The organism is Limnohabitans sp. 2KL-3, assembly GCF_001269405.1.
Taxonomy (GTDB): domain Bacteria; phylum Pseudomonadota; class Gammaproteobacteria; order Burkholderiales; family Burkholderiaceae_C; genus Limnohabitans_A.
This window is the reverse complement of the sequence record NZ_CXON01000006.1, coordinates 1-57,671: the sequence shown is the minus strand read 5'-3', so window position 1 is coordinate 57,671 and position 57,671 is coordinate 1. Positions and strand designations below refer to the sequence as shown.

Sequence of the window (57,671 nt, the reverse complement as noted above, 5' to 3'; positions counted from 1 at the left end):
AGACCGAGGCACAGACTCGTGTGGACGCTTATGCCCGGACGGCTGGCGCTTACGACACCAGCATGACCGTGACCAATGGCGTGGTGGTGCCCAGCAACGATGCTCTGGGCCAGGCACTCAGCCAGCTCTACACCGCCCTCAAAACCCGGGTGGCCAACGTGGCCAGCAGTGGCATCCACTTGGCCGAAGCCATCAAAACCGAGGCGGTGTATGCCGCAGGGCAATACGGCAACGAAGCCCGCAAACGCGATGTGCCCATCACCCCTGAAATGCTGAGAGATTGGTGTGTGACCAAGTACGGCAACAACAGTTCCTTCAAGCAATTGCTGGATCTGGGTGCCTTGAGCACCAACGCCACACTGGCCCAATCGGCGCTCAACGAAGTCAAAGGGGTTTTGTTCGATGGCGGCTACCGAACCGTCACTTTGGCCAACGATCCCAATACCCTGCGGGCCAATCAGCTCGACGCCTTGGCCAATGCCATGGGCAACAGTGGCAACTTGCGCACCGCCGTGGTACTGGGCACCCATGGCTTTGACGCCGCCACACTGAGCACCTGGGCCACCAACCTGTTTGGCCCCAACAGCAAAGTCAAGGCCGCATACGATGCCAATGGGACCACCTCGGGCACCAACTGGACAGACGCTGTGGAAGAAGTGCGTCAACTGGCACGCGACATTCGCGTGACGCAGCTGGCCAGCAATACCGCTTTCATTGACCAATTGCAAAGTACTTATAACGGTCTTAGTGCGCTTTATACCTCTTACAACTGGGTCACCTACACCAGCGCACCGGATAGGGATGTGGGCCTCAACCGCAGCACAGATCCTCAGCGGTTTGGTGACTGGACACAAACACGTGACACCGGCAAGACGATCTACGATTTCACCGAAAACTATCGAAATTTTGCAGGTGACTGGGCGAGCCTGAATACAGGCAGCACGGCCATCAGCAGCAGCACAGCCAGCATGCTGAGTCAGTGGCTCTCGTTGCCGGCCAGCGCGGGCTTGATCAAGTCCGCTTTGCAGGGCGCTACCGACGACGGCACGGTCACCTACGGCAATGCGTTGAAGGAACTCAACCAATTGATCGTGCAAATCAAGCAACGCTCCAACCTCATGCCGGCGGTGTATTCGGCGCGTCAAGCTCTGGCCGATGCGCAGCAACCGCAGGCTGAAGTCACCCAAGCCATCAGCACTTTGAATGCCTTGAAAACGGCGGCGGCCACGGGCTCCGGTGCTTTGGTTGCGGCCATCAATGCTGCCAGGGCCACGGCCGCGGTCACGCAATACCGTGGTACGGCCGATCTGTTCGCTTGGTTGCGCAGTTTTGATGTCGATCCCAGATTGCTCTGGACCAATACCCTGAGCGCCCCTCTGAATTGGCAAGAAGACCATTACACCCCCAGCAACTACGTGGTGCCAGTAGATGGTGCTTACACCGGCACTTGGCCTAATTTGGCCAAGTACACAAGGACGGCAGTCACATACCTTGATTGGTGGTCGGGCGGAGGCCAAAATGGCAATCCAGCATTGTGGGACTATGCAAGCGAACACAACATGTCGCTGCAAGATGTCAACAACACTTTTTTTAACGGCTGGTCAAGTTATTCCCTGATCAGCATCACGGGCTACAGATACAGCAACCCCGTCAATTACGCTTACACCCAAACCATTCCGTTGACGGCCACCACCAACAATGGCCAATGGACACCCGATTGGTCAGGCACAGGGTTAGATGGCAACAGCAGCGCCAGCTTCACTTGGGGACTGCTTGGTCACAACGGTAATCAGTACATCGGCGTCTCTCCATGGCGCACACGCTTGGCATCGTTGTACAAAGCCGAAGCCAATGGCCAGTACGACAGCTTCAGCTGGCGGCAATGGAAGGCAGGATCTGCTCAGACCCAAAGCGGCAGCTATGTGGCGGCGTATGCGCAAGCACAAACGGCGCGAACCGACCCATCTGTTCTGCTGTCCAGTGGCATGACGACCGGTGACTTGTTGACCATCCAAGGCCAGTTGTCTGGCTTGCTGGCCTTGCTCAGCCAATGCCGCAGCTTGTCCGATGTGATCAAAGCCGCACAAACCGACAGTGGCATCAACCTCATGGGCTTGCTGCAACAGTTGGGCATTGTGGTGGACGGGCAATATGCCTCAAGGGACGGCCTGAACAAATTGCTGGAGGTCTTGCGCAAGGAAATGCCCGAGCGCATCACGGCCGACACGGTCGACGCCTTGGCCGGGGCCACCGAATCCACCCGCTCCCGCACCCTGGCCGAGTTCCAGGCCGCTGTCAGTGTGACGCAGCAGCGCGAAAACGCCTTGCAAAAGCTGCAAGACCACCTCGACAGCTGGAACAACTACACCACGCTGTACGAGCGCCGCACCCACTGGACACAGTGGCTGGCCGAGTTGCAGACCTTGGCCACCAGCAGCCGTGCCCAGGTGGGTGAGCTGGGCTTGGACGTGGACGCCTTGATGGCCACCCTGCGGGCTGACACCACCTACACCCAGGCCGCAGCCAATACGCTCGACAGCTATGTGCCGCACCTGAGTTTCTTCACCCAAGTGCGTTGGCGCACCGAGCAATTGCTCGACCATTGGTTTGACCTGTGGGACACGCTGGAGAACCAGCGTGAGCAATATGCGTATTTCCGCGATGCAAAGGACTCTGTGACCAATCAGCTGGTCAACAGTGCTGAGAACATCGCGGCAGCCAAGGTACAAATTGCGGCGATCGATGCGCTTCAAGCCAAGATCGAGGCCAATCGCCAAGCCACCGTGCAGGTCAACCAGGCGGTCAACCAGTTCCTGACCATTGTGCCGCCCAGTGCCACGCCTGCCGCCATCACCGGAGAAAAGCTCGAACTGCTGCAACAAGCGGTGGCCGACTTCAAACAGCAAATTGGCGGCCAGGATGTGATGGCCTACCTGCACGACTTTTCTGTGCCGCTCAGCGCTTGGCAAGGTCACAGCAACACCACCACCAAGGACAACTACACCTTCAACTCACTGGGTGGCTCCGCGGCTGACAACGTGGCCAATGGTCCGGTGCGTTACGTGGCAAGCCTTTCGCCCAGCGTCTTCAGTTTTGAAAAATGGCTGAACACCAGCAACCCGCAAGGGACAGCGGCCACCAGTTTGAGTGTGGAGGACACCATCACCGACCAGTTTGCCTATGTGACCGGTTTGTTGACCAATGCCTCCAAAACCGACACCAGCTTGCTCAACTTGGGCAAGATCCCGTCGGACGAAACATGGACCGAGGTGACCCAGAAGCTGGGCACTGCCCGAACGGTGGCCCGCAATGCCTTGCTGCAAGCGCAGGCTCAACTCAAGCTCGACTACACCGATATTGGAGCGGCCCTGTCAGGCCTGCGCAAAGTGCAGGTGCCGGGGGGGTATGACGGCTACTGGTACCAAATGGCGCTGGCCCTGCAGTCGCTGCAGTCGACCGACTTGCCAGCCAACGGTGTCACCGCTACGGCCGCGGTGCTCGAGTACCCGCCTGGCAGTGGCGAGCGGGTGTCGCTCCAAAGTTTGCTCGACAACTTGCAGACGCAGGCAGACACTGACCCGCAACGCACCGTGTTGGCCCAAAAGCTGTTGGATGTGCTGCAGGACGACCCTAGCGCGAATCTGGGTACCAACGCCACCCTGTTGGCCCAGGCCAAATTGCTGGACACGGGCCTGATCAGCCGCTTTGAGAACACCACCAACCTCAGCAACTTTGCGGGGGCCTTGGTCACAGCCTTTGGTGCCGGCAGCAATGCCATCAGCAACAGCCAAATCAGCGCTTGGGGTGTCGCTCTGTTTGGTGCAGACAGCCAATTGGCGGCGGCCATCGCGCTGGGCAACACCACCCTGAACAGCACACAATGGACTGCCGCTGCACGCGAGTTGCGCTTGATCCAAGAGGATCTGGAGCGGGGCTATGCGGGAGCCCTCAATGGCCAGACCCAGACAGTCAAAGAGGCAGCGACACGCGCTGTGCTGCTGTCCGAAGCACTGACCACCCTGAATGCTGCGACCACTTTCAGTGGATATGCCACATCTTTGACCACCCTTGGCGGCGGATCTCGTCCCTTTGCGCTGAGCACGGCAACGATCAAACAGTGGGCCACCCAATTGTTTGGTTCTGGCAGTGCCCTGTCTGTAGCCATAACGGCCACTGGGACACTGACTTCTGCCCAATGGAAAGCCGCCAATGCCGAGCTGAGCCTGATTCAGAAAGACATCGCCAAAGGCGAGGGCGGTGTGCTCTATGGCAACAAACAAGCCAAGTTAGCGGCCTTGGTCAATGAAGCTTCACAAGGCGGTGACCCGCTGGCCGTTTTGACCAATGGGGTGTTCAGCCTGCGTGACCTTCAGGTGGACGGCAGCAAAACCATCAAAAACACCCTGGCCAATGCCGACAACCTGTCTCGCTTGGAAGGCTTTTTGCAAGGCACCTTGTTGGGCGATGCCCAGCGCCTGAGCGTGGCGCAGCAGGTGCAAGCCGTGCTCACGCCCGATGCGGCCACCGACGGCTTGGATGCCGCACTCACCCTCAAACTGCAAAGCGCATTGGCCAGCTTGCGCAGCACCTTCAACGCCCATGATTGGAGCACCACCAGCACCAAGAACATGTTCGCCAGCCTGAGTGCTTTGTTCACCACCAATGAGCTCGATCGCCTGCGTGCCGACGCGGTGGGTTTACGAGCCGACTCTCTTGCGCGTTATCAATACGCCGATTACCGCAGTCGACTTGAACGCATCGTTGACGCTGCACAGGGTGCACAGAAATCAGACTGGATGCTCGCCTTGTCGGAGCTGGATTGGCTGTTGACCGCCCGAACCTTCAAGGCTGCTGACAATCTGTTGGACCATCTGGACAAACCTGCAGGCGTAGACGATTGGCTGCTGGCCACCACGCAGGGGCAAGTGAGCGATGCCGACCTGAATGTCGACGCATTTGCCAAGGGTGCTGATTCAAGCGACCTGATGGTGAAGCTGTGGGTCGATGCCAAAACCCAATACGACAGCATGTCGGCCACCGACACCCGGTACTTCGCAGCCGATCCGCTTTACGCCAATATCAACTACGGTTTAGACACGGATCTTCAATGGTCGCCCAACCGACTCAGTAAGTACCGAATTTCATTCAACGAGCTGAGTGAATTGGGTACGACTTATGCCGGGCCTGAAAGCATGCTGGCTTATGCCGTCAGCAAGGACAATCTTCCCATCCAGGGATATCACTGGGGTCCTGTACTGACCAAGGCCCAGATGGGCGAAGTGCTCAAGGAGCTCGAAGGCATCCTGGTGGGTGGCTTGCGCCAAAAGCAGGTCAACGCTTCGCTGACCCGTGCCCTCGCGGACGTGGTCAGCAACACCCGTTTGCCGGATGCGCCCGTCAGCCTGGCCTCGGTGTTTTCAGGTGTGGTGGACATGAACACGCTCGATTGGGCCAAGCGGCAAACACTGCTCTCGGCCATTCGCCAGGCCTTGCCTTCGGTGAATGCGGCGCTGCAGTCTTGGGCCGAGCCCGAACCCGACAACGCAGGCCAGCGCATGGCCCTCACCGTGGCCCAGCGCATTCAGGCCTGGAAAGCAGCCTATGAAGAAAAGGCCAGCCTCACCTTCTTGGCCACAGCCACCAGCGTGGAGTTGCGTGACGGCCTGACTCAAGGGGCCGACATTTATGTCGACCGACACGGCACTTACTACATCGACGGCATGCGCACCCGCGCCATGGACGTGGCCGTCATGACCCGCGCCGTGGCCCACACCAGCTTTGCCGCCGAGTACAAAGAGCTGATGGACGCCATGTCAGAGCGCAACGCGATGATTGCAGCGGCTAACAGTTATGTGAACAACGTGAACACCGTGACCGCCACTGCCACTGCCACCAGTTCAACGCCCCTGGCCTATGCGGCTTACCAACTGTTGCAATACTTCGACAGCACTGAGTGGACCAACCTTGGAAGCAGCACAGATTGGACGGGTGCCATTCCAGCCAAGCAAACCGCTTTGTCAACCAAGCTCACGTCTTTGCAGACGGCATCTGGTTCCAGTGATTTGATTTATGACATCACGGCTGGGCGTTTTTCCATGGCCACTTTTGGCAGCACCCTCTGGAATGCCGATAACTTAAATCTAGTTAAGAGCTGTTTAACGCCCTATATCAAAATACAAAATCTCTTGGAACCTTTGCGCAAACAAAGCGACAACGTGACGTCCGGAGACATTCTGTCGGATATGACGGGTGGAACCTATACATTCAAATCTGAAAATGTTGCCTTGATGAAGTCTGCAGAACGGTTCTGGCAATTCCTGGATGCGAACGGCGATTATCACGGTACGTCTGGAAACTTTAGTTATTTGATTTCTGAAGAGTCGACCCGCAATGGCGGTATCGACATCATTAGCACTCTGACCGGGGGTGCTTACACCCCCAGTACATGGAGCAGCAACTGGGGTGCCACCCAAAGGGCCAACATCAAGGCCAAGGTTGGAGATTTCATTACCAAAACGCCTGGGCGGACACCTTATTTCGAAGATGAAATTGACAAATTAACCAACCTGCTCAACACCTTGATCAGCAACAAGGTGCGCGACAACGACCTGGACCAGGGCAAGCTGCAAAGCATCACCTCGCAGATCCAGATCAACACCGAGGCCATGACGGCACTGATCAAGGCCTTCAGCGAGCTGAACTCGGCGCTGGCGCAGGCGCTCAAGTGATGTGAGGGCGGAGGGCAATGCCGCCCTCACTCGTTCAGCAAGTGCTTGGGATGCCCCAGTGGCTGGCTTGGCTGGCCGACCAGAATGGAGCAAAGGGGCTGGGCAGGGTGTCTGCGTTTGTTGGGGGGCTGCAGCAGTTGCCCGTTTTGCAGCGTGTCGACACTGCAAGCCAGTGTGCGGGCTTGTCCGCTGGCGTTGCGCACCATCAGGTGCTGCGGCGTGATGTCACCAGGTTTTTGAAGGCCTGCGGCACCCACCAGGTCAGCCAAGGCGTGCAGTGTGTTGGCATGAAAGTAATACACCCGCTCGGCTTTGTCGGTCACCACCAAGGCAAGTTGGCGCACCGGGTCTTGGGTGGCCACGCCGGTGGGGCAGTGGTCGGTGTGGCAGCTGCGTGACTGGATGCAGCCCAAGGCAAACATGCCGACCGTGTTCAGGGTCAAATTCGCTTGGGCGCTCAAGAGTTGGTGCAGGCCGTTGCGCAAGAGATCTTTGAGGCCAAGAAAGCGTTCCCGGCCGTTGCCTGAGGAAGCAGATTGCAGAAGGCCCACCTCCAGCAAAGGGGGACATTGGCTATGGTTCGTTCGACATGGGCACTCTCGTGGAGGTGCAAGGCCTCCGGTTAGTTGATCACCATGGATGACGATTGTCTTCTTTAGAATATTATTCTTTAGTATAGTTTCAGGGATAGGCCGATGAGCTTTCACGACAACGGCTCGGACGCAAAAATGTGAGAAATATACGGAAGGAGAAACGATGAGCGAAGACACGCTGCAGCGCATCAGTCAAGAGATGTCCAGGCAACTGGGCCAGACACTGCAACCCCAAGATGGCTTGCTCGTGCTGGCTGATGACAACGAACAGTTGCAAGTCAGCATCGAAGTGGGCGCCCTGGACGGCATGCTGTACCTGATCAGTCCGATCGTTGCGCTGCCGCCTGAAGCCATGGTTTGGCCTGAACCAGACGATCAAGAAGCCGGGCAGACGCTGTTGGCGCACGCGGCTGTGAGTCGTCTCATGCTGGTGCTCAATGGCGATATCCAAGCCCACGCGAGCTGTTCGGTGGCCCTGGATGCTGGCAGTGGCCAGTTGTTGATGATCGAGCGATTACCCGCCAGCCTCAGCGGGCAAGACGTTTTGGCTCGCATTGAGGCCGCAGGGCAACACATGGCACGGCTGCGTGCTGCCGTCCGTCAGCTGCTCAAACCGATCAACAGCACAGGAGGGACCCACTGATGTCTGACCTCACCCATCCCCCAACATTGGTGCAAGTGGCACGTTGGTTGCAGGAAGCTGCGGGCATCAAATTCCATGGTGGCAACGATGCGATCTCATTGCGCGATTCATCCGGCCGTGAGGTGTTGTCGCTGCGCTCAGCCTTGGACGGCCAGGCGGTGGCCTTGATGGCGACTGTGTCGCCTTTGCCTTTAGACGCACGTCTTGCCGCGCTGGTGCAAATGCACCTTTTGCGCTTGTGCGCAGATCCGCATGCGCTGGATGGCATGCGTGTGGCTTTGTCTGGCGATGGTCAGCGGGTGGTGTTGCTCGACCCGGCTTTGCAAGTCCAAAACGCACAGGCCTTGATCGAGCGTTGTGAGTTGGCCGTTGAAATGGCAAAGGCTCTGGGGGCCGAGATGGAGGTGCTGGCAGCAGAGCCATCCCTCTCGGCTGTGCAAGTGCGCGAGGCCGTGCACGCTCTGTGGCCTTGATTTCCAGTTCCCGTTGCTGCAGGCCCTCGGGCGCAGCCGTTTGTGAGCGGTCCATCTATTTTTTCTAAAAAAATCAAATAGGACCCTGACCTTTTGGTAGTGGGCTCGTCTATCGAGTGACAGAACTTGTTTTCACCCAACCCAAGGAGATCAAAATGCCAACCGTCAACAATACCCTGAGCGCATCGACCATTGTTGCCGACATTCTGCGCACCAACGCCCTGGAACAAACCGGCCTGATTTCCAAGTCGGACGCCCGTAAGGATGTTGGCCATCTGATCGGTGACTTGATTGCAAGCGAGGACGTGGCTCCATCCGATGTGGCCATCGCCAACGAGGTGCTCGACCGACTCACACGCGACGAATCCAGCCGCACTGACTCCTCGGGCATCTTGAGCAAACTCAAGCAAATCGCATCCGATTTTCGTGGCACCAGCGCCACTTTTGGCAAAGTCGCTGCGCCCAGCACACGCGTGGCCATTGAACAACTCAAATCAGATGCCCAACTGGCCACCCTGCCGTATACCGGTGTGTTGCCAGAGGGCAGCACGGTCGACCGTGTGGCCACAAGCGCTTTGGCCATGCAAGTGGATTTCCACATCCGCAAGGACACCGGCAAGGGCGGTTTGGTCAATGATGGCGACCCCGCAAAATTGGGCCAGTTCATTGACCGCAAGTCTGGCTTGAGTGCCAACGTGGTGGTGGACCCCGCCAGCAAGACGGTCAAGGTGATTTTCGGCGGCACGACCGCTGGACTGACCCAGAGCGACTCGTTCTTCAAGCGTTCGTCGGGCAACTTCGTGAGCACCCTCAGCCAATGGGTGTCCAACATCAAGTCGGGCTTGGGCCTCCAATCGCATTCACTGGAGCAGGCCAAAAACCTGACCGCCAAAGTGCTCGATGTGGTTCGAAATGACCCTGCCTTCAAGGATTACACCGTCAGCACGGTGGGTCATTCCAAAGGCGCTTCTGAAGCGGTGTATGCGGCCCTGTCGGCCAACCCGCCCCTCAAAGCCGTGGGTTTCTCGTCAGCCGATCTGGGTGGGAAATTGGTCCGTGGTCTGCCACAGGAGAACGTGGCGCGTGCGAAAGAGCTGGTCAGCCACTTCCACGTCAAAGCCGACTCTGTGCCCAATTTGCGCTACGCTACACCGAGCATGCGTCCTCTGGGCCAGGAAGCGGTCATACCTGCAAGTGGCATTGCCGGCCCACTGGGCCGCCACGATGAGTTCGCTCGCCACATCAGCAGTTGGGCGGACCATCAATTGGCACAAGCCTGAAGCTCTCGGCTAAGGGGTGTCCACAAGAGACCGCGTGCCAACAAATCACGGCTCACAAGGCTGTGGACAAAAAAGAAGCCCGACTGGGCTTCTTTTTTGTGGTGGATTGCCTGGTTCGGGCGCTCTCTTGGCGATGGCCTGAACCATTCGGGCTGATGCAGCCCTTGGAATTCAAGCGCTGGTGGTTTCCTTGGCCTTGATCAGTTCGGTCAACAGCATGCAATCCTTTCGCGTTTGCCAGATCAGGTCACCGTCAGGTTCGCGGTGGTGCACGGAGTTGCTGCCTTCGCCTGTGTCGTGCGCAAAGTGACCCATGGCTGCGCCTTTGTTGAGCGCTTTGACCGCATTGGGCGAAAGGGAGCCAAAGCTCAGCCCGAGATGTTGAACAGCGACATGGCGTAGGGCTGTTGGCATGGGTGGGCACCCACCGTGAGGCGGAAGGTGCCCGGATCCAGTGGGGTGGGTTGCAGCGAATGGGTGATCCATTCGGTTTGCGGGTTGTACATGTCTTTGATGCTGCCAAATCCGCGTTTATCGTTTTCTTCTTTGGCGCGGGAATAGACCATGGCGCGTTCGTTTCTGGAAAACGACAATTTTTGTTCATCGTCTCCCGTAAAAAATGAGAGGCGCTGGCGGTAAAAAAAGATGGGCTAGGCTTGCGCATGTGACTCTCATTCACACACTGATGCATGTCATGCCTGCAAACCATTGCCCATCAGAAAATCCCACACGCACGAACCGTCGATCACAAACGGCTGCGATCGAGTGCTTGCAGCAGGGGCAAAATCACCGCTTTTTCGCTTTTACCAACGCCCCGTGGACCCAAGTCATGCAGCATGTGTTCCCGCAATGGATCAAAAAGTCCCCTGGCCATGGCCAAACGGTCGGCAGCAGGCGCTTGGTGTGTGTTTTCAGTGAGCAAACGCAGGGCCGACTGAATGGTTTCGCCATAAACCTTGCGCAATTTGCCGTGACCGAACTTGGAAAACAAATCCGCCGCATTGCTCAGTGCAGAGGTCAATTCTTTGCTTGCTTCGATCGTGTTGGAGGGCAATTCGGCTTTGGCACCGCCAGCGCCCACCGTGATGTTAGGCGCAGGCTGGGACACTGGCTCAGAAACCGGCGCGGAAACTGACGCAGAAACCGGCTCGGAAACCACATCCGTCAATGCAGGAGCCGCCAGCCTGGTGGCCATCAACTGTGCACGGTCAACTTCTTGCCGTAACTCTGCAGGGACCGGGACCAGGGCTGGGCCAGCATGGGGTGGGTAGACCGCAGCATGCGCGGTGGCCATTTGCTCGCGCAAGCGAACCAGCGTTTGTGCCAGTTGAACGTCACCCCGACTTGCTGCTTGTTGCACCTGCGTGTCCAAGGCACCAATACCTGGCTCCAGCACGTCGACCAACTCTCTCAGGCGAACACGGGCTCGTGCTTCATCTTTTTCAACCAGCGACTGACTGGCAAAGCGAGACAACAATTCAACAACACTTTGGCCCGTTGCGCTGTCGTCGTTATGGCTTCTGGCGTATGCCACCAGGGACCCGACAGCTTGGCTTGCCAAGTCCTGAATATCGATTTCCAACGCTTTCACATCCGTTGGTGTCAATGGCAAAGCGGTTGCCATGCCATGTCCGAGCGCCTCCATCCACTGCCGTTCTTTTGCATCTGGCTCATGATTGGCCCCAAGAAACGAATTGATGGGTTTGAACTGACCTTGCATGGAAGAAATCGCCAACTTATCGGCCTCGGACAGACGGAATCTGCTGGCTTCAAGCAATTGGCCAAACATTTTTCGGTTGTCCCAAATGGCAGAGCGAAGCGATTCGAGTGCTTGGTTTTCCTTGCCCGCCACCTTGGGGGCCAGCAGCATGTCTTGTTTGGACACTGCCCAGTTGTGAAATTCCTTGAGTTGCAAGTCACCTGGATGCGACTCGAGATGGCGAGTGGCCAACTGTTTCAATTGCACAAGCGAATCATTGAGCTGGCGCTCCAATCCCTTTCGATCTTCATAGGATTGCAAGCGTCGAGTTTGCTCAGACTGGGACACAAAATCTGGCTCGGACTGAGACACAGGTTGTTGCTCAAGCCAAGCAGCATGTTCACTCAATGCCAATAAGTCGTGCGCCATCCGCTTCAAGCCCAAGGGGGATGCATCGGCCGGCATGCGTGCTGACAATTGGGTTTTGAGCATGGCTTGTGCTTCGGCAAGTCTTTCTTGGGGCGGTACATCTTTGTCACAAATGCGCGCCACATCTCGACCCAAGTCACCCAGTCTCACTAAATTGTGATCTTGCATTCCACCCAGATGGCCTTGACTTCGCATGTTGTTGACCTCATCCCTCAAGCGTTGTCCTGCCTCTTGCATTTGGGCCGCCAGTCCCGCACGGGTCAGTGGCAAGGCGGGATCGGGCAAGCGAGACCTTTGCGCGAGCCCATCGGTGCCCGTCACCCAAGCCAGGGTGTCGTTCAGCGCGTGGGCATCTTGCTCTTTCATGACCGCTGTGAGGTAGCCCAAATCTTTGGCCACAGGCACCGTCAATTCCGCCAGCAATTGCAAACGCTGATGGGGTGTACGTCCTTCGTCGGCCAGGGCGCGAGTTGCTGCCAAGGCCCAATTGGCCATGGAGGAGACTTCCAGACGTTGGGCTAAATCAGCCACTTCGCGCAATTGCTGGTGAAAGGAGACTTGCGCGGTTGTTGCATCTGCGGGCAACTTGATGGCGTTGAAGGTCCTTGCAAAAGCAGGGAAGTCATAGGCACCCGCTCTGCCAACGGCGGCTTGCGGGACAGCCGTGGCACCCGAATTGTGTGTCACATGACGTTCACGCAGACCGGAAATCGATTCACCTTGGCCCATTTTTTTCAATTCGCGCTGCACCAACTGATTGAGCTTTCGGGCCACAGCCGCTTGGTCCTGACTGATGCGTTTGTCTTGAGGCACGCCGTTTTTCATGGGCAAAGGCGTGACCACCAAAGAGCGACCAAATAGTCCAAGTTTGACATGCATGCCCTGGGCATTGGCCGTTTCAAGAACGTTGATGAAACTTTCAACATCGCGGATTTTATGGACAGTGTTGCTCATGGTGATTCCTCTTGGTTAACAAAAAATAATGGCGTACATGCGTGATTCAAAATGAACCCATCAATAGGGGGATAAACGGCGCTGAAGTTGCGCAAAAAGTGCTTCATCCGCCTTGGGCACTTTCGCCTCCATCTTCACGCGTCGATCCGACAAGGCTTTGGCCAAAGAACGCGCCTCGATTTCAGCGGAAGCTTCATCGGTGCTTGCTCCAGCTTGAACCAACCGTGCAAACAATTGGGTCGTCGGCACAGCTGCTGCTGGATGGGCGCGATGCACATCGGTGGGCTCGATTCTTTTGAGTTTGGACAAAAATGAATGAGCGGCAGCGGAGTCGGCCACAGGTGTTTGGCCGGACCTGGCCAACAAGCCCAACCAATGCTCGTCTGGGCTTGGGCTGGCGGATGAACTTGCTACGTGGATGTGCTGAGTGCTCATGGTCATCATCCCTTCGTCAAGCCTTCGGTGCCAAAAAAAGTTTAAAAGTTATGGCTATCGTTGTGTGTGAGTCGTTTTTCATGCGCATTTACCTGTTAATGCTCCCCTGTGCATGCACAGGGGAGGAACAAATCAAACGTTATTTGGAAACTGTTGATTGGCTTGGGCAATGGCTTGATTGGCCAAGTTTTTGACGTCCCTGTCACTCAGCTTTAACAAGCCATTCGAGCGATCCAAAGTTTGGATGGTTCTGGCCAGCATGTCATCGAACAAGACAACCGCCAATTCTTTGGCGTCCATGGACAAATCCGGATTGGCGGCAATTTGGCGATGGATCAACGAGCCCCGTTGAGAGGAGTTCAGGCTGTTGTACAAAACCGAACTGTCAGCCGCCACCACCTTTTGGCGAGTTTGCGCCTTGGCGGCCAGGGCATCACCGATTTCTGCTGCAAAGCGATCCTTCAGTTTTTGTGGTATCGATTCCAAAACAGAAAGGCGATCAAGTTTGCTTGTCGCAGACAATTTGAATTGTGCAGTGATGCCCAATTTCAGCAGCAATCGGTCAACCACGGCGCTGTCGAATTCCTGCAAGCCTTGCACGTCACAGGTCTTTTGATGCAGTTGTTTATTGACCCATTCCATGGCTTCTTTTGCCGATGCAGGCGCTGTGTGGTCCAAGTGGTGGCGATAAACCTCCCCGTTGGATCCGATGCCAACGGGTACCACCTGGTCACCGACTTTGAAGGCCTGCAATGGGCGAACTTGAGCGAGGACCTCATGAGCCAAGTCCTCTGAACTCGCATATTCACGAATCAGATCCGCCACTGCCACTGGAATTTCGGAGGCCACAAAATCTGTTTCGTTCGACTCTTGCATTTCATAGTGAGACTCATGACTGCCAATGTTCGTGGAAGCCTCAAAAGCCGAATATTGGGCCGAATCCGACATCTCGTAATGAGACTCGACAGTCGAAACATAACTGGCGTTTTCAAAGGCCAGAGCGTTCGTGGTTGATGGCTTTTCATGGGTGGCCGCTTGCGCAAAACGGTCAGTCAAGTTTTCATACACAGGGTCATCGCTGCCCACGGTGATGTTGCGACCATTGATGGTGTCTGTGGGACCGAGGCTTGCACGGCTGGTGTTCACCATTTCCATGAACTTGGCCGCGACTTGTTGGGCTTTTGCCGCGCGAAAATCCATGCGAGCATCTTGGCCCTGGAAAAGGTGGATGACCGCATCGCGGACGCGTGTGCCGAAACTGGCCGTTTGGATTTGACCCTGTTTGTTCACTTCGACCAAAGCCCCTGCCAGACTGCTGCGGTAGAGCGCTTGTGCGGTTTCCAGATTGTGGGCGATGGTGGGCATTTGAATCTCCTGGAAAAAAGTTGTTGATGCCCTATAGACGTTGGAACCTCCAAAAGGTCAGGGCATTCACCCAACCAATCCATGCCTTATTGATCCGGCCCTGTGAAGTTTGAAGTGCAAGGCTTGCCTTGGGTACAGTCATCAGCGATGGGGGCATTGTGGGAGCCCCGCCCTCGGGGCGATTCTTGGTGGTCTGCGGGGCTTTATCGCGACGAGGGCGTCGCTCCCACAAAAAAAGCGTTCATGCAAACTTCACCGGGCCGGATCAATAATTCACAGCAGCCTCCGCTTGATTTAAAAGTCGAGTCAGTTCCACGCGCAATGCCGAGGCCAGCACAGAATTGTTTGGCAGGCTGTCCAGCACCGCTTGCCTTTGATGGGCAGGGATGGCTTGCGCGGCCTTGAAGGGGTCTTCAAACACGGTGTTGTAGGCCAACTGCTCACGCAATGCCACTTGCTCTTGTGCCATCAAGCGACTTTGGGCCACCGCAAAATCCTTTCGCGTCTGTGAAGCACCAAAATCCTTAAAGTTAACGTCGCCGTGATAAACCACCGTGGTCTGAGGGCCACTGTTCCACACTCGGTTGGAGTCACCCAAGTTGGCTTCGTTGAAATTTTTCAAGCCAGCTTGACGCTTGGCGGCCCATTCAAGCCGATTCATGGCCCAGGCACCCCAGCCGGGTGCAACGGGCGCAGACGTTTTGTCTTCGTTGTGTTTGAAAAGGTTGCGCTCAGCTTCCTTGAATGCCTCGTAAGCAAACAACATGGTCTCTGCGTGAGATTGGTCGAGGGCGGGCCCCGACTTGCCTCGATGGACCACGTCTGTAGGAAAGTTGTTGCCCAGTCCGCCATCGCGGTAAACAACACCTTTGTAAACCGGGGCTGTGAACACCACGGGCGCCGCCATGGAAATGCGTCCCGCATACACAATGGGCATGTCCGGTGTGAGTTTGGCCGAAAAGGTCTGCATGTCCCCTTCGTTCTGTCTGAAGCCTACAATGGACAAGGTTTTGAAATGCACGGGGTCTATGCGGTGCAAGATGTCCAGGTCTTTGAAGGTGACCATCTGGGGCTCGCGATTGCTGCCGTCGAACTTGGGCTCCCTCAAGCGCAAAACTTGCTCAAGCTCAGCTGCGGAAACGTTGGATGTGCCTTGGGTGATATTTTTTTGAACGGCTTCGATGGCCAGTTGGCCTTGCGGGCTTTTGAGGACCTGGTCCACAGATTGGGCCGTTTTTCGATCCAGCTCCACCAACAAGCGTGGCGCGTCAGTCTGATACTCTGGTTTGAAATAGTGCACAAGTCCAGCTGCACGGTCCATGGCTCCGTTGGTTTTAAAGGAGATGCTGGGATAGCGTTCAGCAAAAGGTGTGGTCGGATCGATTTCTGGGCCCGTCACCACATCTTTGTTGGTGACTGCAGCGTTGAAGTCAGCCAAAGTATCCATGTCAAAGCCGCAAGCCAGCACCATGCCGGTCAGCGATCCGGCTGAATTGCCCACGATGTTTTGGACGCCTTCAAACTGCCCGGCTTGGTTGAAGGTCAGCAAAGCGGCTGAAACGCCCACGGCTTTCATGCCACCGCCCGCCAACACCAAATTGCGCAATGCAGGGGCAGCCTGAATCAGGCTGATTTTCTCAGTCTGTGATGTGCTGTCCTTAAAGGATGTCACCTGCAGCGGGATGCTTTGAGTGGGCTTGCCAATAAACTCATCACGCAAATTGAGCAAGGTGTCCCGGCTTTGGGTGTGGGCAGTGGCCAGGTGGGCCAAGAGTTGCAAATGCATCTCTTGAGAAAACAAGTAAGGATCGCCCGCAGTGCCTTGCTTGCCGGTGTAGGTGCGGGCATGTTCAAGCGAAATGCCACCGATGTCGAATGCCGATTGGTGGTTTTGGATCAGAGCTTCCCCTGCATCACGCAGCTTTTGAGCTTGAGCGGGTCTGCTGGGCGTGTCCGGCAAATGAGCGACGAGCTCTTCTATTTCCTGGCGCACAAAATTTTGATGGTCAATCTGCATTGTTTTTAGCAGATCACTCACCGAAGTCAGCAACTCATTTTGAATCCTTTCAATATGGGCTTCCATCACTTCATCGCCCGCAGCAAGATCTTCATAGAAATCAGATTCTGCGACATTGATCGCCGATTGGTACTGCTTCAAAGCTGCTTGCAGCGGTTTGTGTTCGATGTCTCGAACAGCCTGCAGATGGTCATTCCAGGGCGTGCCTGTGGGGTCTCCCACCAGCGTGCCAGCGGGTTTGAGAGGGACCCCCGCCAGCCGCTCGACCGTAGTCTTGGGCGCAGGGGTGAACATCTCATCGGTGGTGTCAAAGAACTCTTCAGATGCTTCCAGTTCATGGGCCGTGGACACTTCGGTGGTCAAAGGTGCCTCTGGCTTTTTGGCAGGAGGTGTATCGATCTGATCGAGCGCATCAAAAAACTCTGCAGATTCTTCGAGTTCCGTGGTCTCCGGGTTGTGTTCAGACGAAGGGCCTTGTGTTGACGTCACGGCGTGAGCTTGGATGGCCGCAGACCATGTGGTCGTGGCACCCTCGGGCAAAGCCGGCAAGGGTTGCTGCAGTTGCGTCAATTGGGTGTCCACGGCTTTCCATGTGTGTGTCAGCACTTCTGCCAAAGTCGTTTCTTCGCTGGCATGTGCATCCCGAATGGATTGGCTGAGTGATTCGCGCGCGCCGAGCAGCTGTTGGCTGATCTGCACCATGGCCGGTTCACGGTCGGCAGGATCTGGCGTCACAAGCCTGCTGGTGGTCAGGTGTTCCACATCGGCCAAGCGGTGTGCAATGGCATGACCATCCGGGCCAAGGCTCAGCAGAGCCGCCTTGACAGTAGACCCTTCAACTTGGCCGTAAGCGGGAGCCAAGCTCATGGATTGCAGGGCGGCGCTTGGGGGTTGTGTGTTGCTGCTGCCCTCAAAGTCATGGGCGGTGATGGTTGAAAGGTCGACTTGGGGTAGCGGCTTTGGTGCAGGCAATATGGCAAATTGACTCAGCAATTCGCGGTAAGCCTGGACAGGCAATTCGTTGGGGCCCAAGCTGGCATGCAGTTGGTGGACGGCCCTGTTGAGGCGGATGTAGGCGTTGTCTTCGCCAGACTCCAGAATATGGTCAGGCAAGGCCACAGACGCTTCGATGGCAGAGCGCAGGGAGGCAACGCCTTGCGATCCAGCGGTGGCTGCTGCATCTGGACCCATGCGAACACTGCGTTCGTTGCCTCTGAGTGACTGAAAAAAACTGACCAGTTTGACGCGGCCGTGATCATCCACATTGATGGCCTTGTCCTGTCGCTGAGCTGTTTCAAGAACTTGAACAATGTCGTTCAAGGTCTGTTGATGGTTCACCTTGTTCATGTCAATTTCCTCGTCGTTATTGTGTTGTGTGGGTTGAATCGATTCATAGGAGATTCAAGCAATGCTCTCAGGCGTTGGTGTGGGATGAACGGCATTGGCTGCCTCTTTTGCTTGCCATTGTTCGAACTTGCTGTCCAGGCGTGCGATGTGGTTGTGACGGGCATCCGAGAGGATTTCACCCACGGTGTGCCCTTGAGCATCCACATGGTCCATGCGCCACTGTGTGTCATTGAGCAAACGACCTTCTGATTCAAGATGCCGCAGGTGTGCTTGAACAGTTTGTAAACGCTGTACAGCGGACTTCACTTCGGCGGGCGTCAACACGTTGCGAAATGACTCAACCATGCGACCTTCAAAATCGGGAGAGAGCAGCAATGTCGCTGTGCGCAGATCGGCCACACCCGGCAAACCAAGGTTGTGGACTGGCTGTATTCCCATGAAATTCGGCTCTTGACCGAGGGCTTTCATGTGTGCGAACAGCGCTTCGCGTTGTTTGGAAATGTCTGCAAGCTCTTGTTGCATTTGCAAACAGCGGTCAAAAAAATGGGCCAAGGGGTGTGTATCGGGTAAACCTGTGCTTCGGATATCTTCGCGCAGATTTTTTGTCATCACCAAGACCTCTTCCTCAGCATTTCTCAAACTGAGATTGTTCGCGTGGAAATCGTTGTAAAAATGGTTGGAAATATCTTGAATGCGCGACTTCATGTCGTCGGTCAAGTCATGACCCAATTCCGTGATTTGCCTGTCCAAAATGCCATGGAACATGGCTGTTGCATTGGAAAATCTGTGTGCATCCAAGTCTTTGTTCATGGCCTGGTTATGGTTCAAACCCTCGAGCAAATCCATGTCTGCGTCAGTCATTTCTTCAAACAAAGCGACCTCAAATTCACCATCGCTGAGGGAAAAATCGTTGTCGATGCCTTTGAGCCCTTGATAGCGGCCCTCAGGAGATATGTCGATCAAGAAATTACCCGAATGTCGGTCCAGACTGCACAATATGCAATCGACCAATTGCATATTGCTCAGGTCGCGTAAAAATGCCGGATCACGGTGTGCCAGCGCGTACGCTGCAGACTGGCTCACATCGCGGGCTTCTTTGCCGGAAGCCTTGTCCATCAACAAGCCAAAATTGGAGAAGGTCTCATCGGCTGTGCGTTGCTCTTGCTCTTGCTCTTGCTCGTCGATCACTCGAACCGGCAGCAAATTTTTGGGGAGCATTGCCAATTGACTGCCGACGATGACATGGGTGTCAAGCAGGGTATCAAGCCGAGAGGCCGCCACGTTGCGAGCTTCAAAGCGCATGTCAGATACGCGTCCTTGGCCCCTGTCACGTTCTGGCCTGTCGCTACCGTGCGTTGTGCCGTTGATGTTTCTGGGACTGAGGACATCGGCGCCTTTTTTCATGGCCAACTTGAGCACTTCTGCGTCCAGCTCTTCCGAATGAGCCCTACCAGGTTTGTAGACGTATTGCTTGCCTTGAAGATCCGAGACAGTGAAAACCTGATTGAAGGCACCACCTGCCAGGTGTTTCACACTTTGGCCTTGCAGTTGTCCGTCAAACAGCACACCCGCTTGCAAGTCAATGCCCAAACGACGCAGTTCTACCGCTTGCCTCCAGGACAAGTCTGGGATGTTGTTCAAATCCGATTTGTTGGCGATGACCGCACCCATCAAGTGAATCTCGCCAGAGATGCGTTCACCCAAACGGTCGAGTGCAGCGGTGGCATTGTCAGAGGGGCTGGTCTGGTGCACCGCTTGGTCAACGGCGTTGGACAGCACAACCAACCGGGCCAACAACTGTGCACCTTGCGCTGCGCGTTGTTCAGGATCAGCCGCCACGGTCAGTGTTTGGGCCTCTTGGCGGTAACTGTCCAGCCAGTTGCCCAAGGTGGCAGCCAGTTTGGGATCGAGTTGTTTGAGCTCATGATCGACCATGAGCTCTGCGGCCAAAGACGCGCGAACATCTTGCAAGGGTCGATAGTCTTGTGTACCTGCCAGGGCCATGGCTTGAGCTGTGGCCCCTGTGGGCAAAGCCGCATGTTCCAGTGACAGGGTGTCGACATGGTCGAATTTCCTTAAGGCCTCGGCATAACGCTGAACGGGCAATTCACCCGCTTGGGCTGTGAGGTTGATTTCGCGGACCTTGCTGAACAGGCGATCGTATTTGTTGGCAACTGCGTCAGAGCCTGAGTGGTCCAAGCTTTTTTCAATGGCTTGGCGCACGGCGGAGGCCACTTTTTGTTGCTGCTGCAGTTTCCAGTCGTCGGATTGGCCGATACCATTGAGGGCACGCAAGACCTTGGTGCCGAAACTGGCCAGTTGAACCCCCCCGTCATCATTGACTTGCAGTTGTTTGCTGTGGGCGAGGGCGTGGTCAACGAGTTGCAGGATCTCGGGTAAGGCTCGGGCAATGGTGGCCATGGGGTTCTCCTAATAGATATCTGCAGATTCTGCTGATATCTATTTGGAAATCCAAAAATTAATCCCGCCCAGCGAGGCCGCCATGACGGGGTCTGTCAAACGAAGACAGAGTTTATTTTTGTAGTACTTCGTCCTTGGCTTGGTTAAATAAAACATGAGGAATGGACAAGGGCAACAAGGTCCTGGCCCGCTCATGCCAACGTTGCGCGTCGGGCCTGGCGATCAAGGCCTGCAACACACGATGGGCATCGTCTTGCCTCTTGAGCATCAACAGGCACTGGGCGCTGTAGAAAAGAATCGCTACGTCATGAGGTCGACCTTGGAAAGCATCGAGGTAATGAATCAGTGCCGCTTCATACTGCTGCAGAGCTTGCAAGGTGGTCCCCATGGCCTTGGAAAAACGTGGCTCGCCGGGCTGCAAGCGCAGGAGCTTGGTCAAATGAAGGCGGGCATTTTCATAATCACCCGCTTGGTAGTCGGCCACACCGAGCGCATAAATGGACTCGAAAAACTCAGGCGTCAGTCCCAGACTGGCGTAAAAATCCGACAAGCTGGGTGCGCTTTGCAAGCGCGCCATCAAATCGCTTTGCAACACCGCCACTTGGGCCAGCGTCAAGTCTTGTAAATCTGTATTGGCTGGCATGGTGTAGACCTTTGTGGACAAGCCGTCATGCGGACTGGTGAACCCATTCACGACCCATCGTCGCTATTTGTTTGTTATCGATGTTGCCGTTGAGCAGTTTCGATTCATCGGCAATCATGCGGAGCAATTCGGCCAGCGCTTTTTCCATGTCTGCAATGCCTTGCTCTAATTGCATCAAGTCTGCGATTTCTTTTTTCAAATCGGCAGCCGCCTGACGCACTTGCGCCACCAATTGGCTGGCGTGCATGTTCTGCAAGTCTTTGCCACGAACAAGCACTTGCCCCATCGTTGCGCCCTGGTGATCGCGCACATCGAGTTTCATGTCTCTGCCATTGCGCAAACTGTTGTTCAAATCACGCTCAACTTGGCTAACTTGATGGCGCGCATGCACATTCCCTGAATGGTTGGGATCAACCCCGCCACTTTCCATCTCTTGGAAGCTGCCCAGCAAAGCCAGATCCATTGCATTGAAGGCACTGAGCATGGCCATACCCTGCTGGATTTCACCCAGGGCGTCGGGCGGCAAAATGTCATCCAACAAGGTGTTGACGATGACTTGAACTTGGGCCTGCGAGGCCTGCGTTGCCCGGATCACAGCGAAGTGGTTGTTACCACCAGACATCACATCGGAGTGACCTCCTTCTTGATGCATCTTCCAGACCCGTTCCGCATTGTTGTGAACCGGGGCCTTGCCATCCGGGGACTTTTCCGAATGGGTGTAGTTTTTCAGGTCTTGCTGATAAGACGCACTGTCCAGGCGTGCGCCTGTGATCTCGACCGAGCGGGCGCTTTCGACCTCACGCTCGGGTCTGTGCAGCGAAGCGATCTGGTCGTGATGAAGGCTGCCTTGGGTGAGGTCTGACAACTTCAAGAGGGTGTCGGCCATATCGGTCAAGACCCTGTCCATCTCAAAATTGGCCATAGGCCCGCCGCCATACAGGCTGATATGTTCGAGCTCCATGAGTTGCCGTTGAAGCACGGCTTGCAAGGTGTCGATGGCTTGATGCTGCATGGGCGTGGGTGGGTTGTTCAACAAGCGCATCATTTGCTGCCGCTTTTCAATCAGCACCTTTTCCGCCTTGGCTGCGTCGTACAACTCCTTGGAGATCAGCGCACGCATTTCACCCACCGATTTGCGGATGGTGTGGACCAGCTCCATGGTGCTCATCATGTGCCCAGAAATCTCGATGGCCGGCAATTTTGGCCCTGCTGTCTCCTCTGCGGGGCTGGCCAAAGGTGGCTCTGGCACCAAGTCAGGCACAAGAGCCAGTGCGCTCGCCGCACCGGAACTTTGAGCTTGACTCAAGGCAGGGGGGCCCAATTCATGCTTCACTGGCGTGGATTTTTCCTCGACAGCAGAATCTGACTTGAGCACTTCGGCCAAGGTGGGGGCTATAACGGGCAGCGGCCCTGAAGAGATCGTTGTCATTGAATCTCGTGAATCGTGTTCAAGATAAGACCACACCCAGACGCATGTATGGCGCGGTGGCTGGCGGCATCTTAGGTGGAGCGCTATTGCCTGCGCAAAAATTAATCTGCGCATTTATTTTCAAATTGAGCCTGACCTTGAGATGGGCGATGCGTCTATAGGACAACAACCCACTTTTTTAAAGGAGTTTGAAATGCCCACCGTTGCACACAACATGGAAACTGCCCGTGCTCTTTATCAGAGCAGCATGGCCGGAGCGCTCATCGAGGTGAACAAGCGCGGTCAAATTCAGACGGCCAGCTTTGGCACCCGCTTGCGCGATGCCGCCATCCATCTTTTCTTGGGTGAGAGTGCTCGCATGGATTTCCGTGCGAGCAAGGCCCAGCAAGTGGCTGCCAAATTCTTGACCCTGACACAGGCGACCCACCGTGCCCAACAAAGTGGCGCTGAGCCAATGAACTTGCGCAACGCCACCGTGGGCAGCAACCATCCGGTGTACGAGACGATCTCAGGGCATTTCGCCCGAGCTGCAACCTATGAGCGGCCTGTGGCTGCAGGTGATCAGGCTTTTGGCAACGCTACTTATGAATCGATCGACGAGGCTTCGTATGAAGTGCCAGTGTCTTCAAGGCAAGCTGTTTTTAACAATGCCACGTATGCCTCCATTGACGAGGCTTTGTATGAAGAGCCAGTTTCGGCTCGATCAGCTGGTTTCAACAATGCCATGTATGCGTCGGTTGAGGATGCGGTCTATGCAGAAATTCCTTCCGCTGTGGCCGACACGATTCGCGAGTACGCGAGCTCTCAAGACCTGAACAGCGAGATCTTGGCCCAAGCTCGCCCGATGGTCGCCTACAAAGTCGGTCAGCACATTGTGCCGGTAGGTGTGGGTCATGACGGTCAGGTTTACCGCCATATTTTGGATCGTTCTGCACCGGCCAGCGCCCGTGAGGCGGTGGCTTGGGTAGATCGTCAGTTGAGCAAAAAGACCTGTGATGTGCAGGGCGTAGAGAACTACGATGGTTTGGTGGCCAACAGGGTGCTGAGCAAACTGGGCATCGTGGCGCGGTTCAAGACCCAGGAGGGCAATGCTTTGGAGTATCGCTCGGTGCTGGAGACAATTCCGCAATCGCTGAAGGACCGTTTTGCCCATGAATTGGCAAGCGCTTTGGCTCAAAAAGCGGCCACTCGCCGAGATGCTTCTCCTGCACCGAGTTCGGTGTTGTATGAGCGCTTGAATTCAGGTCAGGCTGACTCGGTGATTCACCGAGAGTTGGCAGCAGCGTCCGGTTTAACGGCCAGTGCCAAAGAGATGGCCATGGTGATGTTTGACAACCTTTTGGCCAAGACCATTCAGGGTGCCACGCGCATCCAGGGTGAGGTCCGCTTGGGAGCTCAAGAGTTGGTGCAGGCGGCGGCAAAAGCCATCGTTGAGGCCAAGAAACAGTTCCCTGCAACGGCCTGATGACTGTTTGTTCAAGATCGCCCACCTTCTGAAAGAAGGTGGGCTTTTGGCTTTTGGGCCTGCTGACGATTAACTTTTGGCAACGGAATGATGTTCAAGGAAAATATTTTTTCCTTTGATTTGTTCAGGCGCATACGTTGCACAAAATGACTTTTGTGGTTGAAGTCCACGCACTGGTTTTGTTCTTGTGGGGTATTTGTCCGACAAATGGGCGAAGCCCCTTGGGTGAATGGCCATGACCGACGCCACAGAGGGCATGCGGTTATCTCCTGTCAGCGTTGAAGATGGCATTCTTCGTGACATTGCTCAGGGGGGGGCTTGCGCTGACTTGGCTTTACGGCGCTTGTATGACCTGTTCGGGCAATCGATGTTGCGCTTTTTTGTTCACCAGGGTGCTTCGGCCGATGAGTCGCAGGACATTTTGCAAGACACATTGATCAAGGTCTACAAGAGTGCGGGTCAGTACGCGGGTCAGGGAACGGCCAAGGCCTGGATTTGGCAAGTGGCTCGAAACACTTTGCAAGATGCTTTTCGTAAATCACAGCGGATTCGAGCCGATGAAATATCGGTCAAACCTGAGCAGTGGGGTCATTTTGAGGAAACCGTGGCAGCGCCCTTGTGTCACTCCCCCCAAAGTGTGGATCAATGCGTGGCAGATGGTCTCGAACAATTTGCGCTGGAAATGCCGGACCGTGCAGTGGCCTTGAACTTGTACTTGGAAGGTGCTTCGATGGAGGACATTTCGGTGCAAATCGGACGATCGGTTTCAGCAACCAAGGAGTACTTGTCTCAATGCCGCAAGAAAATCAAGCCCTACATCGCCCATTGCACTGAAAATTTAGCCGACTGACCTTGTTCTTGATGGGGCTGACATGCACTGCACGCTTCATGTGTGAATTTCTTGGCTAACGAATTGGGTCCAACCCACTTGGTAACTGAGAAACAGTGCTTGGGCCTCTTGGGCTTCGGCCACTTGGGCAATGAGGGTGCCTTTGCCGCCGACGCGCAGCTCGTGCAGGCCTACGTCAAAACTGCCATCGGCTTTGTGGGTCAGGCTGGCGTGACAGGGGGAGTCGTCGACCACCACCAGTGTGTCCTTGTGAATTCGCGGCATACAGACACTCAACTCCTTGAGGTGGTGAGCGGCTGATGCTTGCCAATATTGAAAATCAACATCCATGGAGTCGAGGTACAACAAGTCAATCCAACGGCCTTCGGCTTGGAGAGTTCGGACCAAGTTGGCGAGAAATTTCACGCTTTCTGCTTGGTGCACAAACGTTCGAGCGCTGACGATGGATTGGCAGGCCTGGACTGCACCGGGATGCAGATCCACCGATATGCAAAAGGACCCGTCATTTCGATGTTGCACATATTGGTCAAACTGGTAGGTGCTCATGCCATCACCGACCCAGCCGTTGGTGTCGCGCAGGCACCCGGTTTCGACAATGACGACGGGTCGATCGAATAAATCCATGTATTCGAACATGTGTCGAAATGTGCTGGCTCGCTTGTGCAAGCGGGGTTCAGCCACTTCGGTAAAAAAATCCCAGAAGGCTTGGTTTTTCATAATCAAGAGTTGAATTAAGCAAAGCTGGGCTTGACGCCCTGATCGGTCAGGAACTGCAACCGATCTCGGAACATGTCGATGAGCACCGTGGCCACCTCGGCCATGGCATCGTTCGATGTGTTGTTGCGGCGAACCTCTCAGTGCGTGCGAGGAGCTGAGGGATTGGCAGCTTCCTGTCGGCCGCTGCCAATCTCGTGGTCAAAGCCCTTGTTGGCATTCTTGCCCTCTTGCGGAATGGATCGACCGGGTTCGACTTGGGGGTCGATGCGCACTTGCCGCTGAGCGTGGCGTTCTGAGGCTGCGGTGGTGGGCAGACGCGATTTGCCGTCGTCGCTGATGCCCAGTTGGGCATTCTCACGGGCCATACGCTCCAGGCGGCTGAGTTTTTGGTTGTCGTTCAAACCCAGGCCACGGACAGCATCTTCAGCCGCACCGGCTGCCGGAGCGTGGTAATCGGTGGTCTCTTCACTGACCTCATTGACCGTGGAAAAGCCCGTATTGATCCGTCCGCGAACAGGTGTCGCCTGGAGGTCAGGCTCATCAGGGGTGTAGTCATCGCCTTGCGGCGCTTCACGGAAGGGGTTGACATGATCGGTGGGCAGTTGCGACAAATCTCCTCCAGCTTGAAGCACTGCGCGAGCTTGGGCTTTGAGCAAAGCCATGCCTTGTAAGCTGGCGATCAATTCATCTCTGCGATCCCACAAGGCCATGCCTGCTTGGTCTTGGTAGGGGGTTTTGGTGACTCCCCCCAGGCCGTCCAGTAATTCGTCATCCACAGTCATGGCCCCTTCGGCAAGGGACGCGTATTCGGTCTCCGTGACTTGGCTCATCAGGTTTTGAATTTGGTTCAGGTCCTTTTCTCCCGTGGTCATGCTGTTGAGACGGCTGATGGCGTTGACCAAGGTTGGGAAACGGTTGGCCCAGGCATCCAGAAACTCCAGGTCTTGTGCCGAGAGTTTTTCACCCTGTGTGAACGCATCGACCATGGCACGGGGCGTGCGTGTGTGCTGAATTTCCTGGCCATTGCCCAAGCGCACGGTGGTGGTGTCGACTTTGTTTTGGGCGAGTGCCTCTATGCGGCGACTTTCGTTGAACCACGCGAGCAAATCTACCAATTTTTTGTCTGACAGAACCTGCACCAACTTCTTTTCCATGTCTTGCAGGATTTGCGGATTGTCCGAGCGTGCGATTTGGGTGCGCACTTGATTCAGCGATCTTGTCACCGCGCCAAACGCCATCTCAAACGATTGGATCTGCTCGGCAATGACCGCAATATCGCTGCTGGCCACCTGAAATCCCGAAAGGTAATTGGCCAAATGTTGACCTGCCGATGGCTTGTTGTCTGTCGGGAGTGCTTTGAAATCTGCCATCTGGCTGCGCACGGCTTCGATGGACTCTTGCGCTTGGTCCAGAGCCAGCAGTTGCCTGTTTTCCTCCATCAAAGGGGCCAAAGTCTCATCTTGAACTTCGGCCACGAACTTCAGAACTTGCCGAATATCGTGGGTCGTCAAAGCACGCGTGCCATCGAGCTGGTTGGCGAGTTGTCGGCGAACAGCGCTGAGGGTCTCTTGCATGGTGGCGCTGTAATCGGCCTTGAGCGTGTTGACCAACTGTCCCGATTCAGGGGTGCCTTGTTGCAGTTGATTTTCCAGGCAGCGAACAAACGCTTCAGCCACCTGGTTTTGTTCTTGCCTGACACCGTCACCACGGAACAGGTTGACCACCCAACTGGCAAAGCTGCCACGGGTTTTGATGTTGTCGGCGGAGTTGGCGCCTGAGCTGGCGAGCAGAACCTGATGATGGCCGCCTTGGTCAGCGATGTTGCGGAAGGTGTCGAGTTGTAAGGGCATGGATTTCACCTTTAAAAACTAGCCTTTAGTCTATGACTATTAAGTTCAATCATTAACAATTAATCCCCGGCTTCCTATTTTTTGAGATCCATTTAGCCAGATGCCTCCAAAAAAAGCGTGGTGTATTTGCATGCTCAGACCAGAAGGCTGAGAAACAAAATCCATGTCACATGCATGCAAAGCACGGCACCTAATATGCAACTATAGTCTATAAATTTTTCAAGTCCACATGGATCTAAATCATGCATTTAAAGTCTAAAAAATAATACAAAAATATAAATTAATGTGTTTTTTGGTCGTTTTATCGATTGGATTTTATTTTGGCGTAAAAAATCAATGCCAATTACCATCGGAACACCAAAGACAAAAGTATCAGGCATACCCCATTCAGGAGTCCGAGCATGACAAGCACTCGCATGGTGTTCCAGGAGTTGGCCGATCAGGCCCTGCAGGAATTGAAAAGTCAGGGGTTGGCAGCCACCCCTGTGGATTTAGGCGATGCGGGCTCGCTGCTCACTTGGGCCGAGCCTTGGCAGGGGCCTGTACCGCAAAACATGGACGCCACGGCCTTGTTTGCCGCCGGTGCTAACCCTGCGAAGTCTTGCCATTTTTCACTGTTGATGATGACCGAGGGTGCCCTGCCCGGCGTGCATGGCCATGAAGTGTGGACGGCCTTTTGCCGCCAACTGGGGGCGCGCTTGTCGCCAGTGGATGTTTTTCTTGAGCCTTCAAGCGAAAGACTGACCTTGCGTTACAGCCAGATCTTGATGGCCGGCTGCATGCCGCGCCTGACCGAGGTGGTTGAGCATCTGTTTTACGTGAGCCAGTTTGTACTGCCTGCGGTGCAACGCATCGATTTGTCGTTCTGGACGCCAGAGCACAGCCGTGTTTGCGCCGACGGCGTTGTGGAGCAAGTCATTTCATTGGGAGCACGGGCATGAGCACTTCAATCCCCAAAACAGAACTTTGTCAGGCTTTGGCCCAAGCGCTGGACGACATGCAACTGGATGCCCAACCACAGGCTGAGCTCAACGACGATGCCATGGTCTGGGACGTGGCGTTGATTCCCGGCGTGAGAGCTCAGCTGATGCTGCAGCGCACGTCTTACGACGACCATGCCCTCACATTGGTCACGTCAAGCTACTGTGCACACGATGCTGAGCGTTGGAATGATCTGGACGCCTTCGCAGAAATCATGGGCGCACTGTCTGCACCCACGCGACTGATCCGTCTGGACGAAGAGCTCGGCATGCACCTGGCGGGTCGCGCATGGGGTGCGGCATTGCTGGTGGACTTGCTGGTCGAATTGGTGGCCTTGCAGCGCTATGCCTTGGTCACTACCTTCGATGCCTGGGTGGCCCTGGCCCGAGGTGAATGCGATGTCGACAGCGCCGCCTTGCGCTTGAACAAGGCCATTGAAAACAGCCGCACATCGGCACAAGTTCAAGGGGGTACGGCATGACGCTTAAAAAAATTGGTTCAGGTGCTTCTTCCGGCACAACGCCCAAAGTTGATCAACAAACCACGACTCAGGTTCAGACGCCGCCAGCTTCTTCCCCTTCTGATGACCCAAAGTTCAGTGCGAGCCCACCGGATCGCCCTGCTTTGGTGCCCAGTGGCCCAGAGAACAAAGGCCTCACAACAGCGACGGCAGCACCCCATCCGAGCGTTCAAGCCGACACGCAACCGACCTCGGCTTGGCGAGAGCGTGTGTCTGAATTTGTGGGCAACTGGAAAGCAGAAGAGAAAAAAGGGCCTCTCAAAGGCATCATCAGCGGGGCCACGGGCGAAGGCTCTGGTGTGACAGAACTGGTCAAGAGCAACAAAGAAGCAAGCCCATTGGCAGCTCAAATGGTCGCCAATGCCGGCTTGGGCATTCGCCATGCAGTTGGAGTCAGTCGTGCAATCGTCAACCCATTGACCTCGGTCAGTGACAAAGTCGCTACGGCCCTCAAGGACGGTAAACCCGTTGATTCTTGGCTCAAAGTGAGCGGTGTTCCCGTATCCATTGGCCAAGGCTTCAACTCTGGACTCGCGGCCCTGTCCTTGATCAACTCTGCCAAAACAGGGGTTGAGTTGGTGCGAGATTTTGCGGGCGATGTGGCGGCCAGCCGAGACAGAACGGCGTTGTCGCATCTGCTGAAAGACTACGACATCAATACCCATACTTTGAAGGATTCGAAGGGCGAATTCACCATACCCGCAACCACTTACACGATGGTGGATGGCGCTGAAAAAGCCATCGATCACCCCACCTATGCACACATCAAGGAACTGATGAATGCCAAAGGTGCTGATCGCAGCCGAACCCAAGGGCAAGCTGTGTGTGATCGCTTGACCCAGCTCAAGGACATCACGATCAGTAACTCACAAGCGGCCAATGGCATCTTGTCCACCGTCGGCAAAACAGCCGTCAAAGCGGCATTGGGAGACTCCATTTCCAAAGCCGTTCCGGGTGTCGGTGCTGCGGTCACTTTTGTGGCGGCAGGACATGCCACTTGGAAGGCTGCAGTCAACATCTCCGCACTCAACAATGTTCGGCTGGCCGAGGACAACGCCAAAGACGATCTGTGGCTCAAGGCCATCAGCTCGCACATCAAGCAAGAGCGTTTGCACAACAGCCGCACCAATCTGGCCAATGCAGCAGCCAATGCGGTATCGGGCAGTCTACAAACGGCGTCACTGGCCGCAGGTCCTGGTGCGCCAGCTGCACTGGTTGTCGCCGGTCTTTGTGGCACAGCACTGACCGTTGGTGTTGCCATTGGCGTGACGGCTTTTGAAATCGGACACAAAGCCACTTTGGCCAAGCGGCGTGAAGGTGCGGAAGGCAAATTGAAGGACTTCCAAACGCAACTGCAGCAAGATGGCGCAGACAAAGCCAAACTCATGGCCAGTTTGTCTGACGGCAGCAATATTGGTTTGGCCGAATTCGCTCTGATGAAACGTCTTCGCAGCAGTGAACCCAAAGAGCGTGCTGCCGCCGTCAAGTTTTTGACCGACTTTGGCTTGAGCAAAAACACCATCATCAAGCTGCAGACCAAGGATATGAAATCGGCGATGGATGCCATGCAAAACGCCCTTTATTCTGAAAAAGTCAACCTCAGCTGGAAAGGCTTGTCTTACACCGTGGGCTCGGTGGGACGCGTGTTAGGCATTGTGCAAGCCGTCAACGCTGCTAAAAAAGGCCTGACTTTTCTGGCTGACAAAATCACCGAAAGCGTCACGCCCAGGCAGGGTTCGGGCATTGAGCTGGTGGGCGCATCCAATGTGCGAGGTGGTCTGAAGTCGCCCCCAAAGTTTTCGTTGGAAGAAACGCGAAGCGCTTTCAAGTTACAAGGTGCGCCTTCAACGTCAAGCCATGTGCGTGATTCACATCGCACTGGAGTGCACAGTCGGGTGAATGAAGAACTGAATGCGGTGATCAAGCGCAATTCCGTTCTTGATCTGCCCCAGGTCCGCTCACTCGCACAAGATGCGGATGAGCTTGATAACGCTTACCGGGCAGACGCTACAGCTTGACACTTAATGAACGGAAGACCCATGTCGTTGGCGTCATGGGGCTCATAACGGAGAACGTATGAAACCCGAAAAACTGATTCTGGAATGGATGGACGCCATCGATCTGGAGGCGCAAGCGCTGGACCTGAAAGAGCGGCAATGCCGCTTTCAGGCCCTGGATCGATTTGAGGTCTCAATTGAATGGCCCCGTTCGACTTCTGATTTGTTTGTGGTGCTCGACATGATGTCCACTGGCATTGGCGAGCTGCGCAAGCGACGCCTGGAAAAAGCCATGCAACTCAATGTTTATGGCCTTCGCACGCGTGGCGCTGTCATCGGCTGGGACGAGCTCAATGATCGCATCGTCTTGTCCTACCGTGTGCTGCTCGATGGGCTGGACATCTACGCCCTCAATGCCACCATCACCAATTTGCTCGAGGTGGGTGTTGAGTTGGAAGCAGAACTGGAAATGCGTCACCTGCAGCCAGCAAGCTCGACACAGGAGTTGCAGTCTCAGTCTGCATTGATGCCATGAATGCCTGATGCCAAGAAGGAGGAATCAATGAACACACAAGACATCGTTGAAAGCTGGATGAAGCATGTTGGCTTGGCCGAAGAGGCCTTGATTGCCCATGAACATCGTTGTTGCTTCAAGGCCGACAGCAACTTGGAGATGAGCATTGATTGGCCATCTGCCAGTGACGACCTGTTCTTGGTGGTCAAGTTGCTGCCCGCCATGTCGGGAGAGTTGCGTCGAATGCGCCTGGAGGAGGCCATGCGCCTGAATGCTTTTTCATTGACCACACGGGGCGCGGTGATTGGCTGGGATGAAGCGCATGACCAATTGATTTTGAGCTATCGCATGGACAGGGAATGGGTCGATGCCATCAGACTCGGCAGGGCGGTTGTGAATTTGTGCGAAGTTGCGCAGGATGTCATGCGCTCTCTGAGCTTTGTACAAGACGAGGCGCCTGCATGTGCTGTGCAGTCGCAGGGTGCTGATGCTTTTCAACAGTTCAGGGCCTGAGCCATGGCAACGCCTTGCTCAATGCCATCACCGATGAAATAAATCTTGCGTTCAGTGTAAGGAGATCAAGATGCCCACGATCCAAGCGAATTTGCAAGGCTTTGCAAAAATTGCCCAAAATGCTGCGAATGCCAGTCAGGAAGTCCGAATTGGCCATGCGGGTGGTGAGGAGACACTCAAAACGCGTGGCAAATTTTTCAGCCGTCTTGTCGAGATCATTCGCCCTGATGTTGCACGCCAAGCCCATCGTCAAGCGGCAGAAGCATTTATTCATGCGGTCTCTTCGTCCTTAGGAACCTCCAGAGCGGCGGGTGTTCTCAAAGGTGCTGAACTGGTATCGTTGGATCGCCAAGGCGAAGTGGTGGCCAGCTTGAGAAACAGTTTGACCCGTCAATTGCGGGAAGGGGCTCGTTTGACTGGCGCTGATATTGCTCAGGCACTGAAACATGTGCAAGACGAGGTGGTGGTGAGCGGTCATCTCGCCAAAATCGATCAGGCGGTGTCCTTGATAGACCGTGCTGTCAACAACTTTGAATATCTGAAGCCAGCCATTCAGGACAAAGATTTGACGACAGAGTTGGACAGCCATCACAAGCAACTGCTTTCATCTGTGCATGAAGACATCGACCATGCTCAAAAGTTGCACCGCAATATCAAAGCCAATCAACAAGATATTGAACAGCATGTTCGCAGATTCATCTTCAATTCCACCCCTGAGGTCAAAACAGCTTGGAAAGAAAAAATGCAAACCTTGAATGCAGCGGCACGCTCATTGAATGATGCGATTGGCCGAATTCAGGATGTGTCTGGCCAGCGCTTGGGAATGGCTTTTCAGGTGGAGCAAGCGGTCGAAAGAGATGATTTTTCGCACACCAACGATGATCGTCTTCGCAATGCAGTTCCTGAGCCAATGCGTGAACCTTTTCAAGGTTCAGTCAGTTTGCCTGATGCACCTGCACGGGGTGTTCTCAAGCCATCGCCCAGTCCTGTCTTGGTGGATCGAGATGCCCCATGGGTGGACGATGGCATAGAAGCTGAAGTGCCCAAGACAACTTCAAGAGACCGTGCAGAAGATGCAGCCTTGCAAGCTCAAAGAGTCAATGCGCGACAAAATGGCCATTCACGCTATGCCGAAATGCCCAACAATAAATCCGAGTTCGCCATTGGTTTCGCACCACGAGATTCGGTGGCTCAATACCCAAATGAAGCCTCTGCTGCCGCTGAATTCGATGCACGCCAAGCAGAAATTCGGGATCGGACAGCTTCAGAGGCTGTTCCTTCGGCGGTCGACTCCTCAATTCAAGCCAGGCCTCGCAGCGAGTCTGCATGAAGTTGTTGAAGGGTCAGGGAGGTTTTGCCTGCGCTTTTATTGCGGGCATTTTTTAAATGGAGTCTTTATGAATAAGCTGGCACACACCTTGGCCTTGTTGTTCCTCGTTTCATCAGTTTCACAGGCCGACGAAAAATCGGTTGGCGCTGAAAAAACAGTCGCATCCCCTTCTGTCATTGAACACAGTTCAGTCACGGATGTCGATAAGTTTGGCCCCCAATCACCCCGAGATTTGTCGAAAAAAGGAGGCCAAAACACGCTGCATTTCTCACCTGCGCCATCTGCAGGGCAAATGAATTTGTGCAACATTCATTTTCATAAAAATGCGGAACACAAATGGGGTGAGTTCTCCACTTATGCCGGGCGGGGTGATGGCCATGGCTATCAGACGGGATTCAAGTACTCAGGCAAACTGAATTTGAAAGAAAGCTAAAAACTAGACTCAGAGGTGTGTACAAGCAAGCACGGTGGCTTGCAAGTGGGTGACACCATTGAGGTTCACTATGTCTACAGCACAGCAAAAATTTCACCGGGCGCGACTCTGGCGGCATGTCTGAATGAGTCCCTGAACAATCCCCAGTTGCGTGTTGAGGCACAAGTGATGGTGTTGGTCAATGACCCCAAGGCGGCAAAGTTTGGCGAATTGGCTCGTGTTCAGAAAGTCAATGGCTTTTATCAAGCCCCCCAAAGACCTGCGAACACCGGGCAACCTGTCCAATATGCTGGCTCCACCACAGGGGCTGCTTACAACGAAAAAGCTTCACCGTTGGCGGTCACCTGGCGTGTTCGGCCCAAGGTGTTGAAAGTGAATGCAGCATCGCTTGGACAGTGGTGTGATGGCAATGAATTCAAAGAGGATCATGCCCATTCCGTTCGAAATCTCGTGAACAACGAAAAGCTGCTGGCGCCCATTCAATAACTTGATTCATCAAAGACCTGTTCAGTCTTCATGAGACTGACATGTCTGGCTTGAATGATGGGGCCATCCTGCATGGCAAAAGATGGCCCATCAAGATCAGGATTCGTTGGGCAGTCCTATTTTTTGCAACAAGGCATCCTTTTGTTGAAGTTGTTCAGCCCATTGAGCTTGTGGCGTGGTCAATGGTTTTTTGAACTCCGTGACCAGCAAATCAATGTCTTGCTTGGTCACTTCGGGTGTGTTGTTCCAAAATTCACCGAACAATGAATCGGTCAAATGGGTGTCCGTACTCTCCATGAACATCACGTTCTCATGACTTCTTTTGAAGGATTGGCCATCCAGATTGTGGGTGCCGGTGAGCAACAAGGAGGGCTCGGTGGGGTCTTGTCGTTTTAACGCATAGACTTTGGCGTGATCATTCACGGGCCGTCCACCGGGATCAAAATCATGCGCATCGCGCAGCGTTTGGGTCGGGTTGAAGACGTGAATTTCCAGTTTGCCTGCGTTGCTGTTGGCAGGCAGGGCATCCACTTTGTTTTTGACCGACTGAATGTCTTTGAACAACAAGGCCGCATCATGGACCTTGGTTTTGGTGGGTGCCAAGATCTGGACATTGACGCCTCGTGAAATGGCTTCTGTGACCAATTTTTGAGCCGTCGAATTGAATGCATTGTTGCGTAACAACAAGGTATCTCCTGGTTTGGCTTCTTTGAACAGGTGCTCCAGTGCTTGCTTGATGGGCTTGGCTTCTCTGGGCTCAAGGTTGCTTCCCTTGTTCTGTATCCATGCAATTTTCGCTTGGTGGCCCTGAACACTTTCATCGGATTTCAAAAAACCAGAGCTGCGCAGTCCGCTTTCGAGTGCATCACTGAGTTGGTGCTCAGCGCTGTTCTTGAAAGGATCTTTGATGTCAATGCCTCGGATGGTCGTGTCCATTTCTTGACGAAGGCTCTTGGTTTGGCTGGATTTGAGGGCGACCTCAATGCCGGCTTGACCGTTTTCCATCGTGAGCAAGCCGATGTGTTTGCCCTGAGGCAGCATGGTGTCGAGCAAATAGTCCCTTTGGGAGCTGGCCAGCTTTTGGCTCAGGCTGACAGCACCACTGTCAAACCAACTGGGTTTGCTGGTGTTGCCGATGCTGGCACCCAAAGTGGCTGCAAATCCAGAGTCATTGATGGCAAATTTGTTGTGATGAGAGCCACCAATGCCCGGCGTCGCAGCCACCATGTAGACCTTGGCTTTGAGGTCGGTGATGGGCAAGCCTGAAATGTGGCCGCCTTTGACCATGGCCTGCAGGTCTTCTTTGGAGCGCTGGCCCAGTTCGGCGACATTTTTGACGCTTTTGCCTGTCACAGCACCCGCTTTAACGGCTTTGTTGTACTCCTCCACAATTTGCTTGTTGTACGCGTCCAGAACCTGTGGCCAGTGTTGTTGCTTGTGGTTGTCTGGATTCAAGCTCACCTGGGTGCGTTTTCCACCGGTGACTTTGTTCTGAATGCCCACGCTTTTGTTGTAAAGGAAGACAAAGTTGAACTCGGCATCGCTTTGCTTTTGTGCCAGTCCTGCCAGCACACCATGCATGGTGGTGGTGACTTTTCCACCTCGTTCAATGGGTTTGATGCCATAGGTGGTGACTGCCGCAAATTTATCGGCTGATTCAATGGTCGCCTTCATCAATCGTATTTGCTCAGGCTCGCTGGATACGCCTTTGTTGAACACAAAGGCGTTTTCATCGTAGGCATTGGCCTTCACATTTTGGAAGGCCTTGGCTTCCAACAATCGCTCAACGCTGCTGTTCGTTGGGTTGCTGGTGGCTGTCGCATTTGAACGCAACCCGTTGTGACGGCTGAGCAAACTGTCCAATTTTTCGAGATTGTGTTTCAGCACAGGTGTTTGTTGTACCAAGGCTCTGATATTTTCAACAGCCGTCTCTCGTCTCTGTGGACTGAACACCAAGGCCAGTGACTGCTTGGCCACCTCAAAGAGAGCCGATGCCGTGTGAAGACGCTCAGGTCTGCTGGCATCCGAATAACGGATTGTTGCTCGGTTGCCGTCTTGCGTCGGCGCTGCTGCAGTACCGTTGTTATGTGTGTTGAATGGCGCTTGAGGTATGGAGGGGATTCTGTTGGCAAGAGAAACAAGAGGAGGGGTTGGCATAGGTCATCCTGTCAATGAAATCAAAAGTAATGGAATCGCTTTTCAGACAAGTGGGGCTTCCCACAAGGGGCCCTCATGGGGTTCATCCAGATCAGGAGGCTCTGCAGATTCAATGATTTCTTCCCAAGCCGAAGCTTTTTGGCTGAAGTCAAAAACAAGTTGGCGCAATTGATCGAGCTTCAGCGACTCACTTTGGATGTCGAATTGTTGCAACACCATGCCATCGGGTTCTTGCAAGGCCATGCGGATGCCGCCATGCAAGTCGGACAGTCCGTTGTAGGTCAGCAAGGACTCATAAATGCGAAACCGAGTCGATTCTTGTGGTCGACCAATTTCGCATGAGAGTGTCAGAACACCGCTTTGTTCATCCAATCGGAGAGCAATAGGGGTTTCATAGGCATTCAGGGCCATCAGCCACAGGGAAGGGGCAAGTTGTTCAATCAGGACCACTTCGCTGGTGCTGGGGCCGAGTTCATCCAACAGCAGTTGCATGCGTTGTGCGTGTTGTGTCATTGTTTTTTTCCTTTACTTGAGGTCCGGGGTGGGTCGGATTGAAGGTAATGCTGATGGTCCGGATTAATTTTGTAAAACATTAATCAAGTCACCACCTGTGCGGATCATCGCTTGAGTATTAACTTTTGCAGAGTCTGTGAGTCCTCTGTAGACTGAACTTTCGAATGATTTACCTCGGGGAAAAATCCATGCTTGGATTTCAAATTGAACAGTCGGCGCTCACAGGAAAGGACAATTGATCATGCTCTCCAATGCCATCAATGGACGTTTGAATACTCAAGGACTGAACAACTCAACGGTTGACCCATCGAAACCTGCTGACACGCCCCCGGGTGTTGTGAAAGCCGATGGTGGATTTTCGTCTCTCGTCAAACAATTAAAACTTTCGTCTCAACCAGCTCGTCCCAGCGAAGTCAGAGATGTGGTCTACATTGGAGTGGGTGCCTCGACCGCCTATTCACTGGCTGTGCGCAACCAGGAAACTCAAGCCAATCTGATAGACCTTGATGCGACCCCTTATGAAGGCAAGATCACCATCATTGGTAAGTCGGATGCATGGGAAGCCTCGGTACGCGGTGCTGGAGATATCAACCACCAGCACGAATTGATTGACCATTGGGGCCAACATGCGCCTGGTTTCGAGCGGCAGGTCGCCAAACGGGAAGATTTTGCCAAGCAAAATGCCGGTCAACTGCTCGATGCAGTCAAGATGGGCGCAGAAGCCATTGCCAACAGCGTTAAAGATGTCAAACGGGAGGCAGATGGGACCTTCACACTCAAACTCAATGACGACAGCACGGTGCGTGCCAAAAAAGTGGTGGTTGCCTCTGGGGCAGGTGCACACACAGCGGTGGACCATGCAAGCCTCAAGTCTGAAGGCGAGCGCACCAAGGCTGAGACCGAATTGCTGAAGAACAACCACATCAATTTGCCTAAGCATCTGCGTGACAAGGCCATGGACCTTGACACCTTCATGCGCAAGACCGATTGGGCCAACCCATCGGATTGGAAGGGCAAGACTGTGGTGGTCCATGGGCCCAATGCCGGTATCGATGCCGTAGAGCGCGCAGGCAAGCTAGGGGCCACTGTTCGCTGGGTCTCTCGCACCAGTGATCCTGCATTGTTGGATGGCAATGCCTTGGAATATGCACCAGGTATCGCTGCAGAAGGGGTCATCAAAGCGGAAAAAATGGCGATCACTCAAGGCCATGACGGGCGCCTCAAGCTGGACATCGCTACTTTTAAGCTCGATGAACAAAAAAAAGTGGTCATGGATGAAAACAAGAAGCCAGTCCCCAGTGGTCAGACACAGACTTTGAGCGCCGACATTTATGTTTATGCGCTGGGACAAGATGGCAATTCTGTGGACCATCATTCGGGCGAAGTCGCGGTGGGTGGTTTCCTCAAGGACTTCATCAGCGAATTGGAGCCTCAGTACGACATCAACCAAGCCTTCAGTGATAAACCCTACGAAACCGTTATGGGTTTTCAGATCAAGGCTGCAGGTCAGCCTTATCCGGCCGATACCGGTCTGGAGGTGATTGGTGCAGCTGCGAGCACGATCGCCAGCAGCGTCAAGCACAACTATGTTGATAAATCCCTGGCCGATTTGAACGATGCTGCTCAAAAAGACTTGAGTCCAGAGCAGTCAGGTCGTTTGCTGGAAGCCCTGAAGTCGGGCAATGCAGATGCAGCCAAGTTGGTACTCAAAGAGGCACGCGAAGCACTCATCGGTAACCCATTCGGTCTCAACACAAAAGAATTGGCGACCCAAGACAATGTTTTGCGTCATCTTGAAAAATCCATTTCTCGGCACTTCGAGGCTGATGCTTACTTCAACCCCAAGGCCGCTCCCGGCAAAGATGCTCCTCCTGCACGGGAGTTTGCCAACCGGGAACTTGACAATACCAACCGCACCCAAGTGGCCTCGGTGCTGCAGGCGGCGCAACTCGGCTCTGTGAAGGCCAGTGTGGCTGCCCTCAATTCATTCACGCCCCGCTATGTCCAGGCCGGTGAGGCCAATTTCAGTACAGATAACCGCACTCAACTGCGCGTTTTTATCGCACAAAATTTTCCTAAGATCACCAACGATCAAGCCACCAGTTTTATCAACGATGTCATCACCATGCGCCATCGTGGCAGCAAAGATGCCCAAGCTGCGCGTGCCACTGACTTGCTCAGCCAAGCAGCCCGTGCTCACGCCCAGCAGCCGCTCAGTCCATCAGATCTTGCAGACCTGCTGAGCCAAGGCGGCATTGACAGCGAGAAAGCCAAGCCCTTGGCTCAAACGTTGTTGTCGACTGCAGGTTCACTGGTGGATCCGAGTCCAAATGTTTCTGGGGGCAGTGCTTCACGCTCAGCCAAGCTCAGTGATGAGCAGCGCAAGGCCGTTGAGCTTTTATCGGGCGCTTGGGCGAGCAGCAGCATTGTTGTTCCAGCATGGGGTACACCCGAGCAAGTGCGGGGCGCTTATGTCGCCGAGTTGCAGCGTCTGAACAGCGATGCCAGTGCCGTGGCAACTCCTGCCGTCAGAGCCTGGATGCAGGTATGACGTGTTTGAACTTTGTGAAAATTTAATCAAAAATCAATTTTTTGTTGACGTACTTTTTATGGTGTGTAGGCCCTATCGATTCATGGCTTGTCATGCATGGACCGTCATCCATCCCTTCCGTCAGGGTCCAAAATAATGCCAAAACTGGGAGAGATACAGGCCTTGTTTGACAAGGCATTGGCGGCAATGGATCAGGCGCAATGGGCGCAAGCTTTGGTGGATCTTGATCGTGCCGTGCTCATGGATGGCTGGCGTGCAGGATTAAGGTTCAACCGGGCATGGTGTCGTTTGCATTTGGGTGACCTGAGTGGGGCGCAGGACGATCTGGAAACTTTGTTGGTGATGCACAGCGATCATGCCCAGGCGCTGGCTTTGCTTGGGCGGGTGCACTTGGCCTCTGGCAAGTTGAGGGAAGGTGCGGTGCACTTGACCCGGGCACAGCGCTTGGAGCCCGACAACGCAGATCTGGCCAGGCAGGCCATTCGGTCTTGGCTGGTGGTGCCCGACGCGATAGAGCCACTTTTGGATTGCGCCATGGAGGTGGCACAACGTGGCCTACTTGAGGCATCCGATTTCGAGCAATTTTTGCCATTTGTGCATGCCACTCCCGGTGGGCCGGCCTTGTTGCATTCTTGGTTGATTGCTCTTTGTCAATTGCCCAAAGAGCGGGTGCAAGAGTGGATGTTCAAGGCGTGGTGCATCGACTGCGAAAACCGTCACGATTTTATTCAATTGGCAGTGGCCGCACGTCTTTGGTTGGAGCGTTTTGAGACATCGGCCAAGGCCCTCGACAGCCTGATCATGGCTTTGGCGGCCCGAGGTGATTTGGATGCAGCTGTGCCTTTGGCTCTGGAGCGAGTACGCCAACACCCTGGGAAAGCCGATCAGACGAAAGAACTGGTTCGCCATCTGATGGCCACCAAAAACAGGGCGTCGACCATGTCGGCCGTCACTTTGCTCAGTCATGCCATCAGCCGAGAGCCCGACAATGCCATGCTGTGGTGTTTGCGTGGCGACATCAACTGCCAATTTTTTCAAAAGGACGATGCGGCTTCTGACTACCGGCAGGCTTTGTCGATCGACCCCGGCAATGCCATGGCGCATGCCGGATTGGCTGAAGCCCTCGCTCAGGATGGGCGCTTTGATGAAGCTCTGGCTTTGCTGCACGAGCACGAATGGGCTGAATCTGACAAGGGACTGGTGCTGCACACCCTGGGTGCCGTGTTGCGCAGAGCAGGCCGATATGAGCAAGCGCGTGAGACACTGGAACATGTCTGGCAGAACACTGGCCACCCAGCTGCGGCATTTAACTTGGCATTTTGTCTGTTGGCCCTTGGAGATTACCCCAGAGGCTTTGCTTTGTTTGGGTATCGGCGTGACACCGGGTGGGCCAACAGAATTGGCCATCGGGCGCAGTCCATGGGTGCCCGTCTGTGGACGGGTGACTTGAATGCCTTGCAAAACAAGCATTTGCTGGTGACCACTGAAAACGGCATTGGTGATACTTTTCACTTTGCACGTTATTTGCCCCGTTTGTTGGCGTTCTCAGGCAGTGTGACTGTGATGGCACAGGTGCGTACGGAGCGACTGCTTCAGTCGATCCATCCCGATTTAGAGGTGATGCCTGAGCGAGGCGTTTTGCCAGTGCGCGATTGGGTCTGCGACATCATGGACCTGCCCGGCTTGCTGGGTGCCAGACTGGACCAAGCCGAGACACTGGGCCAAGCCCATTGCATGGCACCTGATCTGGATGTTTTGCAGCAGGTGCGTTCTCAGTTGGGTCCCGCTCGTGGTTTGCGCGTGGCTTTGGCTTGGACGGGAACACGCAGCTCGATTGCCGAGCGCAGCATTCCTCTTCATTTGTTCGCCGAATTCGAATGGCCTGGCGTCGAGTGGTTCAGTTTGCAATACGACGAATGGGTGCCCGAAGATCAAGTTGCAGCCAAAAAGATGGGAATGCGGCAAGAAAAATGGCGCTTTGACGAAGTGGCTGCCGCCATGACTTTGATGGATGTGGTGGTCACCATCGACACGGTCTACGCCCATCTGGCGGGGGCTTTGGGTTTGTCGCCTTGGGTATTGCTCAATGCCCAAGTAGATTGGCGCTGGCAGGACATGGGTGGACCCAATGCGTGGTATCCGCAGGCGCGACTGCTGCGAGCACCTGAACTCGATAACTGGCGTCAGGTGTTGGTGCAATTGCACGCTGAGTTATCAGGCATGTCCGCCCAACGGCCCTTGGACCCCACAAGCCCACCACTGCCCGTACCGAGCTTGGCTCCATCTGCAGAAATGATGCCCCTGTGGTTGGGTCAATTGAGCGATGCCGCACAGCGGGGTGACTGGTTGGATGCGGCGGATGCATTCAAGAAGGGCTTGTCGGAGGACGACGACAGTTCATGGCTCATTCGTGCCTTGGAATTACTCCTGCCCCATATTGATGGTTCGTCTTCACTCATTCAACCCATGCTGGTCAGACTCACGCGGCGATGGTCCAAAAATGAGGATGTGCCTGCGGATGAGTTCAGCGCCATCGCCATGGTCATGTTGCATGCTCGTCGCCCACAAGAGGCGATGAACATGACACTTCTTTCCGTACAAAAAGCCCCGCATGACATTCGCAGCTGGGTTCAGCTGGCCATGGCGTACAAATTGGTCAACGATCCTGAGGGTCATTTGCATGCAATTCGCCGTGTGTTGGCGCTGGCCCCGTCCATGAAGGCAGTTCAGTGGTTGACTCAGCAAAACAGCTTGATGAGCGGCCAACTTGAGGAGGTCTTGACAGTGGCCCAAGCCGAATGCCGCAGTGCCCGTGATGCAGGTGATCAGCAGGCTTTGATTGAGGCTTTGTTGTGGCAGGCGGCCACTTGGAAGGCGATGGCACGTTTGGATTTGGCCGCGCTGGATTTTCGAGAAGTGTTGTCGATGGAGCCTGACGAACCTCGTGCTCACTGGGGTTTGGGGGAGGTTTTGGCCTTGCAGGGCGACTATCTGGAGGCCGCTCCCCATGTCTTGACCCGTTTGACCATCAGGTCTGCAGTCGGAGGTTTCAAGCGGCATGCGGTGTCCATGGGCGTCCCTGAATGGGTTGGCGGCCCGCTGTCGGACTGGTACAACCGTCACATGGTGGTGATTGGCAACAATGGTGCCGGAGACACCTTTCAGTATGGACGGTTCTTGCTGCATATGGCGAAACAAGGGGTGCGCATGACCCTGTGTTTCCTCAGTCACCATGCGGTGGTGGTTCCCTCTTTGCTCGATGGCGTGAAAAAAGCGGGAGGCCAGATGGCCTGTGTTGAATTTTCGGAGGACACATTGCCTGAGGGCGCTGACTGCTTTGTGCAACTCGAATCTTTGCCTTGGTTGCTGGGGGTCACGCCCCAAAACCTCTCAGATTGGTCCGCCAAATTCATCGACATCTGCCCGGAAAATCAATCGCGTTTGGCCCAGCGCATGGCTTGGGTTGATCGACCCAAAACCTGCATGCGAGTTGGTCTGGCATGGCTGGGGCAGTCTGCGGGGGAGGGCATTCGCCGAACAGAACTGAGGCAACTGGCAGAGGCTTTTGCCTCAGCAGGTGTGATCGGGTTGGTCGAGTTTTATGGCTTGCCCATCGAAGCTTTGACCGATGAGGAAAGGGAGACTGCACAGCTCTTGGGTATGGTGCATCCTCAGTGGTCGTTCGAAGATGAAGCCGCTGCCCTGGTGCAAATGGACTTGGTGATCAGCATTGACACTTCGCACGCACACTTGGCCGGTGCATTGGGGGTGCCCTGCTGGGTCCTGTTGAAGTTGGTGCCAGACTGGCGCTGGGGCATCCAAGGTGAACACTCGCCTTGGTATCCGCATGCTCGTTTGTTTCGACAGGTGCATGCCAATGACTGGGACGATCCCTTGCGCCAGGTGGCCGTGGCATTGCGGCAAATGGCCCAAAGCATGGGCCATTTGCAATGATTCTCAAACGTTGTTGGTGACCAATTCCCGCTCTGAAGCCGCCACAACTTCATTGCGGATCAAATTGGCGATGTCCACATAAAAGGCCACCGATTGTTTGGCCAGGTTTTGCAAATAGTCCTCGTCTTCAACCACAGCACGGATGATGGCCTTGGCAACATCTTGGAGCAGGCTGGTCTGTTCTGGCAAGGTCAAATCATTCAGGCCCAATTCGTCGGCATTTTCAGCCAAGGCGTCGGCCAGGTTGATGACCAACTGTGGGTCTGACAAGGCTTTGAGCAGATCGAATTTGACTGCATTGATCGCCTGGTTTTCACGTGCCAAAGCCACATTCGTCTTCACCACGAAGCCGTCTTTGTTTTGCTCGTACTCCAACTCGGTCAAAAAACGCGAAATTTCTGGATTGATCAAATTGGACAGGTCAGCGGCAGCTTGCAGTTGAGTGTTGAGCGCTTGAAATCCAATTTGGGTCAGTCGGCCTAATCTGGCGGTGTCTTGTTGACCCGTGATGGCATTGCGTGCCGCCAATCGAGCGGCTTGAAATTCAGAGGAGTTGGCGCGGACCAGTTTGCCCAAGGCTTCCTTGGTGATCTCATCAAAACCCTTGTCTGCAGCAGTGCCAGTGGCAGGACCTGCCTGGCCCTGAAAGCGCGTCTGCAACTCCACGGCAGTGGACAAGTTGCTGGTGGCCAAACCCAGTCGGGCAATATTGGCCTTGATGTCCTGTGCATTGCCCGCTGCCACCGCAGCCACAGTGTCCCGGTTTCGACCTGTCAAAAGACCCAACAAGCGGATGAGCGTTCCCGTGTCCAGATTTGACAGATCGAATTGCAAATTGGCCTCCGGAATGGATGAGAGCAGTGGTCCAAATGATTGCGTCGCAGCAGATTGGCGAAACTCTTGGGATATTTGCGCCATGAGCCAGTCAACAGCCACGCTGTCACTGGCGTTGGACTCACCTGCTTTTTCGATGGCATAAGCAGCAGCACCATCGATTTGTCTGCCCAATTGGGTCAGTGCGGCAGAATTAGCTGCGGTGTCGCTTTTGTCAACTTTGCTCAGCTTGAATGAGCCCTCTGATGTGGGGATCAGGTAGAAATTTTTGGTCTGGTTTGCAGCAAGCCAGTCTGCTGGCGGTTGATAGGCCGCCGATTCGGCGATCGCCTGGAAATTGTCTGTGAAATACGAAGCCACCGTTGAGGCGACATTGGTGTTGGCCTGAAGTGCCATGTGGGGGGTCCTTTCAAGTGATCGGATTCGGGATAGCAAATCCGCTTGGAAGAATCTTCACACGCTGAAAAGGTGGATGCAAAAGTTAATCGGCTCAGTGGCTGAACCCGAGCATGAGTGAGTGAACTTTTTTCAAAATCGCTGACAACGCTGACTTGCCTCAGAGGTTTGATAAAATTCAACCTTAGTATAATATACTAAGGAACTATGTCTTCACTCGCATGATCAAACCCCATATTTTGATGTCGGCCGAAACGGCTCTGAACTCGCTGACCGAGTTGGAAAACTCATTGCTTCGACTGCAGCAACAACGATTGCAACTGGAGCAGCGTGAGAAATCACTTTTGACAGCCATGGGTCGCGCATCGGAGACGCAGTTGGCCGGTTTGATGCTCGAATCAGGCATTGGGACACAGGCCTTTGCAGAATTGGTGCGCAGAACCGTGCAAAGCAGTGTGCGCATGCCTGGCAGCGAATCTGAAAACTTGGCGCAACCCTTTGTGCGCAAAGCGCCGATCAAATTCAGGCATCCCGACAAACCCGGCTTGGTGTGGTCAGGTCGAGGAAAAACGCCCTTGTGGATCAAAGAGTTGGAATCAGATGGGCGACTGGATGAGGCCAGATCTTTGGATGATGAGGACGACGACGATGACTTTTGACCCTGAGCAACTGGGCGCAATGAATGGAACCACTGCACAGATTAACTTTTGTGCCAAAAAAGTTTCGTGCGGATACTCACTGTTCATTCGCATGCAACATTGATCGGGAATCTTCACCATGCCTGTCAATAATTTAGGATTCGGCAGTCTGGCCTCGGTGGCTTGGACGGACATGAACGGCACACTCGAGGCGGTTGGGACATCGGACACCACTTCGGCCAATGCCAAGGCGCTGGCCGAAGTCAACAAAAACAAAAGCAAAGCCGAGACCATTGCCAACGGCTTGCTCTTGGCCATCAAGGCGTCGGTCAACCAGGAATGGACCCAGTTTTCACTTTTTGATTTTGTGACTGACAACACGGTTTCGGGACAAACACGTGTAGAGACCCTGAGCGACTGGACCAGTTTTATCAAAAAGTCGATTGGCTTTGAAGTCTCGGCCACCAAAAGCCTGTCACCGGCCGAATGGCGACGCGTGGCGGCAGACCTGCAGGATTACGCGGCCAAGGAGGCCTCTAAGCGCGACACCACGAACGGTGGTGGCATCAAAAACGTCAATGGCCATTGGTACATCAATGGCCAACAGGTCGCCTTGCTCGACGTTTACATGGCAGTCCGAGTCAATCAGGTGGCCAACTTCGACGATGCGGTGAACATCTACATCGAAGAACTCAACAGCAACAACACCTTGGTCAAGCAAGCCAACGACTGGCTGGCCAAAATGCGCAAGCTCAAACCTGACAACACCACAGACGCTGTCGCGTGGACTGCAGTCACCGCGCAGGCCGCCAGCTGGCAGAGCACCTGGGGCACCGCCTACAACCCCGCATCGGTTTTTATGCCCAATGCAAATCAGACCACCGGAAAAGCCGATCGGGTAGATACCTGGATCGAAGAGGTCAAGTCTTACGTGGACAGCAAAGACAGCGACAACCAGACGGTGCAGCAAAAGCTGGAGCAAATGACCAACCGCCGAGGTGAGGTGCTCGAGGGCTTGACCTCCTTTGTCAAATCGCAATCACAAACTGGGCAGTCGTTTGCCCGCAATCTGGGTTGATGGGGAAGGCCATGGCATTGACATCCGTTCGCATCAGTGGGGCCAGTTCACTCTATACCAGCGAGCTCACGGGCACCAATTTGGGGACCACCGAGGCGGACACGCTGAAGGAGAAAACTGACCAAGCCCTGGCGCTGGCCAGCAGCATTCGTGATGCGATTGCTGCTGCACGCAGCTCGGGTGATGTGGCTTTTCGACCCAGCGATGCCTTGTTGACCTTGCCCGAAGGTCTGACTGACACGCTCCGCGATGAATTGTTTGCAGAGCAGATTGGACGCAATTTTGGTGGTGGTGCTCTGAGTCTGCAGCAGTGGGCCGAGGCCGCCAATGCACTGGAGGCTTGGGCGGGCAAAGCACGCTCCACATTGCCGCCCGCTTTGGGTGGGGGCATTCAGTTTGTCAACGGACTTTGGTATGTCAATGGTAACTCTCTGACTTTGTCAGAGGTCTACTTGGCCAACCGTGTGAACATTTATGCCCAAATGGACAACTTGCTGACCCAATCGCTCAACTCGATCGCGGCCAACAATGATTTGACCCACACATTGACTGTGGGACTGAAAAATCTTTCGACAAAGCTCTCCAAGTGGTTGTCATCTTTGAATGAGGATACCGTGGCTGCTGACGATACGAAGGGCTCTTGGTACTTGATTGGTTCTGACCTTTATACACAATCATCTTCCCCAGATTACGTGACGTCAAGGGCAGATGGCACTGGTACGATTCCTTGGGGTGCGGAGTGGCTCAAGTTTGTCAAGTGGTCTAAGGAGACCAATGGCGACCAAGGCATTGCCAGTAAATTCAGCTCAACATCCTACGACTGGGCTGCAAGCTTTCAAAATGTCAATTTGAACCGTGTCGATGCTTTGGCCTTGCGTGACGAGTTGCAATCTTTTGTGGACAGCAAGTCGGCCGACAACCAGGTGGCTCAGATGCGCACCGAATCCGTGTTCACGCAAAGGGCCAACGTGCTGGAAGGCATTGGCTCCTTCATGAAGGGCCAGCAAAGCTCGGCCTCTTCTGCTGCGCGCAATCTGGCGGGTGGCTAAGGGCAAGGAGCGTCAAGATGCCTGTTTCAACCACCGCAAGGGCCAGCACTTACCGCTCTGGTTTGCTGGCCACCGAAGTCACCGGCATCGGCTTGTCGGGCACTGCGGTAGACCAGCTGCAGCGCGAGCTTGAGCAAACACAGACTTTGCTGGACGCCATCACCCTGGCCGTGGACCGTGCCCGAGCTGCGGCTGTGAATGGTTTCACAGCCGACAGTGCCTTTCTGGACATCCCCACCGAGTTGTCGACCACGACGCGGTTGCACAACGGCATTTCGATGAGCACGCTGGACTTCCTGTTTTCACGGGTGATCCAACGGACTTTTGAGCAGTTGCCACCGTCATCGCCTCGGGCCGCTCTGTATGCAGGCTTGCCCGACCACGGTGCATTGTCTTTGCATGAGTGGTCCGATGCCGCTCAAAAGCTGGAACAGTACATGGCTCAAGCGCGTTCGCGCCTGCCAGTGGGCTTGGGTGGCGGCATCACCATGGACCAGGGTGTTTGGTATGTGAACGGCGAGCGGTTCAACATGGCCGAGCTGTTTGTGGCCGTTCGCATGGGTAATTTTGTGAACACCGAAGCCCAAATGTCACGCGCCATCGAGCAGGTCAACACCAACAACCGTTTTGCTCGTGATGTGTTGGCCATGGTGGTGGACATGACCCGCATTCGGGCACAACGCGCCAGAGACGTACCCGACAAAAATATACGTACCTTTGATGCCGATACAGGTTTCAAAGACGTGGTCGAAAAAACACGAGACGGTCGAAGCTACGAAATGTCTGATCTCGAGACCCTCGGGGCCCGATTCCCCAACAGCTCGATCAAGGTCGCTGCAGATGCCGCACGCAGCGGGTCCACGCTCAGTTTGGTGGAGTACGTGGGGGCGATTGACGAAATGCGAAAACTGTTCGACACACTCAACGCTGAAAACCAGGTGGCACAACTCAAAACGGAGTCTATCCAGAACGTGCGCTCCAATTTGTTGGAAAGCATTTCCAGCATGCTCAGGAGTTTTCGTGCGGAAGTTTCTGCGGTTCGACGGAATCTCACTTGAAAAATAAATTCCAGACATGATCAATCAAATATTACCGATGACCGATTTGGGACGCTTGCTCAGTGGCCCCAAAGCCAGCGAACACTTAGAGCAGCTTCGCCAAACATTGGACAAGGAATTGAGCCGCGTGCGTCAACGGATGACCAAAGGCTTAAGCAAAGAAGACTACGTACACGCTTGCAAGCGGGTCGTGGCTCTCAACCATGCGCAAGTGGTGCTCAAGTCTGTGCACATTTATCTGGCGCATTAATTTTAACTTTTCACAGGAGATTCATCATGGCTATCGCAAATTTAACAGTTAACGATGTGTTCACGGCTTTTAACACAGGGGCAACATTAGCTGGAACCAATCTTAAGACGGCGATTGATTTGGCATCTGATAATGTCAACGACCCCACCAATTTGATCAAAATGCAAAAAGAATTGGCCAACTACAACATGGCATTGATGGTGCAAAGTTCGGTGGTCAAGTCGATCGAAGAAACCGCCAAAAGCATCACTCAGAAGCTTTAAGCCTGTGGGCTGAAGTTCCTGCAGGAATTCGTGCGTGGAACGCATTGACATCAACCATTTGCTGGCGCATGGGTCCATGGTGGACTTGGCCGAGGCTGCGCGTGCGCTGGCCCGGCCAGTTGAGCCGGGCATGCAGTCTGATGTCTTTCTTAAAAAGGCCGAGGCTTGGGCCTATCAGACTTACTTCCTGTCCAAACTCAATGAGGTCGAAGAGGCGCAAGGACGATTTGGCCTGACGCCAGTCGATGGCTTGGTGATGGGTTTTTTGGAAGATCGTGTGGCTCCCTCCAACCGGCTTCCGACGGGACATCTTTACGAGCCGGCGATACACGACACCATGGAACGCTTGGTGAGTTTGTTGGATGGACCACTTGGCGATGAAGCGGCCGATGTGCTGGATGTTTTGGACCGTGATCTGGAGATGCGCGACTACCTGTTGCAGCGTCGGTTGGAGCATTTTTTCAGTTGACGTTCATGGAAATCACCATGTTGAATCGCAAAACCTCTGACTTTCTTTACTGGCATGCTGTGTCCAAGATGCGCATGGCCGAGTTTGATGCCGCCGCTAAATTGTTTCGTTTTTTACAGCAAGCCATCCCTCATCGCAACGATGTTGTGCTGGGCCGGGTGTACTGCTTGATCAGGATGGGTGAGTTGGATGCCGCCACAGAATTGATGCATGAGCTGCGACGCCATCCGGTCAGGGGTGATGAAATGGCACTTTTGGGGCGCTTGCACCGCCGCTGCGACCATGAGCGGGCAAGGAACCGCAAGGGGAAAATGGCCACTTCACGCACGGATGTTCGGCTGCCCCACACGCTGGGTGATGACAGCATGGCCCGCCAAGTTTGGGGGCATTGATGTCGACGATGCACTCAAGTGATTTCTCTGCGCCGATCAAGGCTTTGACATTGGACGACTTGCCTGTGTGCAAGCTCAATTCATCGCAAAACAATGCCATGTTGACTTGGTGCAGCAGGCGCATTTTTTCAATCGGAGGTGTCGATCTTCAATTCGAACCCGTCTCTGATGTGAATTCACTGTCCCCTTCGACCCTCTGGATGCAACTGGATTTTGCAGGATCCTCATGTGTGCTGGCCTTGTCAGCCGCATGGGCAGCCGCATTGATTCAGCAGGATGGATGGACATTGGATGCCATGGATGATTTGAGCTTGGACATGTGGTGTCGTGTTCGATGGGCGTCGCATTTTCCAACAGGACTTATCTTGATGCAATCTTGTTTCAATGTGGAGTCCTTGGGGCCTATGGCCCTTGAGGGGAAGACGCCATTGGCCTGGATTGGGCGCCATGCATCGTCACAAGAATTGTCTGGTCATGAATTGCATTTGTGGACGCCAGACCATTTCCCTGTCCAGGCACTCGCTGAACTTGTGGGTCAACAGGCGAAGGCCGTTCTGACTTCACCTTTGTCAGGTTTGCCCATCACATTGCCGATGGTCGCTGCCCGTTGGTGTGTGGATGCAGAGGATTTGATGGATCTTGCGGTCGGTGATTTGTTGTTGATAGGCTGATGGATGAAACAAGACGCCGTGATCAGCCAGATGTCGAGTGCTCGGATGACAGAGACCATTTTGGTCATTTTGGGCAGCGAAGAAGCATCACCTCCCGGATTCCTGCTTGGGGCATCTCGTTTGGTCGTAGGTGCAGGCGAACAAGACGATGTATTTTTGTCGGGTGTGGGTGTTGTGCCCTCACATTTGCGCCTGATTTTTGTTGATGACCGCATCACGATATTGGCAGCCAGTCAAGAAATAAGAATCAACGGCCTTGTTGTTGATCAGTTTCCAATTGACTTGGAGCCATTGCAAGTATTGAGTCTCAGTGCCGATACGCATGTCACATATGGCCCCGTCGGTTCTGCATGGCCATCCGTTCCTCATTGGGAGATGCCGGGTGATGAGAGCAATGCCGAAGAACTCCCATCAGAGGAGCCGGCTTCGGCAGCGGTGGAGAACTCACTTGAGGGATCCCATGAAGACATCCATTCATCGCCCCATGTTCCGTCAGTGGACCAAGTGATGACGACACGAGACAAGGTCAATGCCTCCGCGCGACTGGGTGTATTGGTGTTGGTCGTGTCTTCTTTGGTGGTAGTGGCGCTTGTTTTGTTTGATGTCTTTTGGGGGCGACGTGAAGTGGTGGCACCCCAGGGACATGCCATTGAATTGTCTGAAAACATCTTAGACAAGTTGATCAGCATGGACAAGGCCGCCTATCGCTCGGTGCGCTTGGATCGGCGAGGAGATGGTGCCATTTCAATCAGCGGATTCATCGACTCAGAAGATGCCTACAGACGATTGTCTGAACAAGTTCGTCAGCAAGTGGTCAATTCAGGTGGCAACGTTCGGCTGGATGCGCTCACTTTGGAAAGGCTGTCGGCCTTGGTCCGTGACCATCTGGTGAGTTATCCCATGGGTTACAAGATAGATGCTGAGGGAGACAAGGTTCGTGTTCTGATTTTTGGGGTCAAACAAGATTCGATGATCCAAGAAAGATTGACAGCCGAATTGTCACGATTGGCAGACAGAATTGCGCCGCGCCAGCTCGAAATTGAATTTCAGCTGCAAACGGCTGATGCATTGGTTCAAGAGGTCATAGCTGCCTTGACCCGGGGGTCGATCACACAGGACATGCAAGTGCGCATTGAAGCCAATGGGGCTCGGATCACGGGCTTGGTCGCAGCCCCAGTGGAATCCGAAGCGAGAACAGCACTGAACAAAATTGTGGAAGATTTTTCTTCACGTTTGCCTTTGACAGTGGAGCTCAAGGTCGATCCCAAACTCAATTTCACAGTGGTGAGTTTGACGCAAGGAGGTCTTGAGTCTTCCGCCACCTTGATTCAACGCGGGAAAACACAAACATTCCGAGTGGGTGAGTCTGTGTTCAATACAGGAGAGTTGAGGGAAGTGAAGTCCGATGGCGTGGTGATTGCGTTAGGCCGTCGGGAAATGTTCATTCCCCTCATTCGATGAATAAAAAAAGACCCAAGGATCAAGCCCATGATGAACTTGACAGCCACGTCAGTCGATTCAGCATCTTTGGATGCTGTAAAAGATGTGTCGGACAGTGCGCAATCCACCATGAACCATTCGCTTTCGTTGAGCTTAGGGGTGGCACGTTCACGCGTTCCCACATCATCCGATGTGTCGCTCTTTCATAACGCGTTGAATCGATCTGGCGATGATTCAGAAGAGGTCATAGCCCTGACGGATGCGTTCAAGGCCTTTGTGACTGAACCTTTGAATAAGGCCAAAGAGAAGCTAGCAGTCACACCCTCGTGGATGGTCAAAAAAGACCTTGAGGACAAGTCTGATTCGACCCAGAGCAAACCGCTTGAGCCTGTTGTTGAAATCAAATCTGCCACAGCAGTTGCCCCATTTTGGAGGACATATCAAGAGGGTGAGCGCACTTCAGATTTGCCGCAGAGCAAACTGCCTGGGTCTGTGATGGAAGTCAAATCTAGCTCTGAAGGCGCTTTATCGTGGATGGTGCAAAAAGGTGCAGAGGCCAAAGCTGAATCCAAGCTCAACCAGCCCCTTGAGCTTGTGATCGAAGAGAAAACCGCCCCAGCGGTCACGCCATCGTGGACTGTGCAAAAAGGGGAAGAGGCAACAGCTGAAACCAAGCAGAGCCAGTCCCTTGAGCTTGTGATCGAAGCGAAAACAGCTCCAGCAGTCGCGCCAGCATGGGTGGTTCAAAAAAGCGCAGAGGTCACAGCTGAACGCATCCCGAGCCAACTGATTGGGCCTGCTATCGAAGTTAAAACTAGCCCTGCAGTCGCGCCATCGTGGACCGTGCAAAAAGGGGTAGAAGCTACAACTGAATCCAAGCAGAGCCAAGCACTTGAGCCTGTGATCGAAGCGAAAACCGTTCCAGCAGTCGCGCCATCGTGGACCGTGCAAAAAGGCTTAGAAGCGACAGCTAAAACCACGAAGAGTCAGCCCCTTGAGCCTGTGATCGAAGAGAAAACCGCCCCAGCGGTCGCGCCATCGTGGACCGTGCAAAAAGGGGTAGAAGCCACAGCTGAATCCAAGCAGAGCCAGCTCCTTGAGCCTGTGATCGAAGAGAAAACCGCTCCAGCAGTCTCGCCATCATGGATGGTGCAAAAAGGGGTAGAAGCCACAGCTGGATCCAAGCAGAGCCAGCACCTTGAGCCTGTGATAGAAGCGAAAACAGCTTCAGCAGTCGCGCCATCGTGGACTGTGCAAAAAGGCTTAGAAGCCATAGCCGAAACCAAGCAGAGCCAGCCCCTTGAGCTTGTGATCGAAGAGAAAACCGCCCCAGCGGTCGTATCATCGTGGATCATGCAAAAAGGGGTAGAGGCCACAGCTGAAACCAAGCAGAGCCAGCCCCTTGAACCTGTGATCGAAGCTAAAACCGCTCCAGCAGTCGCTTCATCATGGATGGTGCAAAAAGGGGAAGAGGTCACAGCTGAACGCATCCCGAGCCAACTGATTGAGCCTGCTTTCGAAGTTAAAGCTAGCCCTGCAGTCGCGCCATCGTGGACCGTGCAAAAAGGCTTAGAAGCGACAGCTGAAACTAAGCAGAGTCAGCCCCTTGAGCCTGTGATCGAAGCGAAAACCGCCTCTGCAGTCGCGCCGACGTGGACCATGCGAAAAGGCGCAGAGGTCACAGCTGAAAGCATCCCGAGCCAACGGATTGGGCCTGCTATCGAAGTTAAAACCAGCCCTGCAGTCGCGCCATCGTGGACCGTGCAAAAAGGGGAAGTGGCAATAGCTGAATTCAAGCAGAGCCAAGCACCTGAGCCTGTGATCGAAGCGAAAACAGCTCCAGCGGTCACGCCATCGTGGACCGTGCAAAAAGGGGAAGTGGCAATAGCTGAATTCAAGCAGAGCCAAGCACCTGAGCCGATGATCGAAGCGAAAACAGCTCCAGCGGTCGCACCATCGTGGATCATGCAAAAAGGCTTAGAAGCCACAGCTGAAAACATGCAGAGCCAGCTCCTTGAGCCTGTGATCGAAGAGAAAACCGCTCCAGCAGTCTCGCCATCATGGATGGTGCAAAAAGGGGTAGAAGCCACAGCTGGATCCAAGCAGAGCCAGCCACTTGAGCCTGTGATCGAAGAGAAAACCGCTCGAGCAGTCGCGCCAGCATGGGTGGTTCAAAAAAGCGCAGAGGCCAGAGTTGAACGCATCCCGAGCCAACTGATTGGGCCTGCTATCGAAGTTAAAACTAGCCCGGCAGTCGCGCCATCGTGGACTGTGCAAAAAGGGGAAGAGGCAACAGCTGAATCCAAGCAGAGCCAGCCCCTTGAGCCTGTGATCGAAGAGAAAACCGCTCCAGCAGTCGCGTCAGCATGGGTGGTTCAAAAAAGCGCAGAGACCAGAGTTGAACGCATCCCGAGCCAACTGATTGGGCCTGCTATCGAAGTTAAAACTAGCCCTGCGGTCGCGCCATCCTGGACCTTGCAAAAAGGGGAAGAAGCCACAGCTGAAACCAAGCAGAGCCAGCCCCTTGAGCCTGTGATCGAAGCGAAAACCGCCGCTGCAGTCGCGCCATCATGGATGGTGGAAAAAAGCACAGAGGTCACAGCTGAACGCATCCCGAGCCAACTGATTGGGCCTGCTATCGAAGTTAAAACTAGCCTTGCAGTCGCGCCATCGTGGACCGTGCAAATAGGGGAAGGGGCAATAGCTGAATCCAAGCAGAGTCAGCCCCTTGAGCCTGTGATCGAAGCGAAAACCGCTCCAGCAGTCGCGTCATCATGGATTGTGCAAAAAAGCACAGAGGCCACAGCTGAACGCATCCCGAGCCAACTGACTGGGCCTGCAATCGAAGTTAAATCTAGCCCTGCAGTCGCGCCATCGTGGACCGTGCAAAAAGGGGAAGAGGCAACAGCTGAATCCAAGCAGAGCCAGCCCCTTGAGCCTGTGATCGAAGAGAAAACCGCCTCTGCAGTCGCGCCATCGTGGACCGTGCAAAAAGTGGTAGAAGCCACAGTCGAAACCAAGCCAAGTCAACTGCTTGGGCCTGAGATCGAAGCGAAAACCGCCCATGCAGTCGCACCATCATGGACCGTGCAAAAAGGCGCAGCGGGCACAGTTGAAACCAAGCCAAGTCAACTGCTTGTGCCTGAGATCGATGAGAAAACTACCCTTGAAGTCGCGCCATCATGGACAGTACATAAAGAGGTAGAGGCTTCATCAGAGCCGAATCAGAGCCAACAGCTTGAGCCTGTAGCGGAAACTGCAGCATCCCCTGAAGTCGCAGCCTCTTTGGAGGGGGCCAATGGGGGTGTTGAAACGTCAGAACCTTCTGAAACAGAAGTGGCTCATGTCGCTGCGCTGAAGACACAAATCACGGCACGTATGCGGTGGTTAGAAAGGCGGCGTTTGATTGAGACCGATTTGAATCAAATCCATGCGCAGTCAAAGATTGATGAACGTGACGTGTTTGTTTTTTCACCTGAAATACAGCGGGTTCAAGCACAAGTGGTGGTTCAATCGGAGACGGTTGAAAAAAAATTCGGATCTGATGACCCGGTAACTGTGCAAGCTTATTCTCATGTTCAGCGCATGCGGTCTGATCTGCCTGAGACAGTGAACGTCGTGGATGATTTGCCCGCTAACGATATTTTTGTAAACCCGATGTCATTCACGTCCCCCTTGGCTGGATCAGGCGTGACCTTCAATTCCGGCAAAGAAGTTGGAATGAGCAGCGACACAGCATGGGTCAGTCGCTCCCTGCAAGGTACAGTGCGGACAACATTGCGAACATTGGCGCAGCGTGATCTTGAATCCTTGGATGCAGGTCGACCTGTCCAAATCACCTTGGATCAAGGTCAATTGCGAGGCGCTCAATTGACCTTGCAGGCGAAGGAAGGTTTGCTTGAGGTTTCGGTTTCAACGTCTCAAGCGCAACTTCGGGCCACTTTTGAATCGCAACAAGATCTGTTGGCACAAGGCCTTTTACGGGATATAGGCGCTGTTCGATGGATGGGTTTACAAGACGCTGTTCAAAGTTCGACAAGCAGCAGCGGCAACAGTGAGTCCGATACTTCTTCCGCAACTTCTCAACAAAATTCACAAGGTCATGAATCGGGCCAGCAAAATCAAAATCGATCCCCTTCATCAGATCCAGAAGAGATGTCCATGCCCATAAAGCAAGTGGATAGAAGCCAGGTCATTGCTGATGCACAAAGTCTCCGTGCATTTTTGGGTCTGTGAGTGGTATGAAAGGGATTGAATCTGATTTTTCGAGGAACGTCATGGCGGACCCAACATCTTCGTTGGCGATTCTTGGACACCGATACTACTTGCACGGTATGTACGCTGAATCAGCCAAATTGTTTGAGTTCATCCTCCGCCATGAGCCGACTTGTTCGGAGCATTACTACGCTTTGGGTAAAGCCCTTCATGCCTTGAAAAAACACGACCAAGCAATCAACGCCTACATGCGTGCCATTCGTTTGGGACAAGCTGATGCTGAATTGCATTTTTATATGGGTCAATGCTTGTTGTTTTTAGACAGGCTGGATGAAGCTGGACATTCTTTTGAGACTTGTTTGCGCATGCCAGGGCTTCAGCACCACAACGAATCGTATCTCAAGCAAAAAGCCAAGCAATTGTTGCTGCTGGTCCACCGACATAAGAAAAAACTGGGCGGTCAAAAAGAGCCTCTTGATACAGCGGCAGTCTCTTTGTCATTTCCACAAATCTGAACATCATTCAACATCAAAGGAGTCGCTATGAATGAACCTCAAAAATTAGATTTCTTGACGGCAGCTAAGGCCATTGAGCAGGGGAAAAATTTGCACGAAGTGGCTGGTTTGTCCAGAGATTTCATTCGTCTGCTTTATGCCACCGCAGTTGGACAGTATGAATCGGGTCAATACATCGATGCACTGGAGTCACTCCATCAACTCACTGTCCTTGACAACAGGAACGCGGACAATTGGGCATTGTTGGGCAATTGCCTGCTGCGCATGGGCATGTTTGCGGAGGCAGTGACGGCTTGGCGAGTGGCGTTGTCTGCAGCGCCATCTTTTGCAACCGCAGCGACGGTCACCCGCACCGCCGTGGCCCTGAAAAACAAAGAGGCCTCAGCAGAGGGACTGATCGTTGCGCGTTTGCATCGGAAAACCCCTGAGCAGTTTGCAGAATACGAAGCACTTTTGGACAGTTGGAATCTGATGGCAAGTGCTGTAGGGGATTAAATTTTGTCTTCCTAAAATCTTTCTCCGATAGTTAAGCATCTTCTCGTTAACTATCGAATTGGAGTGCATCATGAGTGTCAGCGGTCTCGGTTCAAATACCCCTCCCATCATCATTACCGAAAACAAGTTGCCCCCACTGGGTCCTGACGGAAAACCTTTGCCTCCTCCTGGTAAAGAAGTCGACGGTGAAAAAGGTGTTGTTCCAGGGGGGACCAGCGAAGACGGCGGCGAGGTGCTTTTGGATGCCGATGGCAAACCGATCGAGAACCAAGCCAAGCCCGAGGGCGGTGGTGCAGGGGGTGACGGCAAAGGCGAGGGAGATGGTGGCAGCAAAGATGGCTCGGGCCAACAAATATCGGGGGGGGCTGGCGCTGTAGGGGGGACTGGAAGTGTCACCGTTGTTCAACTCCAAGGCGCTCAGGAATTGGACCTTCATGCCTTGGTCGATACCGATTTCGGGTCTACAAACGGTGCTGGTAACGCCCTGTCAGTTCCCGAGATTGCACCACCTCCGCAAATGGGTAATTTGTCCACATCCGAATTGATTCAAATTGTGCGGACACGTGCACGAGAGACGGCGCAATTGCTGATCAAAGCGACGGCTGAAGAGCGTCGTGTAGG

The 57,671-nt window shown here is 54.2% G+C and carries 43 protein-coding genes and 2 pseudogenes (1 of these 45 running past the window's edge); 29 read left to right on the top strand and 16 right to left on the bottom strand.

Annotated features, from left to right (window positions below):
* Positions 1 to 6,728 carry the end of a hypothetical protein gene (locus AMM41_RS10180; RefSeq protein WP_089957203.1) on the top strand. Its footprint begins 13,837 nt before the window's first position, so only the last 6,728 of its 20,565 coding nucleotides appear in the window; its start codon lies beyond the left edge, outside the window; it ends in the stop codon at positions 6,726 to 6,728.
* 26 nt (positions 6,729 to 6,754) lie between these two features.
* Here the strand turns inward: AMM41_RS10180 and AMM41_RS22255 are convergent, their stop codons facing one another.
* Entirely contained in the window at positions 6,755 to 7,213 is a 459-nt protein-coding gene (locus tag AMM41_RS22255; protein ID WP_228769220.1) for a glutamate synthase-related protein, read from the bottom strand.
* Positions 7,214 to 7,484: 271 nt separating this feature from the next.
* Between AMM41_RS22255 and AMM41_RS10170 the strand changes: the two genes are divergently transcribed.
* The 3 genes from AMM41_RS10170 to AMM41_RS10160 all read left to right on the top strand — a co-directional run bounded on the left by AMM41_RS10170 (position 7,485) and on the right by AMM41_RS10160 (position 9,717).
* Complete coding sequence (locus AMM41_RS10170; RefSeq protein WP_194944722.1) at positions 7,485 to 7,964, top strand: type III secretion system chaperone; 480 nt, start codon at positions 7,485 to 7,487, stop codon at positions 7,962 to 7,964.
* The gene (locus tag AMM41_RS10165; RefSeq protein ID WP_194944721.1) at positions 7,964 to 8,437 is read left to right on the top strand and encodes a hypothetical protein; all 474 of its coding nucleotides are present in this window, start codon (positions 7,964 to 7,966) and stop codon (positions 8,435 to 8,437) included. Before AMM41_RS10170 ends, AMM41_RS10165 begins: the two co-directional genes overlap by 1 nt.
* Positions 8,438 to 8,592: 155 nt before the next feature.
* On the top strand, positions 8,593 to 9,717 hold the full coding sequence (locus AMM41_RS10160) for a hypothetical protein (protein WP_194944720.1): 1,125 nt from the start codon (positions 8,593 to 8,595) through the stop codon (positions 9,715 to 9,717).
* 171 nt (positions 9,718 to 9,888) lie between these two features.
* On the opposite strand, the gene AMM41_RS22250 is transcribed toward AMM41_RS10160, so the two are convergent.
* From AMM41_RS22250 to AMM41_RS10120, 9 genes are all read right to left on the bottom strand, one after another.
* Positions 9,889 to 10,131, bottom strand: coding sequence for a glutamate synthase-related protein (locus AMM41_RS22250; protein ID WP_228769219.1), 243 nt, complete (start codon positions 10,129 to 10,131; stop codon positions 9,889 to 9,891).
* Entirely contained in the window at positions 10,086 to 10,283 is a 198-nt protein-coding gene (locus AMM41_RS22245; RefSeq protein WP_228769218.1) for a hypothetical protein, read from the bottom strand. Before AMM41_RS22245 ends, AMM41_RS22250 begins: the two co-directional genes overlap by 46 nt.
* Positions 10,284 to 10,462: 179 nt before the next feature.
* Positions 10,463 to 12,799 (bottom strand): hypothetical protein, encoded by a 2,337-nt coding sequence (locus AMM41_RS10150; protein ID WP_089957193.1) that lies wholly within the window; start codon positions 12,797 to 12,799, stop codon positions 10,463 to 10,465.
* 60 nt (positions 12,800 to 12,859) lie between these two features.
* Entirely contained in the window at positions 12,860 to 13,234 is a 375-nt protein-coding gene (locus tag AMM41_RS10145; RefSeq protein ID WP_194944719.1) for a hypothetical protein, read from the bottom strand.
* Positions 13,235 to 13,366: 132 nt separating this feature from the next.
* Positions 13,367 to 14,599 (bottom strand): hypothetical protein, encoded by a 1,233-nt coding sequence (locus AMM41_RS10140; protein ID WP_089957188.1) that lies wholly within the window; start codon positions 14,597 to 14,599, stop codon positions 13,367 to 13,369.
* A gap of 265 nt (positions 14,600 to 14,864) precedes the next feature.
* Positions 14,865 to 17,963, bottom strand: a complete 3,099-nt coding sequence (locus tag AMM41_RS10135; protein ID WP_089957186.1) for a patatin-like phospholipase family protein — start codon at positions 17,961 to 17,963, stop codon at positions 14,865 to 14,867.
* Between the two features lie 54 nt (positions 17,964 to 18,017).
* Positions 18,018 to 20,384, bottom strand: coding sequence for a hypothetical protein (locus AMM41_RS10130; protein ID WP_089957184.1), 2,367 nt, complete (start codon positions 20,382 to 20,384; stop codon positions 18,018 to 18,020).
* Positions 20,385 to 20,496: 112 nt separating this feature from the next.
* Complete coding sequence (locus AMM41_RS10125; RefSeq protein WP_089957181.1) at positions 20,497 to 21,027, bottom strand: tetratricopeptide repeat protein; 531 nt, start codon at positions 21,025 to 21,027, stop codon at positions 20,497 to 20,499.
* A gap of 25 nt (positions 21,028 to 21,052) precedes the next feature.
* Positions 21,053 to 22,456 (bottom strand): hypothetical protein, encoded by a 1,404-nt coding sequence (locus tag AMM41_RS10120; protein ID WP_194944718.1) that lies wholly within the window; start codon positions 22,454 to 22,456, stop codon positions 21,053 to 21,055.
* A 193-nt stretch (positions 22,457 to 22,649) separates the two neighbouring features.
* Here AMM41_RS10120 and AMM41_RS10115 point away from each other — a divergent pair, with 193 nt between their 5' ends.
* Positions 22,650 to 23,921, top strand: a complete 1,272-nt coding sequence (locus tag AMM41_RS10115; protein WP_089957175.1) for a hypothetical protein — start codon at positions 22,650 to 22,652, stop codon at positions 23,919 to 23,921.
* Positions 23,922 to 23,932: 11 nt separating this feature from the next.
* Here the strand turns inward: AMM41_RS10115 and AMM41_RS21890 are convergent, their stop codons facing one another.
* Entirely contained in the window at positions 23,933 to 24,091 is a 159-nt protein-coding gene (locus AMM41_RS21890) for a hypothetical protein (RefSeq protein WP_194944717.1), read from the bottom strand.
* Between the two features lie 65 nt (positions 24,092 to 24,156).
* Here AMM41_RS21890 and AMM41_RS10110 point away from each other — a divergent pair, with 65 nt between their 5' ends.
* Complete coding sequence (locus AMM41_RS10110) at positions 24,157 to 24,771, top strand: RNA polymerase sigma factor (protein ID WP_194944716.1); 615 nt, start codon at positions 24,157 to 24,159, stop codon at positions 24,769 to 24,771.
* A gap of 36 nt (positions 24,772 to 24,807) precedes the next feature.
* Here AMM41_RS10110 and AMM41_RS10105 read toward each other — a convergent pair whose 3' ends face one another.
* Entirely contained in the window at positions 24,808 to 25,488 is a 681-nt protein-coding gene (locus AMM41_RS10105) for a class I SAM-dependent methyltransferase (protein ID WP_089957170.1), read from the bottom strand.
* A gap of 137 nt (positions 25,489 to 25,625) precedes the next feature.
* Positions 25,626 to 27,338 carry a hypothetical protein gene (locus AMM41_RS10100; RefSeq protein ID WP_089957167.1) on the bottom strand — a complete coding sequence of 571 codons (1,713 nt, stop codon included), beginning with the start codon at positions 27,336 to 27,338 and terminating at the stop codon, positions 25,626 to 25,628.
* A 401-nt stretch (positions 27,339 to 27,739) separates the two neighbouring features.
* Here AMM41_RS10100 and AMM41_RS10095 point away from each other — a divergent pair, with 401 nt between their 5' ends.
* The 7 genes and pseudogenes from AMM41_RS10095 (at position 27,740) to AMM41_RS22460 (ending at position 34,112) form a co-directional block, all read left to right on the top strand.
* Entirely contained in the window at positions 27,740 to 28,279 is a 540-nt protein-coding gene (locus tag AMM41_RS10095; protein ID WP_194944715.1) for a hypothetical protein, read from the top strand.
* The gene (locus tag AMM41_RS10090) at positions 28,276 to 28,800 is read left to right on the top strand and encodes a hypothetical protein (RefSeq protein WP_089957162.1); all 525 of its coding nucleotides are present in this window, start codon (positions 28,276 to 28,278) and stop codon (positions 28,798 to 28,800) included. Before AMM41_RS10095 ends, AMM41_RS10090 begins: the two co-directional genes overlap by 4 nt.
* Positions 28,797 to 30,857: a hypothetical protein gene (locus AMM41_RS10085; RefSeq protein WP_194944714.1), complete on the top strand. Its 2,061-nt coding sequence runs from the start codon at positions 28,797 to 28,799 to the stop codon at positions 30,855 to 30,857. The genes AMM41_RS10090 and AMM41_RS10085 overlap by 4 nt, the downstream gene beginning before the upstream one ends.
* A gap of 58 nt (positions 30,858 to 30,915) precedes the next feature.
* A complete protein-coding gene (locus AMM41_RS10080; RefSeq protein WP_089957154.1) occupies positions 30,916 to 31,371 on the top strand; it encodes a CesT family type III secretion system chaperone in 456 nt (151 codons plus the stop codon).
* A 27-nt stretch (positions 31,372 to 31,398) separates the two neighbouring features.
* Positions 31,399 to 31,863, top strand: coding sequence for a CesT family type III secretion system chaperone (locus AMM41_RS10075; protein WP_194944713.1), 465 nt, complete (start codon positions 31,399 to 31,401; stop codon positions 31,861 to 31,863).
* Positions 31,864 to 31,933: 70 nt separating this feature from the next.
* Positions 31,934 to 33,193, top strand: coding sequence for a hypothetical protein (locus AMM41_RS10070; RefSeq protein ID WP_089957148.1), 1,260 nt, complete (start codon positions 31,934 to 31,936; stop codon positions 33,191 to 33,193).
* Positions 33,093 to 34,112, top strand: a pseudogene (locus tag AMM41_RS22460) (delta-class carbonic anhydrase). The gene AMM41_RS10070 and the pseudogene AMM41_RS22460 overlap by 101 nt, the downstream one beginning before the upstream one ends.
* 96 nt (positions 34,113 to 34,208) lie before the next feature.
* Here the strand turns inward: AMM41_RS22460 and AMM41_RS10060 are convergent.
* Complete coding sequence (locus AMM41_RS10060; protein ID WP_194944712.1) at positions 34,209 to 35,999, bottom strand: phospholipase D-like domain-containing protein; 1,791 nt, start codon at positions 35,997 to 35,999, stop codon at positions 34,209 to 34,211.
* Between the two features lie 312 nt (positions 36,000 to 36,311).
* On the bottom strand, positions 36,312 to 36,782 hold the full coding sequence (locus AMM41_RS10055) for a CesT family type III secretion system chaperone (protein ID WP_089957142.1): 471 nt from the start codon (positions 36,780 to 36,782) through the stop codon (positions 36,312 to 36,314).
* Between the two features lie 421 nt (positions 36,783 to 37,203).
* Here AMM41_RS10055 and AMM41_RS10050 point away from each other — a divergent pair, with 421 nt between their 5' ends.
* Together AMM41_RS10050 and AMM41_RS10045 are read left to right on the top strand one after the other, a co-directional pair.
* Positions 37,204 to 39,333 carry a hypothetical protein gene (locus AMM41_RS10050; RefSeq protein WP_089957139.1) on the top strand — a complete coding sequence of 710 codons (2,130 nt, stop codon included), beginning with the start codon at positions 37,204 to 37,206 and terminating at the stop codon, positions 39,331 to 39,333.
* Positions 39,334 to 39,468: 135 nt separating this feature from the next.
* Positions 39,469 to 43,287, top strand: a complete 3,819-nt coding sequence (locus AMM41_RS10045) for a tetratricopeptide repeat protein (RefSeq protein WP_194944711.1) — start codon at positions 39,469 to 39,471, stop codon at positions 43,285 to 43,287.
* Positions 43,288 to 43,290: 3 nt separating this feature from the next.
* Here the strand turns inward: AMM41_RS10045 and AMM41_RS10040 are convergent, their stop codons facing one another.
* Positions 43,291 to 44,517: a hypothetical protein gene (locus AMM41_RS10040; RefSeq protein ID WP_089957135.1), complete on the bottom strand. Its 1,227-nt coding sequence runs from the start codon at positions 44,515 to 44,517 to the stop codon at positions 43,291 to 43,293.
* 221 nt (positions 44,518 to 44,738) lie between these two features.
* Here AMM41_RS10040 and AMM41_RS10035 point away from each other — a divergent pair, with 221 nt between their 5' ends.
* From AMM41_RS10035 to AMM41_RS21885, 14 genes and pseudogenes are all read left to right on the top strand, one after another.
* Entirely contained in the window at positions 44,739 to 45,176 is a 438-nt protein-coding gene (locus AMM41_RS10035; RefSeq protein WP_089957133.1) for an H-NS histone family protein, read from the top strand.
* A gap of 118 nt (positions 45,177 to 45,294) precedes the next feature.
* Positions 45,295 to 46,233, top strand: coding sequence for a hypothetical protein (locus AMM41_RS10030; protein WP_089957130.1), 939 nt, complete (start codon positions 45,295 to 45,297; stop codon positions 46,231 to 46,233).
* An 11-nt stretch (positions 46,234 to 46,244) separates the two neighbouring features.
* On the top strand, positions 46,245 to 47,282 hold the full coding sequence (locus tag AMM41_RS10025; protein ID WP_194944710.1) for a hypothetical protein: 1,038 nt from the start codon (positions 46,245 to 46,247) through the stop codon (positions 47,280 to 47,282).
* A gap of 17 nt (positions 47,283 to 47,299) precedes the next feature.
* A complete protein-coding gene (locus AMM41_RS10020) occupies positions 47,300 to 48,340 on the top strand; it encodes a hypothetical protein (RefSeq protein ID WP_194944709.1) in 1,041 nt (346 codons plus the stop codon).
* 37 nt (positions 48,341 to 48,377) lie between these two features.
* A complete protein-coding gene (locus AMM41_RS10015) occupies positions 48,378 to 48,590 on the top strand; it encodes a hypothetical protein (RefSeq protein ID WP_089957122.1) in 213 nt (70 codons plus the stop codon).
* 26 nt (positions 48,591 to 48,616) lie between these two features.
* A complete protein-coding gene (locus tag AMM41_RS10010) occupies positions 48,617 to 48,853 on the top strand; it encodes an EscF/YscF/HrpA family type III secretion system needle major subunit (protein WP_089957119.1) in 237 nt (78 codons plus the stop codon).
* Between the two features lie 34 nt (positions 48,854 to 48,887).
* Entirely contained in the window at positions 48,888 to 49,322 is a 435-nt protein-coding gene (locus tag AMM41_RS10005) for a hypothetical protein (RefSeq protein ID WP_089957116.1), read from the top strand.
* Positions 49,323 to 49,339: 17 nt separating this feature from the next.
* A complete protein-coding gene (locus tag AMM41_RS10000) occupies positions 49,340 to 49,714 on the top strand; it encodes a tetratricopeptide repeat protein (protein WP_194944708.1) in 375 nt (124 codons plus the stop codon).
* The gene (locus AMM41_RS09995; RefSeq protein ID WP_089957111.1) at positions 49,714 to 50,385 is read left to right on the top strand and encodes a hypothetical protein; all 672 of its coding nucleotides are present in this window, start codon (positions 49,714 to 49,716) and stop codon (positions 50,383 to 50,385) included. The genes AMM41_RS10000 and AMM41_RS09995 overlap by 1 nt, the downstream gene beginning before the upstream one ends.
* Positions 50,386 to 50,388: 3 nt before the next feature.
* Entirely contained in the window at positions 50,389 to 51,846 is a 1,458-nt protein-coding gene (locus AMM41_RS09990; RefSeq protein ID WP_089957105.1) for an FHA domain-containing protein, read from the top strand.
* 27 nt (positions 51,847 to 51,873) lie between these two features.
* The gene (locus AMM41_RS09985; protein ID WP_194944707.1) at positions 51,874 to 56,061 is read left to right on the top strand and encodes a hypothetical protein; all 4,188 of its coding nucleotides are present in this window, start codon (positions 51,874 to 51,876) and stop codon (positions 56,059 to 56,061) included.
* 5 nt (positions 56,062 to 56,066) lie between these two features.
* The gene (locus AMM41_RS09980) at positions 56,067 to 56,555 is read left to right on the top strand and encodes a tetratricopeptide repeat protein (RefSeq protein ID WP_089957099.1); all 489 of its coding nucleotides are present in this window, start codon (positions 56,067 to 56,069) and stop codon (positions 56,553 to 56,555) included.
* 27 nt (positions 56,556 to 56,582) lie between these two features.
* A complete protein-coding gene (locus tag AMM41_RS09975; RefSeq protein ID WP_089957097.1) occupies positions 56,583 to 57,050 on the top strand; it encodes a tetratricopeptide repeat protein in 468 nt (155 codons plus the stop codon).
* Positions 57,051 to 57,207: 157 nt separating this feature from the next.
* Positions 57,208 to 57,671: pseudogene (locus AMM41_RS21885) on the top strand (hypothetical protein); the annotation flags it as partial.

Bases quoted from the DNA above. Each gene is read 5' to 3' on its own strand.
- AMM41_RS10170 (WP_194944722.1), top strand. From the start codon at position 7,485: ATGAGCGAAGACACGCTGCAGCGCATCAGTCAAGAGATGTCCAGGCAA.
- AMM41_RS10165 (WP_194944721.1), top strand. From the start codon at position 7,964: ATGTCTGACCTCACCCATCCCCCAACATTGGTGCAAGTGGCACGTTGG.
- AMM41_RS10160 (WP_194944720.1), top strand. From the start codon at position 8,593: ATGCCAACCGTCAACAATACCCTGAGCGCATCGACCATTGTTGCCGAC.
- AMM41_RS22250 (WP_228769219.1), bottom strand. From the start codon at position 10,131: ATGCCAACAGCCCTACGCCATGTCGCTGTTCAACATCTCGGGCTGAGC.
- AMM41_RS22245 (WP_228769218.1), bottom strand. From the start codon at position 10,283: ATGGTCTATTCCCGCGCCAAAGAAGAAAACGATAAACGCGGATTTGGC.
- AMM41_RS10150 (WP_089957193.1), bottom strand. From the start codon at position 12,799: ATGAGCAACACTGTCCATAAAATCCGCGATGTTGAAAGTTTCATCAAC.
- AMM41_RS10145 (WP_194944719.1), bottom strand. From the start codon at position 13,234: ATGAGCACTCAGCACATCCACGTAGCAAGTTCATCCGCCAGCCCAAGC.
- AMM41_RS10140 (WP_089957188.1), bottom strand. From the start codon at position 14,599: ATGCCCACCATCGCCCACAATCTGGAAACCGCACAAGCGCTCTACCGC.
- AMM41_RS10135 (WP_089957186.1), bottom strand. From the start codon at position 17,963: ATGAACAAGGTGAACCATCAACAGACCTTGAACGACATTGTTCAAGTT.
- AMM41_RS10130 (WP_089957184.1), bottom strand. From the start codon at position 20,384: ATGGCCACCATTGCCCGAGCCTTACCCGAGATCCTGCAACTCGTTGAC.
- AMM41_RS10125 (WP_089957181.1), bottom strand. From the start codon at position 21,027: ATGCCAGCCAATACAGATTTACAAGACTTGACGCTGGCCCAAGTGGCG.
- AMM41_RS10120 (WP_194944718.1), bottom strand. From the start codon at position 22,456: ATGACAACGATCTCTTCAGGGCCGCTGCCCGTTATAGCCCCCACCTTG.
- AMM41_RS10115 (WP_089957175.1), top strand. From the start codon at position 22,650: ATGCCCACCGTTGCACACAACATGGAAACTGCCCGTGCTCTTTATCAG.
- AMM41_RS10110 (WP_194944716.1), top strand. From the start codon at position 24,157: ATGACCGACGCCACAGAGGGCATGCGGTTATCTCCTGTCAGCGTTGAA.
- AMM41_RS10105 (WP_089957170.1), bottom strand. From the start codon at position 25,488: ATGAAAAACCAAGCCTTCTGGGATTTTTTTACCGAAGTGGCTGAACCC.
- AMM41_RS10100 (WP_089957167.1), bottom strand. From the start codon at position 27,338: ATGCCCTTACAACTCGACACCTTCCGCAACATCGCTGACCAAGGCGGC.
- AMM41_RS10095 (WP_194944715.1), top strand. From the start codon at position 27,740: ATGACAAGCACTCGCATGGTGTTCCAGGAGTTGGCCGATCAGGCCCTG.
- AMM41_RS10090 (WP_089957162.1), top strand. From the start codon at position 28,276: ATGAGCACTTCAATCCCCAAAACAGAACTTTGTCAGGCTTTGGCCCAA.
- AMM41_RS10085 (WP_194944714.1), top strand. From the start codon at position 28,797: ATGACGCTTAAAAAAATTGGTTCAGGTGCTTCTTCCGGCACAACGCCC.
- AMM41_RS10080 (WP_089957154.1), top strand. From the start codon at position 30,916: ATGAAACCCGAAAAACTGATTCTGGAATGGATGGACGCCATCGATCTG.
- AMM41_RS10075 (WP_194944713.1), top strand. From the start codon at position 31,399: ATGAACACACAAGACATCGTTGAAAGCTGGATGAAGCATGTTGGCTTG.
- AMM41_RS10070 (WP_089957148.1), top strand. From the start codon at position 31,934: ATGCCCACGATCCAAGCGAATTTGCAAGGCTTTGCAAAAATTGCCCAA.
- AMM41_RS10055 (WP_089957142.1), bottom strand. From the start codon at position 36,782: ATGACACAACACGCACAACGCATGCAACTGCTGTTGGATGAACTCGGC.
- AMM41_RS10045 (WP_194944711.1), top strand. From the start codon at position 39,469: ATGCCAAAACTGGGAGAGATACAGGCCTTGTTTGACAAGGCATTGGCG.
- AMM41_RS10040 (WP_089957135.1), bottom strand. From the start codon at position 44,517: ATGGCACTTCAGGCCAACACCAATGTCGCCTCAACGGTGGCTTCGTAT.
- AMM41_RS10035 (WP_089957133.1), top strand. From the start codon at position 44,739: ATGATCAAACCCCATATTTTGATGTCGGCCGAAACGGCTCTGAACTCG.
- AMM41_RS10030 (WP_089957130.1), top strand. From the start codon at position 45,295: ATGCCTGTCAATAATTTAGGATTCGGCAGTCTGGCCTCGGTGGCTTGG.
- AMM41_RS10025 (WP_194944710.1), top strand. From the start codon at position 46,245: ATGGCATTGACATCCGTTCGCATCAGTGGGGCCAGTTCACTCTATACC.
- AMM41_RS10020 (WP_194944709.1), top strand. From the start codon at position 47,300: ATGCCTGTTTCAACCACCGCAAGGGCCAGCACTTACCGCTCTGGTTTG.
- AMM41_RS10015 (WP_089957122.1), top strand. From the start codon at position 48,378: ATGACCGATTTGGGACGCTTGCTCAGTGGCCCCAAAGCCAGCGAACAC.
- AMM41_RS10010 (WP_089957119.1), top strand. From the start codon at position 48,617: ATGGCTATCGCAAATTTAACAGTTAACGATGTGTTCACGGCTTTTAAC.
- AMM41_RS10000 (WP_194944708.1), top strand. From the start codon at position 49,340: ATGTTGAATCGCAAAACCTCTGACTTTCTTTACTGGCATGCTGTGTCC.
- AMM41_RS09995 (WP_089957111.1), top strand. From the start codon at position 49,714: ATGTCGACGATGCACTCAAGTGATTTCTCTGCGCCGATCAAGGCTTTG.
- AMM41_RS09990 (WP_089957105.1), top strand. From the start codon at position 50,389: ATGAAACAAGACGCCGTGATCAGCCAGATGTCGAGTGCTCGGATGACA.
- AMM41_RS09985 (WP_194944707.1), top strand. From the start codon at position 51,874: ATGATGAACTTGACAGCCACGTCAGTCGATTCAGCATCTTTGGATGCT.
- AMM41_RS09980 (WP_089957099.1), top strand. From the start codon at position 56,067: ATGAAAGGGATTGAATCTGATTTTTCGAGGAACGTCATGGCGGACCCA.
- AMM41_RS09975 (WP_089957097.1), top strand. From the start codon at position 56,583: ATGAATGAACCTCAAAAATTAGATTTCTTGACGGCAGCTAAGGCCATT.